56 protein-coding genes and 4 pseudogenes (1 of these 60 cut by a window edge) are annotated in these 56881 nt (G+C 55.1%); 37 read left to right on the forward strand and 23 right to left on the reverse strand.

What is annotated here, in order from left to right; genetic code table 11:
- Positions 1–195: hypothetical protein (locus AC2FJ5_RS06960; protein ID WP_496792880.1), on the forward strand; the 195-nt coding region annotated here is incomplete at its 5' end.
- 281 nt (positions 196–476) lie between these two features.
- Here the strand turns inward: AC2FJ5_RS06960 and AC2FJ5_RS06965 are convergent.
- The gene (locus AC2FJ5_RS06965) at positions 477–1058 is read right to left on the reverse strand and encodes a TetR-like C-terminal domain-containing protein (RefSeq protein WP_496792881.1); all 582 of its coding nucleotides are present in this window, start codon (positions 1056–1058) and stop codon (positions 477–479) included.
- 123 nt (positions 1059–1181) lie between these two features.
- On the opposite strand from AC2FJ5_RS06965, the gene AC2FJ5_RS06970 reads away from it, so the two are divergent.
- Positions 1182–1772 (forward strand): YceI family protein, encoded by a 591-nt coding sequence (locus tag AC2FJ5_RS06970; protein ID WP_496792883.1) that lies wholly within the window; start codon positions 1182–1184, stop codon positions 1770–1772.
- A 66-nt stretch (positions 1773–1838) separates the two neighbouring features.
- Positions 1839–2375, forward strand: coding sequence for a luciferase domain-containing protein (locus tag AC2FJ5_RS06975; RefSeq protein ID WP_496792884.1), 537 nt, complete (start codon positions 1839–1841; stop codon positions 2373–2375).
- Positions 2376–2681: 306 nt separating this feature from the next.
- Here the strand turns inward: AC2FJ5_RS06975 and AC2FJ5_RS06980 are convergent, their stop codons facing one another.
- From AC2FJ5_RS06980 to AC2FJ5_RS06995, 4 genes are all read right to left on the reverse strand, one after another.
- Positions 2682–3629 carry an ornithine cyclodeaminase family protein gene (locus tag AC2FJ5_RS06980; protein WP_496792886.1) on the reverse strand — a complete coding sequence of 316 codons (948 nt, stop codon included), beginning with the start codon at positions 3627–3629 and terminating at the stop codon, positions 2682–2684.
- A gap of 315 nt (positions 3630–3944) precedes the next feature.
- Positions 3945–5216 (reverse strand): sensor histidine kinase, encoded by a 1272-nt coding sequence (locus AC2FJ5_RS06985; protein ID WP_496792887.1) that lies wholly within the window; start codon positions 5214–5216, stop codon positions 3945–3947.
- A 56-nt stretch (positions 5217–5272) separates the two neighbouring features.
- On the reverse strand, positions 5273–5932 hold the full coding sequence (locus AC2FJ5_RS06990; protein WP_142636050.1) for a response regulator transcription factor: 660 nt from the start codon (positions 5930–5932) through the stop codon (positions 5273–5275).
- 38 nt (positions 5933–5970) lie between these two features.
- Entirely contained in the window at positions 5971–6510 is a 540-nt protein-coding gene (locus tag AC2FJ5_RS06995; RefSeq protein ID WP_496693701.1) for a PepSY domain-containing protein, read from the reverse strand.
- Between the two features lie 205 nt (positions 6511–6715).
- Here AC2FJ5_RS06995 and AC2FJ5_RS07000 point away from each other — a divergent pair, with 205 nt between their 5' ends.
- The 10 genes and pseudogenes from AC2FJ5_RS07000 to AC2FJ5_RS07045 all read left to right on the forward strand — a co-directional run bounded on the left by AC2FJ5_RS07000 (position 6716) and on the right by AC2FJ5_RS07045 (position 19417).
- Entirely contained in the window at positions 6716–7720 is a 1005-nt protein-coding gene (locus tag AC2FJ5_RS07000; protein ID WP_496743107.1) for a hypothetical protein, read from the forward strand.
- A gap of 981 nt (positions 7721–8701) precedes the next feature.
- Positions 8702–8949: pseudogene (locus tag AC2FJ5_RS07005) on the forward strand (transposase); the annotation flags it as partial.
- A 988-nt stretch (positions 8950–9937) separates the two neighbouring features.
- Entirely contained in the window at positions 9938–10384 is a 447-nt protein-coding gene (locus tag AC2FJ5_RS07010) for a universal stress protein (protein WP_496792888.1), read from the forward strand.
- 255 nt (positions 10385–10639) lie between these two features.
- On the forward strand, positions 10640–11425 hold the full coding sequence (locus AC2FJ5_RS07015; RefSeq protein ID WP_496702432.1) for a formate/nitrite transporter family protein: 786 nt from the start codon (positions 10640–10642) through the stop codon (positions 11423–11425).
- 244 nt (positions 11426–11669) lie between these two features.
- Positions 11670–12047 (forward strand): SnoaL-like domain-containing protein, encoded by a 378-nt coding sequence (locus tag AC2FJ5_RS07020; protein ID WP_496701419.1) that lies wholly within the window; start codon positions 11670–11672, stop codon positions 12045–12047.
- A 346-nt stretch (positions 12048–12393) separates the two neighbouring features.
- Positions 12394–13389, forward strand: a complete 996-nt coding sequence (locus AC2FJ5_RS07025; protein WP_496702430.1) for an HlyD family secretion protein — start codon at positions 12394–12396, stop codon at positions 13387–13389.
- Positions 13386–16082 (forward strand): ribosome-associated ATPase/putative transporter RbbA, encoded by a 2697-nt coding sequence (rbbA, locus tag AC2FJ5_RS07030; RefSeq protein WP_496792889.1) that lies wholly within the window; start codon positions 13386–13388, stop codon positions 16080–16082. The genes AC2FJ5_RS07025 and rbbA overlap by 4 nt, the downstream gene beginning before the upstream one ends.
- Positions 16083–17207 carry an ABC transporter permease gene (locus tag AC2FJ5_RS07035; RefSeq protein ID WP_496792891.1) on the forward strand — a complete coding sequence of 375 codons (1125 nt, stop codon included), beginning with the start codon at positions 16083–16085 and terminating at the stop codon, positions 17205–17207.
- A gap of 126 nt (positions 17208–17333) precedes the next feature.
- Positions 17334–17603 (forward strand): Hsp20/alpha crystallin family protein, encoded by a 270-nt coding sequence (locus AC2FJ5_RS07040; protein WP_496690564.1) that lies wholly within the window; start codon positions 17334–17336, stop codon positions 17601–17603.
- A gap of 239 nt (positions 17604–17842) precedes the next feature.
- Positions 17843–19417 (forward strand): trypsin-like peptidase domain-containing protein, encoded by a 1575-nt coding sequence (locus AC2FJ5_RS07045; protein WP_496792892.1) that lies wholly within the window; start codon positions 17843–17845, stop codon positions 19415–19417.
- Between the two features lie 9 nt (positions 19418–19426).
- Here AC2FJ5_RS07045 and AC2FJ5_RS07050 read toward each other — a convergent pair whose 3' ends face one another.
- Both AC2FJ5_RS07050 and AC2FJ5_RS07055 read right to left on the reverse strand, forming a co-directional pair.
- The gene (locus AC2FJ5_RS07050; RefSeq protein ID WP_496792893.1) at positions 19427–21043 is read right to left on the reverse strand and encodes an MFS transporter; all 1617 of its coding nucleotides are present in this window, start codon (positions 21041–21043) and stop codon (positions 19427–19429) included.
- Positions 21044–21091: 48 nt separating this feature from the next.
- Entirely contained in the window at positions 21092–22312 is a 1221-nt protein-coding gene (locus tag AC2FJ5_RS07055; RefSeq protein WP_496792895.1) for an APC family permease, read from the reverse strand.
- Positions 22313–22469: 157 nt separating this feature from the next.
- On the opposite strand from AC2FJ5_RS07055, the gene AC2FJ5_RS07060 reads away from it, so the two are divergent.
- From AC2FJ5_RS07060 to AC2FJ5_RS07075, 4 genes are all read left to right on the forward strand, one after another.
- Positions 22470–22685: a hypothetical protein gene (locus AC2FJ5_RS07060; protein WP_496792896.1), complete on the forward strand. Its 216-nt coding sequence runs from the start codon at positions 22470–22472 to the stop codon at positions 22683–22685.
- Between the two features lie 31 nt (positions 22686–22716).
- Complete coding sequence (locus tag AC2FJ5_RS07065; RefSeq protein ID WP_496792897.1) at positions 22717–23124, forward strand: c-type cytochrome; 408 nt, start codon at positions 22717–22719, stop codon at positions 23122–23124.
- Positions 23125–23257: 133 nt separating this feature from the next.
- Complete coding sequence (locus tag AC2FJ5_RS07070; protein ID WP_496792898.1) at positions 23258–23707, forward strand: phasin family protein; 450 nt, start codon at positions 23258–23260, stop codon at positions 23705–23707.
- Positions 23708–23767: 60 nt separating this feature from the next.
- Positions 23768–24175 (forward strand): universal stress protein, encoded by a 408-nt coding sequence (locus AC2FJ5_RS07075; protein WP_496702420.1) that lies wholly within the window; start codon positions 23768–23770, stop codon positions 24173–24175.
- Between the two features lie 398 nt (positions 24176–24573).
- On the opposite strand, the gene AC2FJ5_RS07080 is transcribed toward AC2FJ5_RS07075, so the two are convergent.
- The 7 genes from AC2FJ5_RS07080 to AC2FJ5_RS07110 form a co-directional block, all read right to left on the reverse strand.
- Positions 24574–25962, reverse strand: coding sequence for a peptidase M16 family protein (locus AC2FJ5_RS07080; protein ID WP_496792899.1), 1389 nt, complete (start codon positions 25960–25962; stop codon positions 24574–24576).
- Between the two features lies 1 nt (position 25963).
- Positions 25964–26464, reverse strand: coding sequence for a peptidase M16 family protein (locus tag AC2FJ5_RS07085; RefSeq protein WP_496792901.1), 501 nt, complete (start codon positions 26462–26464; stop codon positions 25964–25966).
- 90 nt (positions 26465–26554) lie between these two features.
- A complete protein-coding gene (locus AC2FJ5_RS07090; RefSeq protein ID WP_496792902.1) occupies positions 26555–27253 on the reverse strand; it encodes a M16 family metallopeptidase in 699 nt (232 codons plus the stop codon).
- 106 nt (positions 27254–27359) lie between these two features.
- Positions 27360–27530 carry a hypothetical protein gene (locus AC2FJ5_RS07095; protein ID WP_496691997.1) on the reverse strand — a complete coding sequence of 57 codons (171 nt, stop codon included), beginning with the start codon at positions 27528–27530 and terminating at the stop codon, positions 27360–27362.
- Between the two features lie 294 nt (positions 27531–27824).
- Positions 27825–28736, reverse strand: coding sequence for an NAD(P)-dependent oxidoreductase (locus AC2FJ5_RS07100; RefSeq protein ID WP_496691998.1), 912 nt, complete (start codon positions 28734–28736; stop codon positions 27825–27827).
- 17 nt (positions 28737–28753) lie between these two features.
- Entirely contained in the window at positions 28754–29302 is a 549-nt protein-coding gene (locus AC2FJ5_RS07105) for an isochorismatase family protein (protein ID WP_496691999.1), read from the reverse strand.
- Positions 29299–30180 (reverse strand): HalD/BesD family halogenase, encoded by an 882-nt coding sequence (locus AC2FJ5_RS07110; RefSeq protein ID WP_496692000.1) that lies wholly within the window; start codon positions 30178–30180, stop codon positions 29299–29301. The genes AC2FJ5_RS07105 and AC2FJ5_RS07110 overlap by 4 nt, the downstream gene beginning before the upstream one ends.
- 119 nt (positions 30181–30299) lie before the next feature.
- Here AC2FJ5_RS07110 and AC2FJ5_RS07115 point away from each other — a divergent pair, with 119 nt between their 5' ends.
- Positions 30300–31169, forward strand: a complete 870-nt coding sequence (locus AC2FJ5_RS07115; protein WP_496792903.1) for a LysR family transcriptional regulator — start codon at positions 30300–30302, stop codon at positions 31167–31169.
- 707 nt (positions 31170–31876) lie between these two features.
- Complete coding sequence (locus tag AC2FJ5_RS07120) at positions 31877–32509, forward strand: tyrosine-type recombinase/integrase (protein ID WP_496702408.1); 633 nt, start codon at positions 31877–31879, stop codon at positions 32507–32509.
- A 116-nt stretch (positions 32510–32625) separates the two neighbouring features.
- On the opposite strand, the gene urtE is transcribed toward AC2FJ5_RS07120, so the two are convergent.
- The 6 genes from urtE to AC2FJ5_RS07150 form a co-directional block, all read right to left on the reverse strand.
- Positions 32626–33333, reverse strand: a complete 708-nt coding sequence (gene urtE / locus AC2FJ5_RS07125; RefSeq protein WP_142639074.1) for an urea ABC transporter ATP-binding subunit UrtE — start codon at positions 33331–33333, stop codon at positions 32626–32628.
- Positions 33323–34063: an urea ABC transporter ATP-binding protein UrtD gene (gene urtD / locus AC2FJ5_RS07130; RefSeq protein WP_142639072.1), complete on the reverse strand. Its 741-nt coding sequence runs from the start codon at positions 34061–34063 to the stop codon at positions 33323–33325. Before urtD ends, urtE begins: the two co-directional genes overlap by 11 nt.
- A complete protein-coding gene (urtC, locus tag AC2FJ5_RS07135) occupies positions 34060–35319 on the reverse strand; it encodes an urea ABC transporter permease subunit UrtC (RefSeq protein WP_496792905.1) in 1260 nt (419 codons plus the stop codon). Before urtC ends, urtD begins: the two co-directional genes overlap by 4 nt.
- 2 nt (positions 35320–35321) lie before the next feature.
- Entirely contained in the window at positions 35322–37286 is a 1965-nt protein-coding gene (urtB, locus tag AC2FJ5_RS07140) for an urea ABC transporter permease subunit UrtB (RefSeq protein ID WP_496792906.1), read from the reverse strand.
- Between the two features lie 76 nt (positions 37287–37362).
- Positions 37363–38637 carry an urea ABC transporter substrate-binding protein gene (gene urtA, locus AC2FJ5_RS07145; protein ID WP_496792907.1) on the reverse strand — a complete coding sequence of 425 codons (1275 nt, stop codon included), beginning with the start codon at positions 38635–38637 and terminating at the stop codon, positions 37363–37365.
- A gap of 301 nt (positions 38638–38938) precedes the next feature.
- A complete protein-coding gene (locus AC2FJ5_RS07150) occupies positions 38939–39316 on the reverse strand; it encodes a hypothetical protein (RefSeq protein ID WP_496792908.1) in 378 nt (125 codons plus the stop codon).
- Positions 39317–39597: 281 nt separating this feature from the next.
- On the opposite strand from AC2FJ5_RS07150, the gene AC2FJ5_RS07155 reads away from it, so the two are divergent.
- Genes AC2FJ5_RS07155 through ureG form a run of 8 tightly spaced genes read left to right on the forward strand, consistent with a single transcriptional unit; the run spans position 39598 to position 44647 of the window.
- Positions 39598–40425 carry an urease accessory protein UreD gene (locus AC2FJ5_RS07155; protein ID WP_496702402.1) on the forward strand — a complete coding sequence of 276 codons (828 nt, stop codon included), beginning with the start codon at positions 39598–39600 and terminating at the stop codon, positions 40423–40425.
- 3 nt (positions 40426–40428) lie between these two features.
- The gene (locus AC2FJ5_RS07160; protein ID WP_496702400.1) at positions 40429–40731 is read left to right on the forward strand and encodes an urease subunit gamma; all 303 of its coding nucleotides are present in this window, start codon (positions 40429–40431) and stop codon (positions 40729–40731) included.
- 9 nt (positions 40732–40740) lie between these two features.
- Positions 40741–40911, forward strand: coding sequence for a hypothetical protein (locus AC2FJ5_RS07165; RefSeq protein WP_282022498.1), 171 nt, complete (start codon positions 40741–40743; stop codon positions 40909–40911).
- Positions 40908–41213 (forward strand): urease subunit beta, encoded by a 306-nt coding sequence (locus AC2FJ5_RS07170; RefSeq protein ID WP_496708941.1) that lies wholly within the window; start codon positions 40908–40910, stop codon positions 41211–41213. Before AC2FJ5_RS07165 ends, AC2FJ5_RS07170 begins: the two co-directional genes overlap by 4 nt.
- Positions 41213–42925, forward strand: coding sequence for an urease subunit alpha (gene ureC, locus AC2FJ5_RS07175; RefSeq protein WP_142639059.1), 1713 nt, complete (start codon positions 41213–41215; stop codon positions 42923–42925). Before AC2FJ5_RS07170 ends, ureC begins: the two co-directional genes overlap by 1 nt.
- Positions 42926–42931: 6 nt before the next feature.
- Complete coding sequence (locus AC2FJ5_RS07180) at positions 42932–43411, forward strand: urease accessory protein UreE (RefSeq protein ID WP_496792910.1); 480 nt, start codon at positions 42932–42934, stop codon at positions 43409–43411.
- Complete coding sequence (locus AC2FJ5_RS07185) at positions 43395–44039, forward strand: urease accessory protein UreF (protein ID WP_496792911.1); 645 nt, start codon at positions 43395–43397, stop codon at positions 44037–44039. The genes AC2FJ5_RS07180 and AC2FJ5_RS07185 overlap by 17 nt, the downstream gene beginning before the upstream one ends.
- Complete coding sequence (gene ureG / locus AC2FJ5_RS07190; RefSeq protein WP_142639053.1) at positions 44036–44647, forward strand: urease accessory protein UreG; 612 nt, start codon at positions 44036–44038, stop codon at positions 44645–44647. Before AC2FJ5_RS07185 ends, ureG begins: the two co-directional genes overlap by 4 nt.
- Positions 44648–44753: 106 nt before the next feature.
- On the opposite strand, the gene AC2FJ5_RS07195 is transcribed toward ureG, so the two are convergent.
- The 3 genes and pseudogenes from AC2FJ5_RS07195 to AC2FJ5_RS07205 form a co-directional block, all read right to left on the reverse strand.
- On the reverse strand, positions 44754–45299 hold the full coding sequence (locus AC2FJ5_RS07195; protein WP_496792912.1) for a GNAT family N-acetyltransferase: 546 nt from the start codon (positions 45297–45299) through the stop codon (positions 44754–44756).
- A 325-nt stretch (positions 45300–45624) separates the two neighbouring features.
- A pseudogene (locus AC2FJ5_RS07200) lies at positions 45625–46514 on the reverse strand (IS3 family transposase); the annotation flags it as partial.
- Positions 46515–46981: 467 nt separating this feature from the next.
- Positions 46982–47662 (reverse strand): GntR family transcriptional regulator, encoded by a 681-nt coding sequence (locus tag AC2FJ5_RS07205; protein WP_271952726.1) that lies wholly within the window; start codon positions 47660–47662, stop codon positions 46982–46984.
- Between the two features lie 341 nt (positions 47663–48003).
- On the opposite strand from AC2FJ5_RS07205, the gene AC2FJ5_RS07210 reads away from it, so the two are divergent.
- The 10 genes and pseudogenes from AC2FJ5_RS07210 to AC2FJ5_RS07255 all read left to right on the forward strand — a co-directional run.
- The gene (locus AC2FJ5_RS07210; protein ID WP_496792914.1) at positions 48004–48987 is read left to right on the forward strand and encodes a TRAP transporter substrate-binding protein; all 984 of its coding nucleotides are present in this window, start codon (positions 48004–48006) and stop codon (positions 48985–48987) included.
- 93 nt (positions 48988–49080) lie between these two features.
- Entirely contained in the window at positions 49081–49575 is a 495-nt protein-coding gene (locus AC2FJ5_RS07215) for a TRAP transporter small permease (RefSeq protein WP_496792915.1), read from the forward strand.
- Positions 49572–50882 (forward strand): TRAP transporter large permease, encoded by a 1311-nt coding sequence (locus AC2FJ5_RS07220; RefSeq protein ID WP_496792916.1) that lies wholly within the window; start codon positions 49572–49574, stop codon positions 50880–50882. Before AC2FJ5_RS07215 ends, AC2FJ5_RS07220 begins: the two co-directional genes overlap by 4 nt.
- A gap of 96 nt (positions 50883–50978) precedes the next feature.
- Complete coding sequence (locus AC2FJ5_RS07225) at positions 50979–51722, forward strand: SDR family NAD(P)-dependent oxidoreductase (RefSeq protein ID WP_271952733.1); 744 nt, start codon at positions 50979–50981, stop codon at positions 51720–51722.
- A gap of 18 nt (positions 51723–51740) precedes the next feature.
- Positions 51741–52052, forward strand: a complete 312-nt coding sequence (locus tag AC2FJ5_RS07230) for a cupin domain-containing protein (protein ID WP_142640366.1) — start codon at positions 51741–51743, stop codon at positions 52050–52052.
- A 5-nt stretch (positions 52053–52057) separates the two neighbouring features.
- Complete coding sequence (locus tag AC2FJ5_RS07235; RefSeq protein ID WP_271952738.1) at positions 52058–52978, forward strand: sugar kinase; 921 nt, start codon at positions 52058–52060, stop codon at positions 52976–52978.
- Between the two features lie 31 nt (positions 52979–53009).
- Positions 53010–54245 (forward strand): mannonate dehydratase, encoded by a 1236-nt coding sequence (gene uxuA, locus AC2FJ5_RS07240; protein WP_496792917.1) that lies wholly within the window; start codon positions 53010–53012, stop codon positions 54243–54245.
- Between the two features lie 286 nt (positions 54246–54531).
- Positions 54532–54663, forward strand: a pseudogene (locus AC2FJ5_RS07245) (TRAP transporter large permease subunit); the annotation flags it as partial.
- Positions 54664–54703: 40 nt separating this feature from the next.
- Positions 54704–55617, forward strand: a pseudogene (locus AC2FJ5_RS07250) (TRAP transporter large permease).
- A 389-nt stretch (positions 55618–56006) separates the two neighbouring features.
- A protein-coding gene (locus AC2FJ5_RS07255; protein WP_496792919.1) for an oxidoreductase crosses the window boundary here: on the forward strand, positions 56007–56881 show its start. It continues 1153 nt past the right edge of the window; the window shows 875 of its 2028 coding nt (coding positions 1–875); it begins with the start codon at positions 56007–56009; its stop codon lies off the right edge, out of view.

Genomic DNA, 56881 nt, shown 5'->3' on the forward strand with positions numbered 1-56881 from the left:
TGTCACAATCGCAAACGCAATGTGCAAAGCTCGCCAGAAATGGGCCATTCAACCTGCCTGAGAAATACAGTTGCTAACATAGATCCAAGCGAAAGCTTCCTTCGCACCAAAAGTCAATTCATGGCAAGCGTTGTTGAATGGCCGCTAACCGAGACTGTGAATGCTTTTTATGCGAGAGTAGCGAACGGCGGGTAGGCTCGCATCAACGAAACTGCAAATTCCTGTCTTGAAGGTCCGCTTTGGGCTGCTAGCGGCCTATCATGCTTGCTGCGGAGAATGGCAACACTGAGCCCAAGGTGTTCATGTTGCAATAGGAATGAGCGGCAGCGACAAATCAGGGTACAGACATCAACGTTGTGAGTAGCGGTTCGTTTTGACCATGCGACGTGCTGATGTCACGCAGCGAACGTAGCCCCACCGCGATCTTGGAGATCGTTAGGCTTCTTGGTCGCTTTGTCTGCAAATTCAGGCGATGTTCAATGTCCCGAATTGGTTTTCGCTATATTGCAAAGCAGATCAACATGTTGATCCAACCAATCTTCGTCCAGTGCCTCGTGACGTATGAGTTTGCGGAAATAAGGTGCTGCGACTGCTAGTTCTATGAGTTGGTCAACCGGGACGTCAGCGGTGATCTCACCGCGGCCTATTGCGGCTGCAAATACTGCTTCAACACTTGCGAACCTGTCTTTCATAAATTCAGTGATCACTAACCTCGCTTCTGCATCGTTGGACGCAGCAGCGACCACCTGAGGCGCAATTTGGCCCCATGGTGTGTCATTCAAGGCTCCAATCAGTACACCGAGTAGCCAGCGCAGGTCAGATCGTAGCGGGCCATCGGTTTTGGGCGGTATGTTCGGCGGTGTTGCGATGCGCCTGAACGCTGCATCACGCAGACTGCGCGCATCTGGCCAGTGTCTGTAAAGTGTGCTGCGCGAAATGCCCGTTGCCTTCGATACTGAGCCATGAGTTACGTGCAGCACGCCCTCATCCATTAGTATCTTTTGCGCAGCATCAAGCGCGGCCTGTCGTGTGGCGATCAGCCTAGGATCTTCTTTCAATCACCCCTCCTATAGAACATTTTGTTGCATAGTAGAGCATTTTGTCCTAAAAGTATGGCAAGCTAAAACTAAATCCCAAAATTCAATTTCGCAAACACGTCTTGTCAAAATGGGAGCGTATCAATGTTCAAAGTGGCAGCAACCCCGCTGGCGGTACTCTTATCGATGGGCGCGACAACCGCATTGTCCGAGAGTGGCACCTACGAGCTGGATCCTGGACACAGCCAGGTATTGTTCAGCTACAACCACATCGGGTTCTCAGAAACATATGGAATGTTCTCAGGTTTTATCGGTGAGATTGAGTTCGACGAAGATGATCCGTCTGCCTCATCTGTCACAGTGTCTATGCCTGTAAAATCCATGATCACGGGCTGGGATGCCCGTCTGCAACACTTCATGTCCGATGACTTTTTTAGCGCGAGTGAAGGTGACCTAGTCACATTCGCCTCAACCAGCATTGAAGTGACCGGCAACAACACCGCGAATATTTCTGGCGACCTGACCATGAATGGCGTCAGCAAACCTGTTGTTCTGGAAACAACGCTTAACAAGTCAGCACCATACCCGTTTGGCCCAAAAGAGGGCACGCCAACCTTGGGGCTGGCAGCCACGGCGACTATCGTGCGGTCTGAATTCGGACTTGGGGCATTTGCGCCAGCGGTGAGCGACGAAATAGAGCTCTTGATCAATATCGAAGCGTTAAAGGCTGCGTGATGTGTGCAAGGGCTCTGATACTGCACGGAGTGCTCTTTCTTAACTTTTGACGGGGTCGCCAACAATATGGATATTTTCCCGAAAATATTTGCTGTTGTCGCAGTAGCGGCGGTCACGAGCCCTTTGGCATATGCGCAAGAGTACGCGTTCCCGGAGCGCACCTCGCCCCGTCCGGAAACAACAAGCGGCGTACCGCATACTCAGATTGGTGTCGAAATTGATGCCGATTTGTCCCAGCTATTGCTGGAGCGAGTTGCGCAATTCCCAGGGGTCACACTTGGCCCCACACGCATATCACTACCTGGCGCGATTGGCTTTCAGCTTGATCCCGGCATGTTGTTGTCTCGACCGAGCTCTATCGTCGGTGGGTTTGAGTTTGCGCATATGCATCCTGATGGCAGCTTGCACGCTTCGCTCGACCCAGCATTGGCGCGAAAAGCAATTGAGGCTGGCTGGGCCGTAGCTCACCCTTGGGCTGATCAACGCCCCGGATGGAGCGGCTTTGTCATGATCTATACTCCAACCACACCAGAAGAGTTGGAAGTCGTCATCGATCTGGTCGAAAGTTCGTACACCTTCATCACCGGCAACACCTTGGGTTAAACCTGTTTTGCCCGAAAGTGTGCGGTGGCGCCTGCTTCCTTAAAGAGTGCTGTTTCAGCCGCCTTGCTTTTCACGGTCAATTTCTTTCTTACATTCTTGCCGTGGCGAAGCGCTCGGAGCGTGCGCTCAAACCTTCAGCACCAATAGTAACTCCCGTCCCGCGCAGTTGAATTTGCAAAGCTCAGTGGCAAATGCCCGCTTTGGGCTGCGACCAACTAATTGAACTGATCGCAGAGAATGGCGTATCTGCGCCCAAAGCGACCATTCCGGTATCTAATTACAAAGTGGGTGTTCATGTCTTTGGGCTCACTTCACGGGTTTTTCGGTGAACCGGCGAACTGCGAGGACCGAAGCAGCATAATCCCCCAATGAAATCCCTCTGAAAGCAAAAGCCGCCGGTTTATTGCGTGCTCGGACATCGACTTTGCCAGCGACCAATTCCGTCAAGTCGGCAGCAATTTGCTCGTATGGCAACATCGGCTTGTCGCTTTCCAGCTCCTGCAAACGGTCGTCGACAATTACCGTTTTGAAACCAATCATGTGCGCCGGCACCCACGGGATGCACGCATCAGTTATGGTTGCGAAGGCAGTCGGCTTCAGCCATCGGGCATCCAAGAAGGGTTTAATGGAGTAGTCCAACGTTATCGATGTCACTATCAGATCGGCATCACTCAAAGCGTCCTTGGCATTGGCGCATGTTTCAGCTTCGAGACCCATGCCCCTAGCATAACGACAAAGCTTGTCGGCATTCTCTTTACCACGCCCGAACACGCGGATTCGTTTCAAGGGAAACAGTTCTGAAAACGCAGCTAGATGGGAGTGAGCTTGCACACCCGCGCCCACAAAAGCCACCGTCTCGGCATGAGGATCAGCAAGCCGACGCGCTGCCACCACTGACAGAGCCGCAGTTCTGATTGCTGTAATCCAATTCGCTCCCAAGACCGCGCGAAGTAGTCCGGTTTGCGCATCCATAACCATGATGGCACCGTTTATCGCGGGAAGACCCCTCGCCGGGTTTTCCGGACACACTGTAACCTGCTTGGTCACGATGAATCCATCATCTCCCATTGCCAATGTAGACATTGCGTAGCGCCCATCGCCGGGCAAGATGACTGTCTTGGGAGAAGTGTGAAGCTTTCCGTCTGCCTTGGCTATTAAAGCAGCCTCGATGGCATCGGCAACTTCCGAAGGTTGGATGCCTAAGCCCCCGAGGTCGTCGTCAGACAGGTAAATTACGGTGTTCTCAGAAGTCACAGAGTCCCTCACTTAAGCAATTTGGCTTTTTGACTGAATACATTGTCTTCGGCAGTTCTTCCTATCGGTTTACCTTCACAGAAGTATTTTGGCTGTAACTTTTGATCGCCCGATCCAATGCGCAAAAAAATGCGCCTTCATTTTTCTGAAAATGTGAACCTAGCCGAACGCCTGATTTGTCCATTAGGCCGACTTTGTGCGGTCTGAACCAACCCGATCACCTACTGAGATCGTCAGACGACAGGTTCGGGCCCATCGGTAGTTAAAGTTGCGAATTGTTCAAACGACACTTTGCAGATCAGATTCCGGGCGACTTCAGGTCGGGATCACAATCCGACACACCAACCCACCCAGCGATTCAGAGCGGTCCAGATCTAATCTGGCATCGTAGGCTTTCAGTAAGTCGACCGCGATCGCCAGCCCAAGCCCGCTACCAACGACCGAGGTGTCCAATCGTCCGCCAGATCGCAAGGCTTCGCGGTGGGCGTCTTCTGGAATTCCCGGACCGTCATCCTCGATACTGATTTCGATACATTTCTGCTTACGTTTCGCGGTCAGCCGTACCGTGCTTCGACACCATTTGACAGCATTGTCCAGAAGGTTGCCCAAAATCTCTTCTATGTCCTGCGTATCCATGCGCACCCAAAGACCCGGATCGCCATCGATCTGCAGCGATTTGCCTTCGCGGTCCGCCATGGCCGAGAACAGCCGCGCCAGGCGCTCGATGGAGTTAGACAGATCGGTCCGCGAATGGGTCAGGTCAGCAGCGTTCAAAGCCCGCAGCCTGGCCAGAGATCGACCAAGTTGAGCATCGATCCTGTCCAGCGCCTCTTGTGCGGTATCTGTCACCGCTCCGGCGTTGGACAATGTCACAAGTTCATTGCGCAATATGGCTGTAGGAGTTTTCAATGCGTGTGCCAGATCTGCGGCCTGGCGGCGCGAACCCGAGACAATCTCGCGGTTCCGACGCAACAGCTGGTTCAGGTCCTCGACCAATGGCGAGACCTCTTCGGGGTAATCTGTTGGCCTAAGGTCTTCGTCTTGATCCCAGCGATGGGCCACATCCGTACGCAGCTTTCGCAATGGTCCCAGAACAACTGAAATCAGAAACAACGAGCCGGCTAAACCGATCAGGCCAACTAGGCCAAACACCGGCAGCAGGCTTTTCTGCGCCGCGCGCCGCTCGGCCACGAGTTGAGCCTGACTTTCGGCGACGCTGACGCCCCATACCGTGCCATCTTCATAAGTGATCTTCTGAAAAGCGCTGCGCAGCACTTCATTCTCCGGGCCGCTTGTGTCCCAGAGTGTGGGGATATCGGGAATGCCGGGGGGTTCCGCGATGACCTCATCAAACAGCGAGCGAGAGGTGAAGACCACACCGTCGGCGCTGCTGACCTGCCAGTACCGTCCGGAATAGGGGGTGCCATAAGCCGGGTCAAATATCAGATCCCGTAGGGCGTCCGGGTTTTCGGTTGTGACATTCAGCCCGACAACCAGCTGTGTGTGACGATCCAGCAGCGCAGAGTCGAACCGGTTGGACACCCGTGCATCAATGTATGAGAAAACCGCCAGTGTGCCTACGCCCACAGACACTGCCCCAGATGCAATTCCCCCCAGCAATGCCCGTTGTCGCAGCGATAACATCAGGCCGAATCGATCATATATCCACGACCCCGAACCGTTGTGATCAGGTCAGTGCCAAGCTTCTTGCGCAGACGGGTAACAAATACGGCGATAGTGTTCGAATCCCGGTCTCCATCGTATTCATAGATATGCTCTGAAAGTTCTGATCGTGAAATCATCCGACCAGAATTATGCGCCAGATAAGTCAGCACCGCGATTTCTTGAGCAGTCAGGTCAACCGGCACGCCATCGGCTGTCACCCGGCCGTTACGGGTATCCAGAATGACGTTTCCCATTTCAATCACGGGATTTAGCTGTCCACTTTGCCGTCGCAGGATGGCGCGAACACGCGCGGCCAGTTCGGGCATGTGGAACGGTTTGGTCATATAGTCATCTGCGCCCGCATCCAGGCCGTCGACCCTTTCGCTCCAGCCATCGCGGGCAGTCAGAATCAGCACCGGTGTTTTGACACCCTCGTTGCGCCATTCGCGCAGAATCGAAATGCCGTCGCGCTCTGGAAGGCCGAGGTCAAGGATGATCATGTCATATGGTTCGGTCGCACCCAGATGCAGGGCGTCGAGCCCACTATTGGCGACATCCACAACGCGGCCTTCTGCGTTCAGGAGTTTTTTGATCTGTTCGCAGAGGTGCGGTTCGTCTTCTGCCAGCAATACTCTCATACTTAAGGACTATAGGCGAGCAAATGGAAGTATAACCATTACTTTTTGCCCCCGCCGTTACCTCCGCCATTACCACCGGAGTTACCGCCGCCGTTGCCACCGGAATTACCGCCACCGTTACCACCGGAATTACCGCCACCGTTACCACCGGAATTACCACCACCATTGCCACCGGAGTTACCGCCGCTGTTGCCTTTGTTTGCAGATTTCCCCTGCGAAGCGCCCTTGCCGGATTTACCCGGCGCAGCGCGGGCAGCTTCAGAAATCTGGCGGCCAACAACGGATCGGTTGGACACAACAACACCCGTCTGAGCGTTGACGATGACACTGACGATTTTACCATCCGGTTTCTTGACGAGAATACGGTAATATAGCCTGTCAGCCTGAAAGGCTCGCGCGTCAACTGGCGTTCCACCAAAAGCCTTTTCAACGCCTTTGATTACTTTTTTCAAACGAATGGCACTGCCTGAGGTTGTCGCCTTGCGCAACTCGGATTGCGTCAACTCACGTGCAGCAGCCTGTCCCTCTCCGGGGTGGAGAAAGGCAAGTAGACAGGCAATGGCAATAAGCTTTTTCATCCTTGTCACTCATTACTGCGAAAACGCCGGCTCAATCTACCGATTTCTATGTGAACCTACGGTGAACAGCCAGTTACGCGTGGGTTCAACGATGATGGGTTTAGATCAGGGGTGTCGGATTCTGTTTTCGACACCCAGTTTTTGCGTCTGCTCGCCGCTGATTACCGTGACAGACGAGAATCGCACCTGATGAACGAGGACCATTATGAACACCAAACCGATCAACCTGCTAAAAGCCTCTGCTATTGCCATCGCCCTGCTGGGCTCGACCGCGATTGTCGGAGCTGTCGCGTTTCCTGATGCTGCTTATGCCAAAGGAGGCAACGGCGGGGGTAACGGAAACGGCGGCGGCAATGGCAATGGCAATGGCGGTGGAAACGGCAATGGTGGTGGAAACGGTAATGGCGGATCTGGTGCGTCCATTAGCGATAGTGATAAAGCGGCCGGAAAATCTAACCGGAAATCTTCCAACGCTGGTAAGTCAAAGTCATCGGGAAAAAACAAGTTTTCCTTGAAAGACCTGTTTGGGGGCAAAAAGACCAAAGCCAAAACCGCAGCCGTAAAGACCGTACGCAAAAGTCAACCAGTGGATCAGGTGACCAAAGCAATTCGCCCCGCCCCGAAACCGAAAGGGTACAAGATGGCGGATCTGCTGGGCGTGCACCCATCTGAACTAGGCGCTCTGAACGCCGCCAACGCTAATGAGAATGCTCTCAAGAACGCCTCTCCTAATTCCCGTGTGGGCCGCATCGCCGCATTTCGTGACGCAGTTCTGGCCGGAGATGAATTGCGCGAGGAGCTTGCGGAAACACAGGCACAGCTGGATGGCATGACCCCGCCGGACCGCCCGGTCTCTGAGATCGAAGAGGACCTTGATGCGGCTCTGACAGATGTTCAGGAGAAGCAGGATCGCGTGAACGAGCTTGAGGACGCTCTTGCCGATGCCGGGGGCACAGATCCGGATATAGAAGCAGAGCTTAAGGACGCCAATGACGAACTTCAGGGAGCCCTCGATACGGCCGAAGACCTAGGCGCTGAACGGCAGGCTGCGGTCGACTACAACGATACTGTGGCAGAAGTCGATGCGCTGACTGAGGCTGTAGAAAATCAACCGCAGACCGAGCGTGAAGCGTTGGAGGCTGCCGCCAACAAGCCTGTGACGGATGAGGTCGAAGCTGCCGTAAAAACTCTGCTTGGTCTTGATAGCTGATTGCTGATTGTCCAATCAATCACCAGGTCAAATAGACCCGAGCCAGCAGGCATAACAACATCACAAATAAAAAAACCCGCTCCGATCCGGAGCGGGTTTCACTACATCCCAGACAACACCACGTGACTTGGGATATACGCAGACGTTCTGTTGAGAGATCAGACGCCTCGTTTCGCCTCTTTTAGCCGCTCATTGTTGAATAGTTCAGACAGTGCATTTTCGATAGGAGGGAAGCGACCGTTGCTCGAATTCGTGATGCTTGACAATTCACCGCCTGAGACGGTGCGCGAGGATTGCATTGCTGTAGGAATGCTAGGCGCACCCTCATTGGCAGTATTGATCATGCTATTCCCCTTCAGTGCATCCGGGCACGCATTGATCGGCCCTGAGTAAGGAAGTATGAACGATAACGGTTGAACACTCTGAGAATACATTGTTCACGTTCGGTTAATGTTGTTGCGTATGAGTGGACAAACTGGGGGGCATTGACCGCCATATAAGAAAATGCTGCCATTTTGATTTTATTTCCCGATGGCAGCTTTGTCCGTATGGCCACTGTCCAAAGCTCCACAACACTGCATATTGGATTAAGGGTCTGCTTCAAGTGCATTGCCGCCGTTTGTAGGTCTTGTTGATGCATGCGCGGCGAAGGTCTGCCGTTTGGCCTTCCTGCCAAGTAGCCTGTGGCACGGCGATTAGAGGCCATCGGTCTGGATGCACGTTGTCAACAAAATTGGGCGGCAGCTTTATTGGGATTCACGCGGCAATTCACGGGGAATACGCAGAGCAGGCAGAAAAAGCCCTGAAAAGGGCGTTGGATCGTGAAAAACACCACAAACGGAAGCAAAATCGCGAGTATCAATCTCATCTTAAATTACCTTCTGATAGTTAGACCGCTATGTTCTCACGAACATGGGCGTTGTTGCATATCTCTCGCAGCGAGGGATTCACAACGCGAATCCATAAGGTTAAACGGTGTGGATGAGTAAGCCATCTTCCGCCCGTTAACGCGTCACGAATTGGTCCGACTACAATGCTGCGCCTAAGGAGCGCGGCTCACTTCTTGTCTGGCAGGACAAGGACATGACCTGGCTCGCGGCGCACGAAGGTCGGCCTTGTCACAGCCGGTCTTTTCGAATGCGACGATTCAATTCTGCCTGTCGACCAAAGTGCTATTCAAGCTGCCGCTGAGACAGACAGCGGGGGTGACCGCCGGCGTTGATCAGCTTCGTTTCGTAGCCGGCTTCTCTGACTACATCGTTGATAAAATACGCAATCTTAGCCGTTTGGCCTTCTAGGGTACCGTAGGCAATCAGCACAGTCATTCCGATCCTTCTGCAAATCGGTTCGAAAAACGCACCAACTATGTCGAAACTGCTCGTTTCGGCCCTTGATCCCAATCAAAAGTGCCTGTCTTGCCAAGTTATTTGGGCGCGGGTGAGGCACCCGTTGGCTGGCTTATGCGGTTTTGGAAAGCGCGAAAGCTACAGTTAACCAGAATGCACTGCGTATGGTCATTGCGCCGACCGTTCGCCATTCAAACGGCGTTCCACTAAGTGCCACTAGTATCAGAACAACGAACACCAATAGCGTAGATAAGCCAAGCAACCAGGCAATTCGTTGTGCCCAGATTGTGGATTTATAGAGCGCGAAAGCGCCTAACAAATAGATAAATCCAGCCAGAAAATTGAACCAAAGCACGAATGGAACTACATCTCCGACTGCAGCACTGGCAGCAGCGCCCCCAAACAGGGCTGTTCCTCCTGAGAAAATTGTAAGGAGACCAAAGAGTGCTGCGGCTATCGTAACTGGGCGAACCCAAGGCGGAGAGGATGGCATCGTTGTTTTCCTAAGGGATAAGATTGAATCTCGTGTCGTGGGCAATCTGCCAACCTTGCCAAACGAACTGAAACGCACGCCCCTAATAGCAATTCTTCTCGCCATTTCCCTTGATCTTTATCATTGGGCTTAACTTGATACCCTTTGAAAAAATGCAGCGTTTGCGCAAGGTTTTTCGCAACAATTATGCGCTGTTGCCCCTCTGGGATGACCCGTTTGCAACTCCTAACATTTTTCAAAATTGGTTCAGTTACCGTATTTCTTCTGGAAATAGACGGACGACTACGCTCGAACCTGCAGTGAAAAGTGTTGATTTGAGTCAAGGTTAACTACTTCAAGCTCGCCCATACTAACCCCTCACTAAGGTGGGAGTGCAACATGTTCAAAAAGATCGTAGTTGGCTTGGATGGATCTGAGGCGTCAGAAGCAGCTCTGCGCGTTGCCTGTGATATTTCAAGCAAATATGGCTCCCAAATTCACCTTGTTCATACACCTCAGCCCCAAACCGTGGCGTTCGCAATGGGCGCATTGGCTGGCTATCACGCCGTCACGACAATGCCTTCAGACGAAGAGGTGCAGCAGGCAGCAAACAAGATCATTTCCGCTGGTAGAGAGATTGCCAAAGAGTACAATCAGACGGTTTCGCAAACGTATACCCAACGCGGTGATCCCGTAGACCAGATCATCGCATGTGCCGAGCAATGCAAAGCTGACCTGATTGTGACGGGCCGCCGTGGATTGGGAAGCATTAGTAGCCTCATTCAAGGGAGCACCTCTCTAGGCATCAGTCGGAATGCCACTTGTGCTGTTTTAACCGTTGCCTGAATTTCAAACTTGGCCCCAATCGGCGCTAAACGATGAGGATCGAAAAGTTCTGCGTTGAGATCTCGCGAAAGCGGAAGCCGAAGTAGACCTCATGGGTACCTATGGCCATGACCGCGCGCCAAACTGTGTTAGGTGGAACTATCCGAACTCAGAGGGAACAGATAGGCTTCCGGTTTTATTTGCGCGTTAGTTCAAGGTCAGAAGACAGGCTTAAACTACCTGCTACGTAAACTCGTGCCAACTCTGGAGCGCCACATGAACCCCCCGGCCCTGTTCGATGCTCATAAACCCGCTGAAATTGCAACGTTAGTTGAGACTGCCGGGGTCGCAAAGGCAAAGCTGCCACTAGCACCCATGTTCGTTCTTGCGATGCTGGCTGGAGCATTCATAGGGTTTGGCGCAGCGGCCTATACGATGGCGGTCACGGGGGCAGACAGCGCTTCAGGGCCGATCCGCGTTCTGGGAGGAGCAGTGTTTTCCCTGGGCCTTATCCTGGTGATCACAGGTGGTGCGGAACTGTTCACCGGCAATGTCCTGATGGTGATAGCAGCGGTCGATCGCAAGATACCGCTGCGGCTGCTTTTCCGAAGCTGGGGCATCGTCTACGTTGGTAACTTCGTGGGTGCCGTTGGGCTTGCATTAGCTTTCGCCCTGACCGGCTTGCTTGATGGGCCGATGGGTAGCACTGCCATAAGGGTAGCCGATGCCAAAGCGGGGTTGGAACCGATGGAGGCTTTCGCCCGCGGCGCATTGTGCAACGGGCTGGTTTGCCTTGCCGTATGGCTGTCCTTCGCCGCCCGCAGCGTCGCTGGAAAAATTCTAGCGGTCTTGTGGCCCGTCTCTGCATTTGTGCTGCTGGGGCTCGAGCATTCGATTGCGAACATGTATTTCTTCCCGCAGGGCTGGGCTGCGGGAGCAACTGTGCCGGTTTTCGCAGCGGCGGCCAATCTGCTATGGGTCACTCTGGGTAACATTGTCGGCGGGGCGGGAGGAGTTGCCTTGGCCTATTGGTTTGCTTATCTTGGCGGATCCAAACGGTAAGATCCGCTTCTTCGATTTCAGCACCCGCCCGAGAGAAATGATCGGAAACAGTTGGTTCTGAAAGCGTTGTCTAATAGCGCACTGGCTGAAGACGGCGCCGGGAATTGGGCCGCTCATTTCCACTGTGCAAGTCGTCCTCTCGATCCCGATCTGAATCCTTCGCGAACCTCTAACTTTATTGATCCCTGTCAAGATTGGCAAAGGTATGATGTGATAAAGTTGAGGCTGAAATTGGGGGGCTATCATGGAAAAATTAGTCGAGATTGGACGAACATTCGTTCAGGCAATGCGTGATCGCAGAGGTCTTGCAAACGTTGGTGAAATGTATGCCGAAAACGCTCAATCTATTGAGGCGGTTGTGCCTCCGGTTCGACAGTTTCGCATCACCAAGGGCCGGGATGCTATCAAGGGAAAAAGAGAGGACTGGCTGGCAGCTCATGAAATCGTCGAATTCGACGTGGATGGCCCCTATGTTCATCCCCCAAACCGCTTCGGTGTACGATATAAGGTTAACGTAACGCAGAAGGCTACAGGGCAACACATGACCTTGAGCGAGATCGCAGTCTATTCGGTAGCAGATGGAAAAATTGTACTTGAAGAGTTCTTCATGTTGCCGAAGTAGGAAAGACAGCCAGCAACGCTGACGCAGTGTTGGTTTTATCTGCACGTTGGAAGCGTGACTCGTAAGAGCTTTGACACGACAGATGGACAACTGGGCATTTATTTCGACTACGGGATGCTTGCCCTTGCGCATCATTGCGACCAATTCGGCGCAGCCGTCATAGAGAGTCACACCCCGAAAGCCTCATTGGGCCATGGATGTGGGTCAACAACCAGACCTGTGCCTCAATTTCGTACCCGATAAGCACTTGGACAATCATCAGATAGAACCTGTTTGATCCAACTCAAGGCATCACTTCGAGAGCGAGCTAAATTAGAATAGAAAATTAACTAATGTGCGCGGGGCCATGAGAAAGAACGTACGCGCAATTCTGATCGCCATAGCGCTCCTACTTGCAGGTGCAGCTGTTTATTTTTTCGTCGCAGAAGACAGTGATGAATTGCCGGCTGGGTTTGTACAGGGCAATGGGCGGATCGAGGCTGAACAAGTAGAAATCGCTCCAACCTTTGCCGGGCGCGTTGCTCGGGTCATAGCAGCAGAGGGCAGCCTGGTTGCTTCGGGTGAACTGCTGGTTGAAATGGATACAGATGAATTATCTGCAGCCCTTGACCGTGCCAGTGCCCAGGTTGCGCTGGCGCGCCAAACCAAGGCCGAAGCCGAAGCCGTGGTCATCCAGCGAGAAAGCCAGCAGCGTCGCGCTTCGCAGGAGCTTGACCGGGCAAAGGCGTTGCTGGCCGGTCAGAATATCTCGATGACTGTCTTTGAGGATCGTGAAACCGCGTTTCAGGTTGCGGATGCCGTGCTGGGCGCGGCCAAGGCCCGGGTTGCAACGGCGGATAGCCAGATTGCCGCCGCAGAAGCCGAGGTGCGCCGGATTGCGGCACAAATAGAGGATGGTTCCCTCATCGCTCCCATGCCGGGGCGTATTCTGTATCGACTGGCCGAGCCCGGTGAGGTCGTTGGAGCGGGCGAACCGATCTTGACGTTACTCAGTTTGGAAAACGTCTATATGGAGGTCTTCCTGCCTGCACGCGAAGCGGGGCTATTGCCCATCGGTGCCGAGGCGCGCATCGTGCTTGATGCGTTGCCGGAATTTGCCATCCCAGCAACCGTAACCTTCGTCTCTCCCGAAGCTCAATTCACTCCCAAGCAGGTAGAAACTTTGAGCGAACGGGAGCAGCTGGTGTTTCGCGTTCGGGTTCGCATTCCCAGGGATTTGGTTACGGCGCGGATTGAGCATGTGAAGACCGGCCTTCGCGGCATTGCAGTGATCCGACTTACTTCCGATGGCGCGTGGCCAGACGATCTGGATAGACGAATTCCACCCGAGCTGTTCGAATGAGCGCCGAGGGGGGCTCATCTGGTTTCTGCATCAACGGTGTCACACACACGTACCGACAGCATGTTGCGTTGGATAACCTTTCGCTGGTTCTGCCAACTGGCCAGCTTATCGGATTGATCGGGCCGGACGGGGTTGGCAAGTCGACGCTGCTGGGATTGATTACCGGCGCAAAGCAACTTCAGTCCGGGGAAATTGATGTTCTCGGGGGATCGATAGGTGACCGCGCGCACCGTCACCGCGTGTGCCCGGCGATCGCATTTATGCCGCAGGGGTTGGGCCGCAACTTATACGCGGAACTGTCTGTGCGTGAGAATCTCGAGTTCTTTTCACGTCTTTTCGGACAGGGGCAACAGGAACGTGAAATCAGGATCGCGGCCTTGCTGTCAGCGACCGGACTTGCGCCCTTTTCGGACCGGCTTATGGGCAAACTTTCGGGCGGAATGAAGCAGAAACTTGGACTGTGTTGTGCGCTGATCCACGACCCTAAGTTTCTGGTACTGGACGAACCGACGACCGGAATTGATCCCCTGTCGCGGCGCCAATTCTGGGCGCTGATAGACGCGGTCCGAGAAGAAACGCCCGGTCTCTCCATACTGGTTTCAACGGCCTATATGGAGGAAGCCGAACAATTCGATTTTATCGTAGCGATGGATGCCGGTCGGGTGATATTTCACGGCCCCCCTGCCAAGCTGAAGGGTAAAGCCCGGGATCTTGAAACATCTTACAGGCAGCTACAGGCGCGAGGAGAACCCCGGTTTGTGTCGAACAAGGTACCCATGCATCATCAAGGTGCAGACCCGGTGATCACGGCGCGTGGGTTGACCCGGCGCTTTGGCGATTTTACTGCCGTCGACAACGTCGAATTCTCGATCCACCGAGGCGAAATCTTTGGCTTCCTCGGATCAAACGGCTGCGGCAAGTCAACCACCATGAAAATGCTGACAGGTCTTCTGCCAGCAAGTGAGGGAGAGGCGCTGCTGTTCGGCAGACCGGTGGATGCGCGCGATCTAAGGATGCGCCGCGAGATCGGGTATATGAGCCAGGCATTCTCGCTTTATGGTGAGCTGACCGTTCAACAAAACCTCCAGTTGCACGCTCGTATCTTTGCGATCAAGGATCGTGTGGAACGCATTGATGAATTGGCCGAACGTTTCGGCCTGAAGGCACATAGGGGCACGCTGGCGTCGGCGCTTCCGCTGGGTATCAAGCAGCGTCTTTCCCTTGCCGTCGCCGTGATCCACAGGCCTCGGGTGTTGATCCTGGATGAGCCAACCTCGGGCGTGGACCCCGAGGCGCGCGACTCGTTTTGGGCGCTGTTAATCGAGCTGTCGCGAGACGATGATGTAACGATTTTCGTCTCGACACATTTCATGACCGAAGCAGAGCGCTGTGATCGCGTTTCTTTCATGCATGCAGGCCGGGTATTAGCTGAAGGTACACCAGATGAGTTGATCGCAACGGCGCAGTCGGACAGTCTGGAAGGTGCGTTCATCTCTGTCCTGGAGGCCGTCGAGCCGCCTGAGCCGGTAGCAGCACCCAAAATTTCGGTTGATGCTGTCAACCCGGGCGCTGCCGGAAGTATCGGGCGCATACTGGCCTATGCACGGCGCGAAACAACCGAGGTTCTGCGCGATCGCGTCCGTTTGGCTTTTGCTTTCCTTGGCTCGGTGATCCTGATGTTGGTCTTTTGCTATGGGATCACTTTGGACATAGAAGACCTGGATTTCGCGGTGCTCGACCTGTCTCAATCGCCTGAGAGTCGTACCTATATCGCCGAGATTTCTGGTTCCCGCTATTTCAACCCCACGGTGCCTCTGGCCAGTTTTGAAGACGGCCGCGAGCGGTTGGCCAAAGGAGACATCTCGCTGGTTGTCGAACTCCCACCCGATTTTGGTCGCAAGTTGCGCGCCGGCGAGCCATCTGAAGTCTTGGCAATTGTGGACGGTGCGATACCGTTCAAGGGTGAGACAATAGAGGGCTATGTGGCCGGGCTTCACAGTACGTTTCTGGAAGTAATGGCCCGCCAAAGTGGCGAGCAGTCGGTCGAAATCGCCCGCATCGAACCGCGCTTCCGATACAATCAAAGCTTTGAAAGTATCGCTGCAATGGCCCCTGCCATGCCTGCGATCCTGTTGATAATGCTGCCGGCCGTTTTGATGGCTGTTAGTGTCGCGCGGGAGAAAGAGTTGGGCACGATCACCAATTTCTACGCAACGCCAACGACGCGGCTCGAATTTCTGGTTGGCAAACAGATCCCCTACATTGTGATAGCGTTCGTCAATTTCCTACTTTTGGCAGCGATGACGATCTTCATTTTTGGCGTGCCCCTAAAAGGAAATCCGGTGCCGCTTGCAATTGGTGCTTTCCTATATGTTTGGGCAACCACATCTTATGGACTGCTTATTGCGACTATAACGTCGAGCCAGGTGGCCGCAACTTTTGCCACCGCTATCGCGTCGGTGGTGCCGACCATTCAATTCTCCGGGCTGCTACAACCGATCTCGACGTTGGAAGGCGGCGCTCAGACGATTGGATCGCTTTGGCCTTCATCATATTTCCTGCATCTAAACGTCGGCGCGTTCACCAAAGGTCTTAGCTGGGATGCACTTGCCCCCGACCTTCTGGCCCTAGCCTGTTTCGGGCCCGCGCTAACCTTGATCGCTGCACTGTTACTCCGAGCGCAGGAGAAGTGAATGCAACGATTGTCCCGCATATTCTGGCTTGGTTTGAAAGAAATGATGAGCCTTCGGCGCGACTGGGTGATGATGGCGCTGCTTGTCTGGTCATTCACGCTGGCGCCCGTAATGGAGGCTACGGGCGTTTCAAACTCGGTCAACAATGCATCCATTGCATTTGCCGACGAGGATGGCTCGCCTCTTTCACGCTCGCTTGCCTCAGCGTTTTTTCCGCCTGAATTCCAACCCGTTGTCCAGATCGCACCGGGTACCGGGGCCGAAAAGATGGATGCAGGGCATTTCCTGTTTGTAGTCGCAGTACCCCCAGGGTTCGAGAAAGATGTTCGAGCCGGGCGCGCGCCTGAAATTCAGGTTTTGATCGATGCGACAGCGATGGAGCAGGCCGGAATTGGAGCGAACTACATCATCAATATCTTGAGCGCCGAGATCCGGCGCTTTGCCATCGGTGCAGAATTGTTAGACCCGCCGCCCATCGATATCATTGTGCGCAGCGCATTTAATCCAAACCGCGACACTGTTCGTTTCGCCGGTATCGTCGCGCTGATCGGCCAGATCATGTGGCTGACCACAATCCTTACCGGTGCTGCCATGATCCGTGAGCGCGAGCATGGAACAATCGAACACCTGCTGGCGATGCCGCTTACTCCATTTGACATTGCGGTCGCCAAGATCTGGGCAAACGCGGCGGTGGTTCTGGTAGCGACCGCCCTATCGCTGACCTTTGTTATGCAAGACTTCCTGGGGATCAGCATTGCGGGATCGAAGGTGTTGTTTTTAATTGGCACAGCTCTCTTTCTCTTCACGGCGACGGCGCTTGGGGTGTTTCTTGCGACGATTGCGCGCTCAATGGCTCAATTCGCACTTTTGGTTATGCTGACGGTGCTTCCAATGTTGATGCTGTCAGGAGGAGAGACGCCAATCGAAGGGCAGCCTGGCTGGCTTCAGATCGGAACATCTATCCTCCCATCCCGCCACTACATGTCAGCCAGTCAGTCCATCATTTTCAAAGGTGCCGGGATCGAGACAGTCTGGGCAGAGTTCGTATGGATGGCGTGCTTGGGCGCGATCCTTCTGGCAACAAGTCTGCTGCTTTTTAGACGCTCGGTTGCGCAAGAGACCTAATTAAGTTTTTGCACCTGAGCCAAACTAGGCGGCTGACAGAGCACCCGCTTGCGTAAGATCAATGGCCGCGCCCGTAATTTGGCATAATACTGCCTCGCCGTTATAGCATTAAAGGAGGAGGTTCAGATGCTTGAAGGCAAACAGTCCCCGCAAAACATCCAAATCAAGGACCATCGATTGACACTACGTGGCCAGAAGAAGATCTCGCATTATGACACAGGTGATCTGCGTGTTAGTGAATGGTGCTGTGGCAGCTTCGCCCGAGCGATGACGCTGCCGAATGCAGATGACGTCGAGAAGATTTCCGCCGCGTTCGAGAAGGGTGTCTTGCACATCAACATGCCAAAAACCGAGCCTCAGGATCCCAGCCGAAAGATCAAGGTCTCATCCAAGTAAGCAAATTTGAAGCGCACGCACGTTCACCAAGATCGGGTCAACATGTACAGAAGGCTGGTCGGTCGGTGATTGGACCTCTCCTGATAGCATCACCTATTTGCAATTAACTCGACGGTAACAATTAACCGCCGGAGAACCGCTCCCGGGCATACTCTGAATGTGTGCTTTATTGCCAAACGTGGAAGTTTCGAGGTTGCCCATGATAGAGTGGGTATAGCGCTATTAAACAGAGATGGGCCATGCGGACACCGGACCAAGGCGACACAGGAGTTGATACAGGTAATGTCCGTGCATTCCTGGAGAGCTTGACCGGCCCGTCCCGCGGGACCGTAGTCTGGCTTGCCGACAACGCTGTGTCGGCCTCGGTCAGTCCGGACCGTACCTTGAGGCTGAGACCGAAAGAAGATGTGCCAGCTTATGACGAAGACATTGCGACTCTTCAGTGGTCAGATGACGGTTACACGTTAAACGCGTTGTCTGATCGGAATATCTGGGTCAACGGTCACAAGGTCGCTTCGGCTTACCTCAGGCACGGCGACATGATCGAATTCGGCGAAAAAGGCCCGATGTCCCGCTACAGGGTGTGCGACCACTCATTCCCTGCACATCGCACGGTCGAGGATATCCTAAGCGACGCGTACGCATATGCGAGAACAAGCCGTCGACCCTTTCCAAGAAAAATTTCCGGTGCACTACGCGACAGTGGGCGTCGGCTAGCATCACAAACCACAATTCTCTTCAGGATCACCGTTATTGGCGCAATCCTTCTGATCGCCGTATTTGGGTATTTACTGTTTCAGAACGACAGGAAGCTGGCGGACAGCCTGGAACGAGAATCCCATAAGATCGAAGCGGTTGCCGTTATGCTGGCACAGACCCGGGAAGACTCGTTGACGCCAGAGGATTTGGGTGCACTCAAAGATGCTTTCGAAAGTCAGGTGCTGTCCACTGAGCAGCGTCTTGGCTCGCTGGAGGAACGCGCAGGCGCATCAACGCGGATTATCACAGCCTCTACACGTTCCGTCGCGTTCGTCCAGGGCGCCTATGGATTGCGGCAGATCAAAAGCGGGAAATTGCTGCGGCATGTGGTTGGCCCCGATGGAAAGAATCTGCAAACGCCATTTGGACAACCGTGGCTCGAACCAGATGCGATGGGCGAACCTGCTGAGTTTCAGTTTACCGGAACCGGGTTTCTTCTACAGGACCCGCCTCTGTTGGTGACCAACCGTCATGTCGCCTTGCCCTGGACCACTGGCGACCGTGCACAAGCCCTTCAGGCCGCAGCGCTGGAGGCCGAGATGCTGAGTTTGCTGGTCTATTTGCCTGATCAAACTGTACCAATTAAGGCTGTCTTGCATAAAGCAAGCGAAACCGCAGATCTGGCGCTTCTCTCTATCGACTCCACACGCGTTCGGGGACTTGGGCTGTTACTTGCAGATGAGCCGCCGCGAGCGGGAGAGGAAGTTTTCCTGCTTGGATATCCAACCGGCCTGAAGGCTCTTATCGCACAGGCCGGTCCGGGCTTTCTGAAAACGCTAGAAAATAAAGGCGCCGTGGATTTCTGGACAATTGCGACCCATCTTTCGGAACAAAATAAAATCCGGCCCCTGGCCAGCCGGGGAATCGTAGCCCAGACCAGTCCCGGCGCCATTGTTTATGATGCAGAGACCACAAATGGAGGAAGCGGGGGACCTGCGTTGAACCGAAACGGTAAGGTGGTTGCGATCAACGCCGCGATCTTACCCGAGTTTGGTGGTTCGAATATTGGCGTTCCGGTGTCGCACCTCAAGACACTTCTCAATGAAAGCGATTGATCCGCGTATTCATTCGCCTGTCCGATATGGTGAATTTTGCACAAGAAAAACCATAATCAGTGGGACTATGACAGAGATCAGGCCCACGGTAATCAGCAAATTCCCCAAGTGGCTATAGTCAGCGATGGATGCAACTGAACCCGTTCTGGGTTCGGTCACGACACGTGTCACGACAAATACCTGATTTAGGTATTTTGTGCCCAAGCTGCTTGCCGACAATGCCATGTTGGTGAAAGACGCCATGACAGCAAAAAAGGTCGCCTTGAGATGTGTCGGGGCGTTGCGTGCGATCCAGGCCAGCATCGGGACCATCGCGATCTGACCCAGCGGTGACTCGACGGCTGTGTCGAGTATGGCGATGAACCTTGCATCCACAACCCCGCCTGTGTGCGCGGCCGTCCATTCATGCACTCCGTAGTACAAAGCAAGGTTAGGCAGGGCCAGCACTCCGGCGGCAATGGTGAGCAGTACCACCACCTGCGCGATGGAACGACTGGCCATAAACGGCCTGAGGATGATCAGGCCAAGCAGTGCTAGTAGTGAGGTCAGGAGCGCCAGAATTGCCAGAAACTGTTCGTCGAACCCAAGCTCGTCGATTTCGAACCAGGTCAATCCCGGACCAGGCAACGGGACCGCGCGAAAAACGAAAATGATTGTCGCCGTCCCGATCAGAACCTTGGCCTGTTTCGACTCCAGTTCCCTTAGCAGCCGTGACATGAGATAGAGAATGACGGTGAGCGAAACCGCAAAAACAGTTTCTTGCGCAAAGGCGAAATTTGCGGTTCCCAACACAACGCTGAGTACAACAAACGCGAGACCTCCCAGCAGTATTGGCCACCTTACTTCGGTGGCTTGATCCGGTTTGTGTGGAAGGTGCCCAAGACTAACGAGGCGACGCTGTATCAGAGCATGAAGAACCACTCCGCTGATCGACAGTAAGGGGACAACCAGAGCGACGAGATAGACCTGACCGTAGAGAACCAAACGATCGCTTTTATCCAGATCCTCCGCGCCCGAAAAAATCCAGATGTTAACCGCTGCGACTCCCGCAAACCCGGATATGATCGCAATCCTGCCCAGGGTCTGCATGGTAGTGTGGCGGGCACGAACTTCTTCATGCGTAAACGCGTACCCGTCTTGGTTGGTTTGTGGTACCGCTTCGACCGTCATGGCATCTGCCACGACGTCCTGAATGGCATAACCAGAAGGTGCCAGGATCAAGGCAACGACATACCAATGCTCAGGCAGCATGGCCCCGGCCATCTGGGCAGGCGCGGTCACAAGTCCATACATGATAAGCAACGAGGCCGTGATAAGAGACGCGCCAACCAATATCAGCAGCGATTTCCAACGCCAGAACAGATCCACCAGATGCCCAAGCGGCATTTTCAAAATCCAGGGCAGACCGGCCCAAAATGCCAAGCCCGCCACGAAAGCAGCAGATAGATTCAGATAGTCCTTGAGGAAAAACGCGCCAACGACGGATGTCAGTCCCGAAACTCCGGCCGCGAAGTACACCATTAACGGTGGCATGTAGGACCACTGTAGTTGCGCGACCAGATCAACGAATGTCCGGTGCCACCATTCAGATAGCCGCCTTCCAAGTGTAGGTCGATCAGTGTTCATAAGTCATTCGGATCCCGTTCTGGCGACCTAACGCCGTCGGATTTTCTCTCAAAGAAACCCGGCGCCAAAAAGCAGGGTGCTGGTCAGCACACCAAGGATTGGCACGACAAGAGGTACGTGGAAATGTTGTCGGGTTGAATCCGGTTTCAACTTCAAAAAGATCAGCGAGAAATTGACTAGAACAAACACCCCCAAGACGATCTGAGATGTGCGTTCTGCTAGGGTGCCGATCGGCAGTGTTTGGGTCAGTAGAAGGATTAGCGCCACAACCAGCAGGGTTGCGACGACTGGTGTCTGGGTTACCTGCGGGACACTCGCCAGTATTTTCGGCAGATGATCCCGGTCGGCAAGGCCGTAGATTACCCGCGACGCCATTATCATCTGGATCAGGACGCCATTGACTGTTGCAACGACTGCGACTGCGGCAAACCCCTGTTTGATTACTTCGGGTGCATTTGAAAAAACCAAAGCAAGCGGGGCAGTCGACGTCGACAAGGTATCGATAGGAACAACAAGCAGGACCGTAATTGAGGTCGCCAGATACAGACCCGTCGCCAGAACGAGCGTCAGCAGAATTGCCTTGGGAATTGTGCGAACTGGGTCTTTTACTTCTTCGGCGACGTTTGCCATATCCTCGAATCCAACAAAGGCAAAGAAAGCCAGAAGCGACGCCGCGAAAATGCCCCGCCAAGCGTTGATCTCAAAACCTGGAATCGTCTCGCTGAACGCATAGCCTTGCGGATCCTGCACGGACATGCCCCAGCCAATCACAAACAGAAGCCCCGAAATCTCGATGATTGTGATCACTGCAGCCACAAATACTGATTGCGCAATGCCCCAGAGTGCAATCAGTCCCATAACCGACACGATGCCGATCGTAAGCAACGTGGTGCCAAGGTTGGTCAGGGTGTGAAGATAAGAGGCCGCTCCAATCGCAACGGCCGAAGCCGATATCACTCCCGAAGCAGCGACGGCGAGACCCACCAACACGGCAATCCAGTTTCTTTGAAACCCCGCTTCGACGTATGCCGCTTCTCCCGCGCTTACGGGATAACGTGTCGCGAGTTCGGCGTACGACAAAGCCGTCAGCGAAACGACGAGCGCTGCAATGAGAAACGAAACAGTGGCGTAAGGACCAGCGACCTCGGCGGTAGCACCGACAAGCACATAGACTCCCGCACCGACGGTGACACCTAGCCCGTAAAGCGTAAGCAACGGGGCAGTAAGCGCGCGTCGGAGTTTAGGTGTCGGTGGATCGGCCGTATGCATTGGCTTCACTCCTCAATGAACAAACGCCTGTGTACCGAAGCTACAGCGCGGTTAAGTACACCAGTCACTAACGAGGGGCTCGCCACCATTCATTCCGAGCCCTTGCGGTGGAATTTCCACGCTTTTGCAATTCCGCTTATCACCATGTTTGATTTGGATGCAGGTGATGAACGGCAATCCCGCTGAAACATTCATGCTTTACTATGTAATGTACCTTTTTGAATTGATCTATGTCATTGGTCGCCAAGAACCGACCAGCCAAGCGGAACCGACTGTAGTGTACTTACTTTCGTCGCAGTTTTTCCCAGCTGGTACTCAAAGGCTGAATATGAGCGAGATCAATGAAGCGTTCGCTCAATACCGCGTAGTCTAAACGCGAAATGCTGACGTTCGAGGAGGAACAGATGCCAGTTTATCGCGGACTTCTTTTGTCAATATTTGCTGCAAGTGCTGCACTGGCGCAGGATATTGACCTTCAAAACGGAAACAATCTCTACAGAACCTATTGCTGGCAGTGCCATGGATTTGAGGCCACTGGGGATGGTCCAATGGCGGAGATGCTGGCAATAAGGACACCTGATCTGACCAGGCTTGCGGCCCAAAACGACGGCGTTTTTCCGATTGAGGCGGTGGCGCGTCAAATTGATGGTCGCGCACCATTGCTCGCGCATGGCGGAGAAATGCCCATTTTTGGACCAGCTTTGGATTCGGACCAAAAAGTTGCGCTGACCATGCCTGACGGCCAGCCGATGTTCGCAGGTGTGCCGTTGGCAAATGTGATCTATTATCTGGAGTCTCTTCAAATCGAGTAGGTTGGTACAAATGCTGCCATTAGATTGTAGAGGACCACTGCCCACGTTTCTTGACGCCGGTTGATCTACATTAAGGTTATTTTCTACGGGATTTGGTAACATTCAGCATTGGGAAGATGAGGAGGAATCTCCGATGCCTGAAGAGAAGCCAAAATCAAGTTACTCCAACCCACTTGTTGATGTTTTCAAGCAGATGCAGCCGACTACTACGGCCAATCCGGTTTTAGGCGCTCAGCTTGAGCAATTCTGGGACACGCAGGAGAAATCACTGAAAGAGGCAGAGGCCTTTGCTCAACATTGGTTTGAGAGGCGTCACGAGGCTGTTCGAACCGCGCTAGAAGCTGCGCGCTCGGCGTCTGCTGCAGACCCGACTGATCCGGCGAAAGCACTGCAATTCATAGCAGAGTGGCAGAAGCATTCAGCCGAACGGCTCGTGGCTGACGCTCAGGAATGGTTCGAAACAGTTGCCCGATGTGCAGCATTTGCAGCGGAAACCGAAGCCGAAGCTGTGGAAAAAACAATAGATGATGTTGCAAGCACAGCAAAGAAAGCGGGTAGGTCTTCGAAATCCGAACCGGTTTAGAGTGCCGTATCACCGCGGAGGCCGGAATGATCGTAGCTGGAGCAATCGAAGGTGACTAACATGTATAAGAACATTCTGATTCCAGTCGCGCTGGACAACGATCACGATACACAGGCCTCATTTGAAGCTGCTCGTTTGCTGGCGAGTGCCGATGCGGAATTCACAGTGCTCCATGTGCAGGAGCCGATCCCTGCATATGTGGCATCCCAGATACCCGAGGAAGTTCTGGCCAACACGCGAAAAGAGCTTCAGGAAGGCTTACATCGGAACGCTGCAGAGCTACCGGGGGCGAAACCGCGGCTTATCTCGGGGAGCGCTGGCCGAGCGATCGTTGATTTCGCAAATGAAAATGGCATCGATTGCATAGTGCTGGCCTCACACAAGCCGGGGATCGAGAACATGTTTATTGGGTCGACTGCGAACCGGGTCGTTCACCACGCCAATTGTTCTGTCCACGTGATCCGCTGAGTCGTTTTGTGGCAGGTGCTCCAAGTCGAATGCTGGATGCCCAGCATGGGACACAAAGACGACGGAGTGAAATTGGCGTTGCGAGCACGCGCAGCGTGAAAATCGTATTCACGCTATGGGCTCGCTGCGGCCGATTGCCAATGCAGTAGGCAACTTGGCGCAGATGGAACGGAACCAGCCATCGGCAGAATAGGTCAAGCCTCTTATCTTCCACTGTCACGGTCGATGTACTGTCGTTCGCATGGCAGGAGCGAACTTTGGCGCCGCAAGCGGCGAAACCTGGCTCTGCGCCCAATTTGCACAATACAGCACTAAACACTTATGACTGCTTTGCGCGGCAATTGAGCTTTGCAGGGGCTAGTGCTTCCTTTTAAAGGCCAACTACAATTGCATTTGACCTATAGGTTTTCAGCATTCGAAAGCACATCAAGGCAAAACCTCAATGGGGTGCTTTTCGGCATCGAGCAGAAACCTTTTGATTGCAAGGGGTCCAGAGGAGAGTTTCCTCCTCCGATCAGAATAAGAAGGAAATCCTCCAAAGGCGGCAAAAGCTCATGTGAGATTGCTGCCGTCTCCTCCAATGACAGTGTTTGGAACACGCCAAAAAGTGGAATTTCGATAGTCCCGTCAGCGCCCTCGGGGTACTCGTGCAGGTATTGCCGCGTTCCCCAGACAGGCTCAGTGAAAAAATCGCGATAGTAAGCCCGGTCCAACTGACCGAACTGAATCTCTAAACCTTCTTGTTCAATCTTCCCGCTGCGGACACTCTGATAGATTTCCTTTATTTTCTCATAGATCTCTGGCCATCTTACCGCCTCAACTGTTGCGCTCAGTGAGATAATCGCCTTTCTCTTCCCCATGACAACGAAATCTGAACGTGGATCGTAAGCCGCACGCATTTCCTGGCGGATTATCCGAAACATCTCAGACCCTTGGTTTGCGCCAATGTAATCCACCAAGACATTTGTTCCAACTTGGTCAGCCTCGTCCGCAAACTCCTCTGCTTTGACAAAAAGGATCAGCATCTCGGAAGAGTCGGGATCGGCAAAGTGAATGACACCCGCTGGAAGGGTGAAGTCATCCACATCCGTGCCAATCAACGCTTCAGCCCATTTTGCAAAAGGCAGTTCCCACTTTCCCTTCGGGCGGGGAAGATTGTTAACCAGTCGAATGGTGCGGCGTTCTACTTCTTCATCTCCAGATCTTAGGATTGCCTGAATGGGTTGACCGAAACGAAATTGGCCATCCCAAACCTCGGTTTCTGCTTCGTCAGGTTCGTACTCTAGGAAATCCGCCACTTCATCCAGAACATGTTCTGGCATTCTGGTCCTGGTAGACTTGATTGGGCTGGAATACCGCAGCTCTCTTGCATACCAGCCGTCGGAGTATTCCGGCTCAAGCAATAGATTTTCGAGGTGGACGATGGTCTCTGGAAAGACTTCATTTGGCGCCGAAACAGTGAGCATCAGACTATGGCGACTTGTTTCGACGTAATACCTGATCCCCTTCAACTGCTTGTATTTAGCAATTTTGTGGGAGGAACGGCTTGATGTTCCTCCTGACACGATACTTGCGAGACCAGCGCGCAACGCGGCCACCCGTTCTGTTGTTGGCCGATCAATTGGCCAAACCAAGGTGAGTTCTGAGGTGCCGTTTTCTAGTGGCATCAGATAAACAATATTCGCATCGCCAGTCGTTGCGATCTGCTCTGCTCGGACCTGCTGCGCTGACAGCAGGCTGAGAACCATTAAGAGAGAGGAAGTGAACCGGCTTTTGAATGCTTGCATGTTACTCTGCTTTTTCGGCCAACACGACTGATGTGGCTGATGGCTTGATGACCTTTTCGGCAAAATCAATAACGTCCTGATCTGTCGTATCGTTCAAGATCTCGACAAATACTGACGGTGTGACAGGTGGGAAGCCATCAGAAGCCACATTCTTCAGAAATGATAGAAACTCTACGGGTCGGCGCGCGGCATTCCGGGCTCCAACGACCTGCGTCTGGCGTGCTTGATTGATTTCGTCCCTGGTGATTGGTTCGTTCAACAAATTCGCCAGAGTTTCTGTCAGATGGCTGTGCGCCGGGTCCAAGCTGAAGCCGGGCATCAGGTGCAAATCTATGGTAAGTTCCAGATCAGCATTCTTGGCAAAATACCAGTCTGCATCGACGCTGAAAACGCGCTCGTCTTGATAGTACAGGGCCTTGTATAGCCTTTCGTTCAAAATATCGCTGGCGATGAAAAATGCCCCCTGCATCTCGATGCTGGTTGACCGATCTTCGAAGTCCACGAATTTCGCAAACTGGACTGTGTCATGCGCCAGCTTGTCCGACCTAATGCGCTCAATAAACTTGAGCTCGGGATCCGGTTTGTGGTCTAATCAGGGCTTCTGAGGAACCTCAGAAGGTTCTGTGTCCCCAAATATACGTGCAACGAGTTCTTCGGCTTTATCAGGGTCAATTTTCCCCGACTCGATTAACGTCACATTGGATGGCACATAGTGTGTTTCGTGAAACTGATAGGCCTTCTCAAGGTTCAATTTGGGAAGATCTTCAATGGTGTTATTTGCCCGACCACGCAGAGTGCCATAGAGGTTTTGAAGCGCAATTCTTCGGAGCCAGCGAAGCGGAGACTGTCTTTCGCGTAGCAGTGTTTCACGCTGAACGATATCAATTTCGCTTTCCGCAAATCCTTTCGGCAGTGTTGGGGTGTCAAGAACCGCCCGAGACAGCCGCAACAGCATTTCTATGTCGGAAGGAACGCCAGAATTAGTGTAGACAGTAGATACGTTGTGCGTTGTCGCATGGATATCACGCTCTCGGGGCTTTCTCAGAATGGTAGCATCCGCTGAAAACGCGGCCAGATGTTCAGTCAGATGCGCCGTACCGGATGGTTCCGGATCGTCATACGCCCCCGAGAGAACAATTAGCTGCACGTCCACACGGTCGAGGTCGTCTACCGGAACTACGTAAGCTGCGTGTAATCCGCCTTTCTCAGAAAGAGTGATAACGCTCTGAGCTTGAGCAGCTCCAGCAAACACCAAGAGGACAAGCGAAAAAAACAAAACGACAGCGTGCATTATTATCCTTTAAACTATTTCACTTAAGCCAAATAACGTCCGTCGTTAGGCGTTCAACGAAAGCGAAAATGATTTGCTGAATGCTTGTGGGATACGAGTTGCTATTTCAAGTCGCCAATTGAAAACTTGTCGAAATGTTTTCGGTTTGCTGCAAATCTACGACCGCGAACGACTGGTTCGGCGACATGCGCTGCATCGTATCAATGGTGGTGCCGCACGTGCGAGAGAATGCTGCATCAGCAAAGCAGGAAAATCCAATGTCGGCATTGTCCTGCATAGCAGGCCTTCATACTGTCTGAACCGAACCGATGACCTACTGAAACCGTCAGATGACTGGTTTGAGCCCCCACCAGTCGTTGCTATTTTTTTCTGCGTGCGCTCGCAGCTAGGATTTTTCGGCACCCGCGCAACTTCTCATGTTGCGGTGCGGCGGCCATTCTGGCCGTTCGCGCACCGCGCAGCATTCTTTAAGGTGGGAATTTACAGGTCGCGGACAATGCCGACTTTTGCTGAAACGGTGCCAAAGTCAGCAACTGACTTCGGTTGGGGCATACCAAAGTGGCCTGGATCGCTATTTCTCCCAATGGGGCACCCAGTCACCATCCGTACGCAGTGACACACCGGCGGCATCTTCTTCCAGCTTGATTACGTGCAGTTCGCCCTTGTCGCCGCCGTAGGTTTTTCGCGCTTTTTCAAATTGCGCGCAGACCAGACGTGTCGCGGGGGCCGGTGTTCCTGCGTCATCGCAGGCCTCGACAATGAGCCCCAAGTCTTTTTGGCACAGGTCTAGCGTGAAAGATGGATCGTAGTGCCCTGCAAAGACCGACGGCGCATCATGGTGCATACACCAGCTATCGCTGGCCCCAATTTTCAGAGCTTCCCATGCTCGGGGCAATTCAACGCCGGATTTTACGGCCATGACCAATGCCTCTCCCATCGCGGTGGCGTGGATCGCCCAAAGTTGGTTGCTGGCAAGTTTGGTGATTGACCCGTTGCCGCTTTGGCCCATGTAGTGCATCGGCCCCATCAGCTCCATCACGGGGCGGATACGCTCGATCGTGTCCTCGTCGCCGCCAGCAAATTGCGGCATATTGCCTGCACGTGCGCCATCAACCGCGCCTGATACCGGGGCGTCGACCGGCTGGACGCCCTTGGCTGCCAATGCGCTTCCAAGTGCTCGTGCCAGGGTCGGTTGGTTGGTTGTCATATCAACCCAAACCTGCCCCGCCCCCATCGCCGACAGTAGACCGTTTTGACCCCGAACCACCTGTTCGATCTGCTTGGGACCAAACACCATAGTAAAGACGATATCGGCATCTTTGGCGGCCATGGCGGGCGTATCAGCCCACGTCGCCCCAAGCGCCAGATGCCGTTCGGCGCGCTTAGCGTCCAGATCACAAACGGCCAGCTGATGCCCGCCCTTGATCAGGTTCAGGGCCGCCGCCCCACCCATCGTGCCAAGCCCGATAAAACCAATGCGCATGTGTGCGTCTCCTGAAATCAAGCGGCGAGGATTTCGTCGGTCGATTGGACCGCACCAAATTCGCCGTGAAGGTTTGCAAGGGTCACCGAGTGGATTTGCGCGGCGGTATGGGCAACCCCGTCTGGACCGGTTGCGTCATAGGCCCAGACCGCATCAGAGGCATAGATCATATCAAACCCAAGGCTGCTGGCCGAGCGTGCGGCGGATTCAGCACAATGATTGGCGGTCGCACCGCAGATGACGACCCGTTCAATGCCCGCGCCCTGCAAATCAGCTAAAAGCGTGGTGCCACCAAATGCACTAGAGGCGTGTTTGACGATCACTTGTTCGCCGTTCTGAGGTGCGGCAAACGGTTGAACGGCAGAACCCGGTGCATCTGGGTGAAACGGATCATCCGCATCTGTGCCGTGGTGGTGGATGTGGATGATCTTGTCACCAGATGCGCGGAATTGCGACAGCAAACGTCCAATATTGTCAGACGCTTCAGGGCAAGACCGCGCGGCCCCAGCAGCATCGTCATGGGCGAGCGCCATTTGCACATCAATAACGAGGAGAGCGGTTTTCATTGTGATATTCCTTTAGCCTGCGCCAGTGCGGCCCTACGATCCTCAAGGATTTTTTCAACGCGTGTGCCATAGATGCGTACGTTGATGTCGTCGCTGATGACACGACCTTTTTGTTCATCATAGGTCATAATTGCCGTCATTCTGGGATGCGCGCCGAACACTTCGGTCACACCGTGCAAGGAATATCCGCCACGGAACAGTGTAAACGTCCCGGCCCCACGATCGAATTTATGCGCATGGGACATATCCCCCGCCAATAACCGGTCCACGGCGTCACGGTCTTCGGCCTCATCTGTGCGCGAATTTGGCAAGAATGCAAAATCGCCACCGCTTTCAGCTGCTTTCAAAAGCAACGTCACGGTACATTCGGTTGTATCATAATGCCATGCATGCCAACTGCCGGGGTAAAGTGCGACAACATTCAGTGCCTGAAACTCATCTGCACAACGATGCAACACGGTCTTTTTCTGCACACGGCGAACGAAGTCCGTCAGGACATCCGACTTATATAACTGCTGGATCAACGTATCTGCCGGTATCTGGTCATCGGCAAGCTGAGTAGCCACATGGGTGTATTCGCGACGTCGCGGATCATCTTCTGGCAAGGACGGATCAATCGCACCTTGATAGATGTTGCGTTTGATTGTCAGCACCTCGGCACCGGGCAAAAGGCTGCTGGATTCGTCCTCAAGGGCGGCCAATGCGTCCGCGCGAATGAAGCCATCCAGATTGCACCAGCCGTACGCCTCCATGTGGTCCTGACAGTCCTTCAGGAACGCCGCACCCGCGCCCTTATCCAGATCAGCAATTGGATAACGCGCAAGATCGACGAGGTTCAGGGCCATGTCAGCATGGGTTCCAAAATCGGTCTTTGACATCGCACTCTCCTTTGGAAATCGGGCAGACGCGGGCCCGTTACCCATTGATAGACGAGCAGTTGGCAGAAGATAAACGAAACGAATTGCCCTCAAGCACATAAATATCTTATGCCACACGGGTGAAACAGAATCTCAATCTGAATTGGCTGCGCACGTTTGAGGCCGCGGCCCGCCACCAGAGCTTTACCGCCGCAAGCCATGAATTGGGCCTGACGCAAACCGCCGTCAGCCAACATATCAAGGCGCTGGAGACCAAGCTGGGGCAAAACCTGTTCATCCGCCGCGCCAAAAGCCTGCAGCTTACGGATATCGGGCAAGCCTATCTGATTTCGGTGCGTGAGGCGCTTGAACACATCGCGTTTTCGACCAGCGGGCTTTTTGGGCCGGAGCTAGAAACGACCATCGTTGTGCGCGCCTCTGCGGCGATGATCATCTGGCTGACGCCGAAGCTGTCCACCTTTCAAGATGAACACCCGCAAATCGTGATCAAGCTTGAAACGTCGCTGTGGCAAAATGTGCTGGAAAAACACCCCGTCGATGTCGAGATTTTGCTCGCCGCGCAGACCCACGCAAACCCATGCATGGTCAAGCTGTCGGACGAGAGAATCCTGCCCGTCTGCGGGGTGCAGACATCAACGAAAGTCCAAAGGCCCGCGGATCTGATGCAACTTGATGCCATTCACGTTCTGGGCTTTGACGACCATTGGGCGCGTTATTTATCCGCCAACGGCCTGCCAATTGACAGGATTTCTCCCCGCATCATTGTTGACACTTCGGTCGCGGCCTGTGAATTGGCCGCCGCGGAGAACGGCTGCGCGATTATGTTCGAACGGTTCGCACAACAGGCCATCGCCGCAGGGCGCGCCATCAATATTGTCGGTGACCCCATCGCGAATGGTCAGTCACATTATGTCATCCAACGAAATACGGGCCTCCGCGAAAAACAGGCGTCAGCGGCATTTTGTGAATGGTTGGCCGCATGCTTTTGACGTTCGCCTCGGAGCCAAAGGGGCTTTTCTGCGAACGGTTGGAAACATCTCTTTAAACCCCATGAGCAGCCGTTCTTCGACTTTGCAGCCTTGGCCGAACTGGGCTCTTCACGGCCATGCGGTGCCGCAGAAACCCGTGGTCCCTTCGCGGTCTGATAGCGTCCCTTCGTCTGGACAACGCATTTCCGTCCGAACCACCTGTATAAATTCGTGTTTCTCAGGCCGCAAAAGTGAGCATGCGTCGTTCGCTGTCTGGCAGCGGGAATTCCGGCAACGGGTAGCGACCATCGCTCAGAGCCCAACCTGTACCTTGGATTTTTTCGCTGCGTGCGCTCGCAACACGGAAAATTTTGGGCACGCACAAATTCTTGTGTCACGGCGCAGCGCTGAATTCGGCCATTCAAATATTGCATAGCAAGAATGTGCGCCCGGATTCACGGGATGTAGACTGAAGCAGTGATCCGTGAAAATCTGTGCAAGCGTCGGCCCACCGGACCGGTGCTTCCACGGTGGGGCTGACGCGCCTTGATTCCGTTCTGGGGTGCATCACAACCTATGTCCGCCAACGAACTCAAAGCGGTTCAATGCCTGCACCGAGAACTCAAGTAGAGTGGGCTTCGGACAGCAGGCATCCGATTCGATTGTACAAGTGCCTCGTTGGCGCGGTGCCGATGATTGGGTGCGGAGGGCGGATTGGAGGGCACATTATGCCTAGAGCTCAACTTCCCGCAGTCACCCCAAAGCGCAGAGCATGGAACAAGGGGCGGATCATCGGCCAGAAACGCCCCTTGTTTCCCAAGCAGGTCTGGGCGATCCGTGCTCGGCTCGAACTCGCCGGAAATCTGCGCGATCTTGCGCTGTTCAACGTCGCCATTGATAGCAAGCTGCGTGGATGCGATTTGGTTAGGCTTGCCGTGACCGATCTGGTCAAAGATGATCGTGCTCGAGAACGGGTTTCAGTGGTCCAGAGCAAAACCAAGAAACCAGTACAATTCGAACTGACGGAAAACACACGGGATACGGTTCATGCTTGGGTCAAGTCGCCAAAGATGATGGGCTGTAGCTTCATGTTTCCGAGCCGTTTCCTCGAGCGACCCCATATCTCAACGCGTCAGTTTGGTCGGCTTGTCCGGGATTGGGTGACAGCGATTGGATTGGAACCGAGCGGTTACGGAACCCATTCACTCCGCCGAACCAAAGCAGCGGAGATTTACCGTAAGACAGGGAATCTCCGTGCAGTGCAGCTTTTGCTGGGTCACACTAAGATTGACAGTACAGTGCGTTACCTTGGCGTTGAGTTGGAAGATGCTCTCACTATTGCGGAGCAGATTGAAATCTGACCCGCGTCGGTGAATGGCACTTGCCGTTCGCCGGTTTGGAACAGACTTACGGCCTTGAAGCGGCGAAACCGGTTATGAAGGGAAGAATAGTATACAGATCACCCTGCCATTGCGTACTACAAAGACGTGCTTGCGGTCAGCTTTTCGAGTGATAGTTCCGGCTTTCGCGCGCTCAGTTTGACGGCACCGCGCTCCATCACGACGAAGGCATCCCCAAGATCATAGGCGAAGGACAGATACTGTTCGACTAGGACGATAGCGATGTTCCCGCGTTCCTTCAAAATGCGGATGGTGCCGCCGATCTGCTGGATGACGTTCGGCTGGATACCTTCGGTCGGTTCATCCAGAAGAAGCACTTTCGGGTTCGACACCAGCGCGCGCGCGATCGCCAGTTGCTGTTGCTGGCCGCCTGAAAGGTCACCGCCCCGCCGTTGCAGGAACTTCTTCAGAATGGGGAACAGATCAAAAATCTCGTCCTTCACCTTGCGTTCGCCACTTGGCAGGCAGGCAAATCCCGTCTCAAGGTTTTCCTGCACCGTCAAAAACGGAAAGATCTCGCGCCCCTGGGGCACATAGGCAACGCCCTTCCGCGCAAGGTCAAAGGCCTTCAGCTTTCCGATGCTTTGGCCGTCCAGATCATAGTCGCCCCCCGACCGGGGATGGGTGCCCGCCAGCGCCTTTAACAGCGACGTCTTGCCTACGCCATTGGTGCCCATCAAGCAGGTGACCTCGCCCTGGGCCGCGTCGAAATCCACGCCGTTCAGAATTTGGCTGCCGCCATAGTGCAGCGTCAGATCGCGGATGCTGAGGAAACTATCGGCCAAGGTACACCTCGATGACTTGCTGGTTCTTGGTGACGTGATCGATCGAGCCTTCGGCCAGAACCGAGCCTTCGTGCAGCACGGTCACTTTGCAATCCAAACGCCGCACGAAATCCATGTCGTGTTCCACTACGACGACAGCGCGGGTCTTCGCCGCGTCCCGCAGAATTTGCGTGGTCTTCTGACGTTCTGCGGTCGTCATGCCTGCCGCAGGTTCGTCCACCAGCAACAGCTTCGGTTCCTGTGCCAAGAGCATCCCGATTTCCAACCATTGCTTTTGCCCGTGGGACAACTCGCCAGATTTCCGTGACAGAACCGCGTCCAGCCCAATGACATCCGCCAGTTCTTCGACCCGGGCAAAGTCCGGTGTTTCGGGTTTGAACAGCAGCACGGCCAGCGGCGACCGCGACTTTTTCAGCGCCATCATCAGGTTGTCTTGAACCGTCTGATCCTCAAACACCGTGGGTCGCTGGAACTTGCGCCCGACCCCTTCCATGGCGATCTTGCTTTCCGATTTGCCCAGCAAGGACACGGGCGGTTCGCCCCAAAGCACATGGCCCTCGTCAGGCCGGGTTTTACCGGTCACCACATCCATGAAGGTGGTCTTGCCCGCGCCGTTCGGGCCGATGACCGCCCGCAATTCGGCCCTGTCAATGCTGAACGACAGGTTGTTCAGCGCCTTGAACCCGTCAAAGCTGACCGACACGCCCGAGACTTCAAGAAGCGCGCTCATGCATCTGCCTCCTTTTCTCTCAAAGAACCGTGGCCCGGCCCCAGGTCGCGCCCATGCCGATTGGGGTTGCGACGCGCTGCCAAGGCGTCGACCAGCCCTCCAATGCCTTTCGGTGCGAAAAGCGTAACCGCCACGAAGGACAGCCCCAACAGGACGGTCCACCAATCGACCCATTGAATGCGATACCCGGCGATGTTCAGGTCAGGGGCTTGCCCGCCGGTAAACCAGGTCGACAAGAGCGAGACGAAAGCTGCGCCGATCACGGCTCCGTACAATCGCCCACGCCCGCCGATGGCCACCCAGACCGCCAGATAGATCGAGGCAATCGGCGCCAGTTCCGCCGGGTTGATGATGCCCGCCTGTGGGTAGTAGATTGCGCCTGCAATGCCAGCGAGCACGGCCGATACGGTGAAGACAAACAGCTTGAACGCCTCGACTGGATAGCCAAGGAAGCGCACCCGCGCTTCGTCGTCCCGAATGCCCCTGAGGACCGAGCCGAACTTGCCCGACACCATCCATGTCGCCAGCAGGTATCCAAGCCCCAAGGCCAGGGCCGAGGCCCAAAGGAACCAGACCGAAACGATGGCCTGACTAGTGCTCTCCAACCCCGGCAGATTCTGCAGGCCTGACAGACCGTTGTTGCCGCGCAATCCGCTGTCGTTTTGGAACAGGTACAGTGACAGCGCCAGCGTCATCGCCTGCGTCAGGATCGAAAGGTACACACCTGTCACCCGGCTGCGGAAGGCCAGCCAGCCAAAGACCAGCGCCAGAAGCCCCGGCGCCAGTACGACGGCGGCCAGTTGCAGCGGCAGAGAATGGGCAAAGGCCCAGATCGGCGGAAATTCCGAGGCTCCGACGACACCGAAGATCTGGCCAGCGATCCCGCTGGAGACCTCTTCGGGCGTTGGCGGCAGCCCTCCGGCGGCGAGGCTTTCGACGACGATCAGACGCGTCCGCTCGTACATCAGCCACATGCCTATCGCGTAACCGCCCATTCCGAAGAAGGCCATGTGCCCAAGGGACAGGATACCGCAATAGCCCCAGACCAGATCCATCGCCAGCGCGACGAGGCAGAGGCACAGGGTCTTGCCCAGGGTCTTGATGAAACTGGTCGAGATGACGCCGATACCGAACCCTTCGGACAGGATCGTCACGCCCAGGGTGAACAGCCCCAGACAGGCCAGAAAGATAAGCACCGACGGATAACGCACCACGAAAGGTGTGCGACGCACAGGGCCTGCTGTCAGTTCCGCCATGCTCATGCCTCCGCCGCCCGGCCTTTAAGCGCGATGATCCCGCGCGGCCGGAATTGGATGAAGAGGATGATGAAGAGGATCATATAGGTCTGTGCGGCCAGTGTGTTCGAGGGGTTCATCCATTCGATCCCTTTTTGCAGCGAGCCAACCATGGTCGCGCCCAGAAGCGTGCCCCAGATGTTGCCAACGCCGCCCACGACCACGGTCATGAAGCTTTGCACGATATAGTCCGCGCCCATCTCGCTGGTCACTTTGGCGTAAAGCCCAATCGCCACACCCGCAATCCCGGCAATACCCGAGCCGAAGCCGAAGGTCAGCATGTTGATCCTGTCGGGGTTGATCCCCATCGAGGCCGCCATGCGGGGGTTCTGCGTCACCGCCCGCACTTCCAGCCCCAATCGAGTGCGGTTCATGACGAAAAGGAATAGCGCCATGAACAAAAGTGCCAAAACGAAAATTGCGATCCGGATATAGCTGATCGACACGATGTCATTGAACACCAGCGATCCGTCCAGCCAGCCGGGCGAGGTGAGGGGCCGCGCTTGCGTGCCGAAGATGTTCTTGGCGATCTGTTGCAGGGCAATGGAAATCCCGAAAGTCGCCAGAAGCGTCTCCAGCGGGCGATGGTAGAGGTGGCGGATCACTAGCCGTTCCATCGTGACCCCTGCGCCGAAGGTGACGGCAAAGGCCAGCGGCAAGGCGACGATAATGGAAATCGTGTAATCCGGGATGATCTGCTGGACGACGTAGCCGGTGTAGGCGCCCATCATGATGAACTCGCCATGGGCCATGTTGATCACGCGCATCACGCCAAAGGTGATAGCAAGACCGATGGCGGCAAGAAAGTAGATCGAAGCGAGCGACAGGGCGTCAAGGCCAAGGTCAAATGCCTGGTTGAATGCCACCTTGTTTTCGATGCCCGTCAGCACCGCCGCCGCGGCAACGGCCACTGAAGGCGAGCCGCTGTAGCGTTCGTAGAACGTGAAGCCTGCCAGCGTTTCATCCACCTCGGCTTCGGTGGCCACAGGGTCTACCACGCCCTGTTCGGCCAAAGCTTCATAAGCAAGGTCGCGTGCGTCTTCGCTGTTCAGGGTCGCCACCTGAACCCCCGCGACCGATCCCTCCGAGATGTTGGCCAAAAGCGCGTTCCGCTTGTCGTACCGGCTGATCCGGGGTTTCGCCAGATCGGCGGCAACCAGAAGGTCATAGGCGGACTCGCGCGGCAGGTCGTCGCTGCCGACGGTCAGGATGCGGGCGATGTCATCGCCCTCGGGTGCTTGTGCCGAAGCCTCGACCTCCACGGCCAAAAGCGGGTTCAATGCGGCCCGGACATCGACACCAAGATCGCCGTCAAACCGCTGGATGGCAGCAATCCTCTCCTCGTCGGTCGCACCGAAGCGGATTGTCAAAAGTCCCTGAAGGCGTTCCATGCGACTTTGCACAGACTGGTCCGTTTCGTCGGGCAGAACTTTGGTCAGGGCCGCGAGATGGGACACCTCCGAGTCACGCTCGATCGCATTCAGGGCCTGCATCTTTTCGGCAAAGGACCCTGATAGTTGGAATTGCACCAGGGCCGCGCCGATCATGCCGCGAATGCCGCTGTTGGGTTTCAACTGTTTGAAGTCACGGGCAACGAAAGTGCCAAGTTCCGCGCCATCGGCAAAGTCAAACGCCGTCAATTCCTTGCCCGAGGCTTCGCCATAGACGAAAAGCCCGGTGTCCTTGTCGCGCCACATCTCTTTGTTTTGCCAGCGTTCCAGCACGACCTGGGCCTCGGCCAGACCACTGGCGGCAAGCGCGTCGATGGCAGGACCGATGGTCTTGCGCGAGGATTTGGCGATGATTTCGCCATGTTCTTGCAAGAGTTGCTGGATCGGCGCCTCGGCGTTCTGCGCCGAAAGTGGCAAGGCAAGAGCGCATAGAAGCACCGACATGAAACCGATGTTGAACCGACGTATAAGCGACATGGATAGTTCAGCCCCCGTAAGGCGTTCTGGGGGCGACATGCGCCGCACCCGTAGGGTGGGTTTTAACCCACCATGCTTAGTAGTTCGACTTGATCTGAACGCAGGACGACGTTTCGGTGTTGTACATCCCGCAATCGAGTTCCGCCCAATCGGATTTCAGCACCGCCGATTCCGGCAGGAAATCCGTCCAGGCATCGCCCGGCACTTCCTCCGTCTGGCTGATGATGTCGAACTGACCATCCTCGGTGATCTCACCGATCAGAACCGGCTTGGCCAAGTGGTGGTTCGGCAGCATGACCGCGGTGCCACCAGTCAGGTTCGGGAATTCCTGCCCGTACAAGGCGGTGCGCACGGCATCGACATCGGTGGAGCCTGCTTCGGTCGCCGCATTCACCCACATGTTGAAGCCGATGTAATGCGCCTCCATCGGGTCATTCGTCACACGCTCGTCGCCCATGCGGGCTTTCCAGGCCTCGACCCATTCGGCGTTGGCATCGGTGTCTGCTGACTGGAAGTAATTCCAGGCTGCGAGGTGACCAACAAGGTTGGTGGTGTCGAGACCCGACAATTCTTCCTCGCCGACCGAGAAGGCGACAACGGGAATGTCGTCGGCGCTGATGCCAGCAGCCGCGAGTTCCTTGTAGAAGCCCACGTTTGCGTCGCCGTTGATCGTTGAAATCACGCCGACTTTCTTGCCGTCCGCACCAAGAGCCACAACATCCGAGACGATCTTGGACCAGTCAGAATGACCAAAGGGCGTGTAGTTGACGAAGATGTCGTCCTCGGCGATGCCCTTCTGCTGAAGATAGCTTCCCAGAATGTTGTTCGTCGTCCGGGGGTAAACATAGTCGGTGCCCAGAAGCGCGAATTTCTCAACGCCAAGTTCTTCCAGAAAGTAATCCGTCGCCGGGATTGCCTGCTGGTTGGGGGCGGCGCCGGTGTAGAAGACGTTTTTTGAGGATTCCTCGCCTTCATATTGAACCGGATAGAACAGAAGTCCGTTCAACTCTTCGATCACAGGTAGAACCGATTTCCGCGACACGGATGTCCAGTTGCCGAAAATCACGTCAACCTCGTGTACCGAAATCAGCTCGCGCGCTTTTTCGGCAAAGAGCGGCCAGTCCGACGCCGGGTCGACCACGACGGCCTCCAGCTCGCAGCCCAGAACGCCGCCTTTGGCGTTTTGCTGTTCGATCAGCATTTCCATCGTGTCTTTTAGCGTTGTTTCTGAAATCGCCATGGTTCCGGACAGGGAGTGCAGCACTCCCACCTTGATCGGGCAGTCTTGCGCCATGGCCGGCAGCATCGAAGCGGCCAGGACGGCAGCAGAACTAAGAAGTGTCTTTTTCATCGCAGTTTTCCTTCAGGCACTGCGCGGGGAAGCGTTGCTTTCAAGGGTGTGATCCCCCATATGCCCCCCACGCAATCTAATTGCGGAGTGCGGTGGTGTTTTGGAATTGCAAGGCCAGCACCATCGCACGTTCAACGGGATTTGTGTGATCCCGGAAGAAGTCGTTCCATGGAAATTGCTGCGACTGCGAGATCGGCGGGGGTTGAAAAACGGCCCCTGGCGTCAATCCGTCAAAAATTGCGCAGACTTTCGCGGGTTCGCCATTTTATTGTGCGAAAGAAACGCCAAATCTTTGGGCGTTTCAGCTTTCAAGCAAGAATCCTGTGCAATAGTCGATCTCGGCCCGGGCACGCCGCACCGCCCATTTGGAGCGATCCGCATCGCGTGAGAAGCTGGCGGCGGTCAGCAATTGCGCATGCGCCATCTTGGCGTCGATACGCAGGTGAAGCGCATGACGTCGTTGATCGTCGGGCACCGTCGCGTTCAGAAGGTCGATGAACTGCGCCCGGCGATGCGCGATCTGATCCGTGCGGTCATCATTCATAAGCCAGGCATGTTCCAACTCGGCCGAGAACCGTCCTGCACATGCCGCGAATGAAGACATCAGGGCATCATCTGCCGCCGGACTTTGCTTCGGCAGGATAAGAAGCAGGACCAGAAAGGTTTTCAAACTGCTCATGATCCGATCATGAACGACCTAAAAGTCAGCAATCAAGCTTTCTGCCACCTTATGGCTAACGCACACTTAACAGACGAAGTCCCTGTCACCCGTTCGACACGTCATTCAGGCATTTCCGTGTCGGCATCTCATCATTGCTGAACTTCTGGGCGAGTGGGGTCACTTTCGCACAGCAAATAGGCAGAACTCCGGGATTGGTCTTTTTCCCGGCGCGCAGCGGTGGATCACACCCCAATGTGCATGGTGAACCATGCGGGTCGAGTACCGGGGGCGACAGACGCATGGGTCAACCACATCTGGCATCACGAGAGGCGAACACCGCCCCGAGATCCATCGGTGCCATGACCTTGTCGACCAAATGCCGTGACGGGCGCACAGGCATTGACCGCTTCAGAACCTCGGGCGCGAGTAAGGTGGCCTTTCCGCGTCGCAAGGATGCCGTCGAAGCCATTGTGCTGAACACCTCGGGCGGTTTGACAGGCGGCGACCGGTTTGAGGCTTCGGCCAGCGCCGGGCCGGACAGCCGCCTGATCCTGACAACCCAAGCTGCAGAACGTGCCTATCGCAGCACTTCTGGCGCTGCGTGTGTCAGCACGCGCCTGTCTGTCGCCAAGGGCGCGGTACTGCATTGGTTGCCGCAAGAGTTGATCATGTTTGACGGCGGTTGTCTCAACCGTCGCCTTGACGTGGACGTCACCGACGGAACCGAGGCCGTGCTGGTCGAACCCGTTGTCTTCGGTCGCCGCGCCATGGGCGAAACCCGTATCTCGGGCAGTTTTCGCGACCGGATCACCCTGCGCCACGATGGTCGCCCGATCTATTGGGATCGCATCAACCTGACCGGATCAATCAGCGCCAGTCTTGACCGTCCGGCCATCGCAGGCGGCATGACCGCCCTTGCCAGCGCCCTTTACTTCGGCCCGCGTGCCGAGGCGCATTTGCCTATTGTCCGACAACTTTTGCCAAAGACCGGCGGCGCAAGCCTTGTCGCGCCCGATCTTTTGACCATCCGACTTCTTGCCGCCGATTCCTATCTGTTGCGCCAATGGCTGGTGCCGGTGCTGGAGCGCCTGACCGAAACCACCCTGCCGAAATCCTGGAGCCTCTGACCCATGCAACTCAGCCCCCGCGAAAAAGACAAACTGCTGATCGCCATGGCTGCCGAAGTGGCCCGCAAGCGCCTTGCCCGTGGCGTCAAGCTGAACCACCCCGAGGCCATCGCGCTGATCACCGACATGGTCGTCGAAGGCGCTCGCGATGGCCGCTCGGTCGCCGACATGATGGAGGTGGGCGCCGTGGTCATCACCCGCGATGACTGCATGGAAGGCATCCCCGAGATGATCCACGAAGTGCAGGTCGAAGCCACCTTTCCGGACGGCACCAAGCTGGTCACCGTCCACAATCCCATCCGATAGGAGTCTCTCATGCGTTATGCTATTCCCGCCTTGTTTCTGGCCTCGCCCGCCTTGGCCCACCCCGCAAGCCTCCCACATGGGCATTCGGGGGATTGGGCTGTGCCCGTCGCCTTGATGTTGATCGGCGCTGCGGTTGTTTTGGCCAAGCGCAAGGCGGTCCGTGTCCGCAGACGCCAATGATCCCCGGCGAACTCTTTCCGGCGGAGGGTGAGGTCACTCTGAACGCAGGGGCGGAGCCGATCACACTAATGATCGCCAATACGGGCGACCGACCGGTGCAGGTCGGCTCACACTACCATTTCGGCGAGGCCAACGCGGCGCTCGATTTCGACCGCGACGCCGCACGCGGCATGCGTCTGGATATCGCAGCCGGGACAGCCGTGCGGTTTGAACCCGGTCAACGGCGCGAGGTGCAACTGATCCAGATTGGCGGCGCACGGCGTGTCTTCGGGTTCAACCAGCTTGTGATGGGAGATCTCTGATGCCCACCCAAATCCCCCGCTCTGACTACGCCGCCATGTTCGGCCCCACCACCGGCGACAAGTTGCGACTGGCCGATACTGACCTGATCATTGAAGTGGAAAAGGACCTGACAGGTCCCTACGGCGAAGAAGTCAAATTCGGTGGCGGCAAGGTGATCCGTGACGGCATGGGTCAGGCTCAGACCACGCGCGCCGAGGGTGCGGTGGATACCGTTATCACCAACGCGCTGATCGTGGACGCAACCGGCATCTACAAAGCGGACGTCGGTTTGAAAGACGGCAAGATCCACAAGATCGGCAAGGCGGGCAACCCAGACACACAACCCGGCGTCGACATCATCGTCGGCCCTGGCACTGAAGCCATCGCTGGCGAAGGCAAGATCCTGACGGCCGGTGGGTTCGACAGCCACATTCATTTCATCTGCCCGCAACAGATCGAGGATGCTCTGTATTCTGGTCTAACCACAATGCTGGGCGGCGGCACTGGCCCGGCCCATGGCACGCTGGCCACGACCTGCACACCGGGACCGTGGCACATTGGGCGGATGCTGCAGGCGGCGGATGCGTTTCCGATGAACCTCGCCTTTGCGGGAAAGGGGAATGCGTCGCTCCCCGCCGCTTTAGAGGAACAGGTCAAGGGCGGTGCCTGCGCGTTGAAGCTGCATGAGGATTGGGGCACGACGCCCGGCGCAATCGACTGTTGCCTATCTGTGGCGGACGACATGGACGTTCAGGTGATGATCCACACCGACACGCTGAACGAATCCGGCTTTGTCGAAAACACCATCGCCGCCATAAGGGGCCGCACCATCCACGCCTTCCACACCGAAGGCGCAGGGGGCGGCCATGCCCCTGACATCATCAAGATCTGTGGCGAGGCCCATGTTCTGCCGTCGTCGACCAACCCGACCCGACCTTTTACGGTCAATACAGTGGACGAACATCTGGACATGCTGATGGTCTGCCATCACCTGGACAAATCCATCCCAGAGGATGTGGCTTTCGCCGAAAGCCGCATCCGGCGCGAGACCATCGCCGCCGAAGACATCCTGCACGACATGGGGGCGTTCTCGATCATCGCTTCAGACAGCCAGGCCATGGGGCGTGTGGGCGAAGTGATCATTCGCACCTGGCAAACCGCTGACAAGATGAAGAAACAGCGGGGCGCCTTGGCCGAGGAGGTCGGCGACAACGACAATTTCCGCGTCCGTCGCTATATCGCGAAATACACGATCAACCCGGCCATTGCGCACGGGCTGTCAAAGCACATCGGTTCGATCGAAGAAGGCAAACGTGCCGATCTGGTCCTATGGAACCCGGCGTTTTTCGGTGTGAAGCCTGAGATGATCCTTATGGGCGGCAGCATTGTGTGTGCGCAGATGGGCGATCCAAACGCTTCGATCCCGACACCGCAGCCGGTCTATACCCGCCCGATGTTCGGGGCCTTTGGCCGGTCGCTGGAAGCCAATGCAGTGACCTTTGTTTCCGAGGCGGCACACTCCGAAGGACTGGGAGATGCGCTTGGATTGGCCAAGACAAGTTTGCCGGTGGAGAACACGCGCGGTATCGGCAAAGCGGATCTTGTCCTGAACGACGCCATGCCCGAGGTCGAGGTGCACCCCGAAACCTATGAGGTGCGGGCTGATGGCGAATTGCTGACCTGCCAACCTGCAACCGAGCTGCCCATGGCGCAGCGGTATTTTCTATATTGAGGCCCCATGACCGATCTTCCACTTGCACAAACGCTCCATCCCGTTGGCACATCAGACAATGCGGTGGCGGACTGCGCGTTGACCTACGACGCCCGATTTTTCCGGCGAAAGAAACTGACAACGACCGAAGGCTGGTCCTTTGTCGCGGACTTCGAACAGACCGTATCCCTGAACGATGGCGACGTGCTGGAACTGGGCGATGGACGTCTGGTCAAAGTGACGGCGGCACCCGAAAACCTCTTGGCCGTTTCCGGGCAAGACCTGCCCCGCCTCGCCTGGCACATCGGCAACCGCCACACACCTTGTCAGATCGAGGCGACCCGCCTTTTGATCCAGGATGATCCCGTCATCGCTCATATGCTGAGCCACCTCGGTGCCACAGTGACCCAAGTCACCGAACCCTTCACTCCGGAAGGCGGCGCCTATGGTCACGGGCGCACCCATGCGCACGATCACGGACACTCGGCCCATGCCCACGCCCATTGATGCGCACTTACTGACGCTGACCCAATGGCTGTCGCCCGCGTTTCCAGTGGGGGCCTTCGCCTATTCGCACGGACTTGAAACAGCGATCAACGAGGGTTGGATTGCCGACGCGACCAGTTTGGAAGACTGGCTGAGAGATTGCCTGAGTGATGGCTCAGGTCGCGCTGATGCGATCTGGATGCGGCTGGCTTATGCTGCCGACGACCCATTGGAGATGGACGCGAAAGCACGATCCTTTGCCACCGCTCAAGAGCGTCTGCGCGAAGCTGAAAGGCAGGGCGCTGCCTTTGTTGCGACGGTTAATGCTGTCTGGGATTTGGCGCTACCTGACATGCTGTTGCCCGTTGCCGTCGGTCGCGCCGCTAGATTGGCAGAGCTGGATATCGATACGACTGCCGTTCTCTATCTGCAGGCCTTTGTCGCAAACCTGACCTCTTCGGCCATCCGCCTGAGCCCCATCGGGCAGACGGCCGGTCAACGGGTGATCCTGAACTTGCAGCCCTTTTGCCTTCAGGTCGCCGAAGACACGAGAAATGCGGACACCACGGACGTTTTTGGCAACGCCTTTTTCTCAGACATCTCCGCGATGGCCCACGAAACTCTTGAACCGAGGCTCTTCCAATCATGACACAACTCAACGGCCCCTTGCGCATCGGTATCGGCGGCCCGGTCGGTGCAGGAAAGACGACCCTGACCGCGAGGCTTGCCGAACTTTTGAAAGACGATCACTCGATCGGCGTCATCACCAACGACATCTACACACAAGAAGACGCCGAAGCTCTGATGCGCATGCAAATCCTGCCTTCGGATCGCGTGATTGGAGTGGAAACCGGCGGCTGTCCTCATACGGCGATTCGCGAAGACGCGTCGATCAACCTGGCTGCCGTGGCCGAGATGCGGCTGCGTCACCCCGACGTAGAGGTCGTCCTGATCGAATCCGGTGGCGACAACCTATCGGCCACCTTCAGCCCGGAGTTGGCGGACCTGACAATCTATGTGATCGACGTGGCCGCAGGCGAGGAAATCCCACGCAAGGGTGGCCCAGCAATCACCAGGTCAGACATCTTAGTCATCAATAAAACCGACCTTGCCCCTCATGTGGGGGCATCTTTGGACGTCATGCGCCGAGACGCCGCGAGAATGCGGGGCGATCTGCCGGTGGTATTTGCCTGCCTGAAAGCCGGCCACGGTTCGGACGAGGTCGTGTCGCACCTTAGATCTCTTTCGGGCATTTGATGAGAGCCTAGCCGGCAAGAACGGTGCTTGGTCCACTTTGCGGGACTTTGAGAGTTTTCGAGTATGTGCTAACGCAACGTTTCGGGACGTTTGCTTCTCCCTCCACTCAAATGAACAAGCGAAATCCCCTGACTTCACCAACGATTTCTGCGGCTTGGGAGGAGGGCGATGACCAGTTTGGATGCAAAACGGCTTTAGCAACGCCCTGATCGATGCACAGCCGAGCATTGTTCTTTGCTGCAAGATGCCTCATGCGGCGGTTCTCTCGCAGGCACATCAATTCAATTGAACTGATGCCCCACTTCCGCGCGATTGCGATAATGCGCTCGAACAGCGCATCACCAATTCCGATGTTTTGCCAATCAGGTTCGACAGAAAAGGCGGCTTCCGTCTTTGTAGATCCGGTCTGGTCGTCACCGCGGAGTTCGGCGACGCCCCTCCGACGCCCTTTTGCAAACGCGCCACAGAGAATGCTGTCATAATGAGGAATGCTCTGAACGTAGGTCGTCAGACTCTCGTCGCTGACAGTCCACCAGAACCGCGCGCGCCGAGCTTCGGCGTCGAGCCGTCGAAAGTGCTCGCAGATCTCGTTTTGGTCGGCTGGATAGAGTCGGCGAATGGCAAAGTCTTGATGATGTCTGAGATGGACCATCGCCTTGTCGCTCCGATTGCAGACTTGGATTGGGCCAGCATCTTCGGGAGGAGGTGAAGATGCTGGCCCAAAAGCATTGGCGGTCCCTGTTGATGTTTTTCGGCGCCGCTGCTTTTGCTGCTTACTGTGGGAAGAGCGAGGTCCAGCAATTCCTTTTCAAATTTGCACGCAAACCCGGGATCAGGACCCGTCGCGTTGGTCCGGGTCTTTCCCGCCGGTTTCCTGTGCCATCAGCTTTTCCGCATATTGAGTGTCCGTCGTCAGAGTTTTTGGAACCAAGAGCGGCGTAAACTAAGTGAGTGTTCGGCTCATCTGATTTGTGTGATTAAGCTGCGCGCTGGCTGTGACGCAAACGCCGAGCTTCGAACGTCTTCCGTTTGATCCGTTCTCGTTATTCCAGAATGGCTTGGTCACGCCCGAAGTAGACATAGGCGGGTGTGACGTTGTTTAGGCTCTCGTGATATCGCTGATGGTTGTAGTGATCGACGAAGGCTTCGATCTGGGCCGCGAGATCACCTGGCAGGAAGTAGTTTTCCAATAAGATGCGGTTCTTCAAAGTTTGATGCCATCGTTCGATTTTACCTCGGGTCTGCGGATGACACGGCGCACCACGACTGTGTTTCATGCCTTTGTCCTTCAACCATTCAGCCAAATCGCCAGAGACATAACTTGAGCCGTTGTCACTGAGCAGTCTTGGTTTGTGGACGATATGGGCCTGATCACATCCGGAGGCCTGCAAGGCTAAATCGAGGGTTCTGTCACATCCTCAGCCCGCATGTTCGTGCAGAGCTTCCATGAGATGATGTAGCGGCTGTAATCGTCCAGAATTGTGCTGAGATAAAACCAGCCCCGACCCAGAACCTTGAGATAGGTAAAGTTGGTCTGCCAAAGCTGGTTGATGGCTGTTGTCTTATGCTCAAACGCATTCGCGGCTTTCAGCACGATGATGGCAGGGCTGGTGATCAGGTCATGCGCCTTGAGCGTGCGATACACTGTAGATTCCGACACAAAATAGCGCTCTTGACCGGTGAACGTGGCGGCCAGCTCGCGCGACGACAGTTCCGTCTCTTTCAGAGCGAGATCCACAACCTTGCGCTTCACTTCGGTGGGCACCCGGTTCCAGACATGATTTGGCTTTGGTGATTGATCATGCAAACCAGCCTCACCGCGCTGCAGATACCGATCATACCAGCGGTAGAATGTGGTGCGGGGGATAAGCCACCGCTATCTCCATTTGCAACACATAGCTTTCGGCACAAGGGGCGGAAATCGGACTTTCGCTGCGGTGGCGAACAAGGCCAACACTCTAGCGATAGCGGTCATTCATTGTAAGTATTAGGCTGATTGCGCTGGGTTAGCAGCCCGATAGAACTTGCGTCAGGCTCAACAGCACATTCCAAAGATGTTTGGTCGCACCAATACGGCAGTCGACGTTGCGATCCCCACAACAAGATCAAACATTTGAGAGCTCCTTGCTGCTTTCTTTTGCCAAGCGTTAAGCTGGCGTTGCAGATACCCTAGTCCGCAACATTTGCGTGGTTGACAGGATCAGTTTCTGTGAAAGGCGGGAAAAACCGCTGACCCGCAATTTGTTCATGCGGTTTTTTTTAAACTACTCGATATCAATATGTATGAATTTAGACTAGGGCAATGAGGCGAAAAGCCATCCGATATCTAGCCACCTATTCATCAAAGTATGCGTTATGCGTTGTGTAGATCGCCTGAATGGTTGGCGTCAAACGGTCAAGATGCGTACGAAGGACTTGATCCGCCGCCCACGCATCCCCGCTGAACAGGGCCTTTAAAAGAGATTGATGATCCAGATACAAATCATCCATTGCTTCTTTGCTGGTTAACGCCAGCATGCAAAGGCGGTCAACCTGTGCTTTGTTTTCGGCGATGATTTCAAACGCAAACGCCTGTTTGGCCGAGGCGCAAAGCAGTTTGTGAAACTGGTAGTCCAGATCATGGAACAAATTGACATCTTCTGCTGAGATTGCATCCGCCTGTTCACGAAGGTTAGCTTTTAATGCCGCGTCTACCGACTTGTCGCGATCTGACACGGCAGTGCGGATGACCTCCAATTCGACTGCGGCACGCACAAAGCGGGCATTCGCGATGAGCTGGCGTGAGAACGGTCGAACAACTGTCGCGCGTTGTGGCCGCACCAAAAGGAGATTGAGGTTGGAAAGTCGCGTGAAAGCCTCGCGCACAGGCTGGCGTGAAAACCCGAATGATTTCGCAACATCCGTTTCGGATATCTTTGTCCCTGGAAGCAGCTCCAGACGGGTGATTTGTCCAAACAGTTCGTCAAAGACGACATCGCTACTTGTCGTACGTTCAAGGGTTCCCAAAGCTGCCATTTTTTGTTTTCCAACCTCTGTTTGGCGACATTGTGGCAGATCAGAGAGAGAATTAATAGAGCAAATTAGGATACTAGGTTACATTATATTCATTGTTCTAAAAGGAAAATATCACATATCGAAAGAGCATCTAGAAAATTTATGTTGACTAGTATCCCAGTTATCGTGTTGGGTGTGCCCATCAACGAGGGCGGAGCAAGTGTGCTAGCTGGGAGGAAATCAGATCATCCAAATTGGGGTGAAGGCTGATCTGGCGTGACCACTTGTAAGGTTTCGAACACGATCGCCGGTCAAAGACGACTGGAAGAAAACAAGACCTGAACCTGATCTGGGAGGATAGAATGTTCAATTTTTCACTAAAGACGTTGGCTGTGACGGCTGTTTTGTTGGGCGGGGTTTCGACCGCGCAAGCTGATGTCACACTGCGCGGGGCAAGCATGTTTGATGAAGAACATGCATTCACTAAGACCTTGCGCGAGTTTGAACGACTGGTCGCAGAGAAATATGATGGCGAGGTCGAATTTGATCTGCGCCTGAACGGTGAGCTTGGGGTTGAATCCGATTACGTCACCTACCTCAACCAAGGTGTCGCCGTAGATTATACGATCCTTGCCCCGTCCAACATGGCGGTGTTTTCAGAGTCCATTCCTTTGATGGATATGCCTTTCCTGTTCCGTGATCTTGAACACTGGGATGCGGTGCTTTCATCGGATGCGCTGAAACCTCTTGAGGATGATCTGCGCGAAGCCGCTGGCATTGTGATTGTTGGGTATCATGGCGGCGGTGTGCGGAACCTGGCCTCAGCCGAGCCCATCACAAACATGGATGAACTTGCCGGACACCGCATGCGCGTCATGGGGGCCCCAATTCAGGCGCAGACTTTCTCAGCTGTTGGCGCGGCACCATCTGCCATTGCCTACAACGAAGTCTATAACGCAATCCAAACAGGCGTTATTGCCGGGTTCGAAAACGAAGCAGCCTCGATCCAGAACCTGAAGTTCTACGAAGTCGCGCCGCATGTCTCATTGACCCAGCACACGATCACTGTGCGTCCAATTGTGATGTCAGCAAAAATCTTCGATGAACTGCCTGCGGATCTGCAAGCCGCCATCATGGAAGCTGGCGCTGAGGCCGGTGCATTTGGTCGCGCGCTAGAGAGCGGACAGGACGGTGAAAAACTTCAGGCAATGATCGACGCAGGTCAGATCGAAGTGCATGAGTTCGAGGGCCGCGAGAAAATGCTGGAATTGGTTCAACCGGTCCAGGACGCCTATGCTGAAGAGCTGGGCGCGACAGAGCTGCTCAATAACGTTCGCGGAATGTAATCTCCCGACTGACGGGCGGGTGGTTCTTCAAGCTCGCCTGTCGGCACAATTTCCGATGCGCTTGGCGCGTCACATCGCGGAGTAGGGCGGAACATGCTTGGAAAATATCTGGATAAGTTCTGCGCTGGGCTTCGCATATTGCTTGGTGTGATGATGGGGGCATTGGCGATACCGGTCGCCATGCAAGTTGTTTCTCGCTACACCGGCTTGATCCCAACTTACCTTTGGACCGAAGAGCTGGCGACGTTCCTGTTCGTCTGGATTGTGATGATCGGGTCGATTGTTGCTGTCTGGGACGGCACGCATTTCGACGTTCGGATCACCCGGAATGCGATGAGACCGCTGCCACGTTTGCTTCAGGACGGCATTGTACACGTTGCCATCATGATTTTTGGGGCGTTCTTCCTGTTTTACGGCATCGAATACACCGAATTTGGGGGCAACCAGCGGTCCGTAATGATGCGCGCCAATCTTGCGATTACGCACGTATCGGTCCCGATTGCTGGAGGGTTTTGGTTTCTCCTGTCAGGCTACCGGTTGTCCGAAACCATCGCGAAATATCTAAACCGAGAGAGCAGCCAGACATGATCCTCGATACTGCAACTGCCGCCACGATGCTTATTGCTGGCTTTCTGGTGCTGATTTTCCTCCGCATCCCAGTGGCATTCGCATTGGGTTTGGCGACCCTCCCGGTTGTGTTGCTTGAGCTGCGGCTGACCCCGTTCATCGTGCTGGATCGGATGTTCCAATCCTATAACTCCTTCATCTTATTGGCCGTTCCATTCTTTCTACTGGCGGCCAACCTGATGAATTCCGGCAAAGTAACCGACCGGCTGATCGAACTGGCCCGTGTGCTAACCGGCTGGATGCCCGGCGGATTGGGTCATGTAAATGTCGCTGTGTCGATGCTGTTCGCTGGTATCTCCGGATCTTCCACAGCAGATGCGGCGGGTATCGGAAAAATCCTGATCCCAGCCATGCAGAAAGAGGGGTACGACACGCGGTTTGCCGTTGCTATCACGGCCTGCTCTTCGGTGATGGGGGTCATCATCCCGCCGTCGATTTTGATGATCGTTTGGGGCGGTGTCATGCAGGTCTCTGTCGGCGCATTGTTTTTGGGCGGCGCGATTCCGGGCCTGATGATTGGCCTCGCCTTGATGGCTACGGTCTATGGTTTCGCAAAAGCCCGCAATTACCCGGTGACGGCGACGCCGAACTGGGGTGAATTCTGGGCCGCTTGGAAAGGCGCCGCACTGGCCCTTTTGACACCGGTCTTTGTGATTGGCGGTATTGTAGGTGGTCTTGTCACGCCAACTGAAAGTGCAATCATTGCGGCGGGTTATGCGCTGATCTTGGGCATGTTTGTCTATCGGACGGTCACTGTCAGAGATTTGGGTACGATCCTCTATGACACCGCACGATTTGCAGCCATCTCTCTGTTTGCGATCGGCACCGCCTCGGCATTCGGATGGCTACTGTCGTTCTACGATGCGCCGCGCCTGATTGTCAGCGTTCTGACTGCTTGGGAGTTCGGGGCATTTGGAACGGCTATCTTGATTGCCCTTCTGTTTCTTCTCTTTGGCCTGTTCATCGATGCAATCCCGACAATCATCATTCTTGGCACGGTTCTGATGCCGGTGGCACAGGCGGGTGGCGTCGATCCAATCGCATTTGCCATCATCGGTATCGTTTCGCTTGCCTTCGGGCTGGTGACGCCGCCCTACGGCTTGTGCCTGCTGATCTCAGCGGCAATTGGCGGCCTGAATGTTGTGCAAGTCCTGCGTGAGGTCGTGCTTATCCTTGCCCCAATGCTGGTCATCCTCATTCTGTTGGCGGCATTCCCCGAAATCATTCTGTGGCTCCCAAAGGCAGTTATGCCGGGGGCGTTCCGATAATGGCGTCTCAACTTGCGCTGTGAGCGCTCTGAGAGGGCCGCCAACTGAAACCCGTGACACAAGCGAAGCTGGCGCTTTGTAATAGGAAGGACCGACATGAAACTTGCAGGTAAAACCGCCATTGTAACCGGAGGAGGCCGTGATATTGGCCGCGCGGTTGCGATCAAACTCGCCTCTGAAGGCGCAAATGTTGCGATCAACTATTTTTCCAGCTCAAACGGCGCGGATGAAGCTGTTGCCGCAATCGAAGCCAACGGTGGTAAGGCGATTGCCGTGCAGGGTGACCTGAACAAGAAGGCGGATGTTGACGCGCTTGTGTATCGGACGGTCGAAACCTTTGGCGGCGTCGATATTCTGGTCAATAATGCAGGCGGTCTGATCGCCCGCAAAACCATTGCGGAAATGTCTGTTGAACATTGGGACGCTGTGATGAGCCTGAATCTGACCAGCACATTCCTGATGACGCAGGCTTGCCTGTCCAGGATGACGTCTGGAACTATCGTCAATCTCGCCAGTCAGGCCGGGCGCGATGGTGGTGGACCGGGTGCCGTCGCCTATGCCACAGCCAAGGGCGCGGTCATGACCATGACACGCGGTTTGGCAAAAGAGGTCGGCCCAGACATTCGTGTGAATGCACTTTGTCCTGGCATGATCGATACCGATTTTCACAATGTTCATACACCTGATGCTGGTCGACGCGGCTTTGAAGCCAACGCACCGCTAAAGCGTCAGGGTCATGTCGATGACGCTGCAAATCTCGTTTTATTTCTGGCCTGCGAGGACAGTGCCTTCATCACGGGCGCAAACATTGATCTCAACGGTGGCATGCTGTTTTCCTAACAAGCAAGGAGAGAACCTGTGCCCAATTTCCCGATCGTCTCTACAGGTGAACATGTCACGCGGCAGGTGCTATCTGATCATCCTGACCTCATGGTTGTTGCCTTCCGGTTTCACGCGACCGGGGCGATTGGTGCCCTGCACAGCCATCCGCATGTGCAGGCGACCTATGTCGAAAGCGGTCGATTTCGGTTTACGTTGGGTGAGCATGAACAAGAGTTTGGCCCCGGTGAAAGTTTTGTCATCCCGCCCGGCCAAACCCATGGCTGCACATGCCTGGAACCTGGGACATTGGTCGACAGTTTCACGCCCCGCCGCGATGATTTTCTGTAACTGATATGCGTGTACTAGCAATCGGCGAATGCATGGCAGAACTTGCCCCATCTGAACGGTTTGGTGAATTCAAGCTTGGTTTTGCGGGCGATACCTTCAATACAGCATGGTATCTTGCACAAATCGCCGCAGATATCGACGTCAACTATCTGACGGCTGTCGGAGATGATGCGATTTCGCAGGATCTGCGGGCGTTCATGAAAGACAGCAGGATATCCGACACGCACGTCCAAGTCATTGCGGGCAAAACGATTGGGCTATATCTCATCCATCTCAGCAATGGTGAGCGCAGTTTTTCATACTGGCGCAGCGACTCTGCCGCCAGGCAACTTGCGGTCGACGAGATTGCACTCGGGCGGGCAGTTAAGGGCGCAGACTTAATCTACTTTTCTGGAATAACCCTCGCTATTCTCGATCCACAATCACGCGAAATGCTGTTCGATGCGTTGCGTCGTGCACGTGCATCCGGAACGACTGTTGCCTTTGATACAAATCTAAGACCACAGCTTTGGTCTACGCCGCAGGAAATGACAGACACAGTTATGAAAGCTGCTGCGCAATCCGATATCGTTCTGCCATCTTATGATGACGAAGCCGTATGGTTCGGGGACGGCGATTCAATTGCGACGCTGGATCGGTATGCAAAGGCTGGTGTCGATCAGATTGTCGTCAAGAACAGCGCGCAGCCTGTGGTTTTTCAAAAAGCAGGTCAACGTGGAGAGGTAGGCGTTGATCCAGCGAGGGGCATTGTCGATACCACTGCGGCAGGGGACAGTTTCAATGCAGGTGTCTTGGTAAGCGTTGTTAGGCAGGATGATTTGGCAACAGGCATACGCAAGGGGTGTCGTCTGGCAGGCCATGTCGTCCGTCACAAAGGCGCACTCGTCCCGGTTAACTTAGATCTTGGTAAGGATGAGACGGGTTAGTGATACGTCTTGATCAAGGAGTAGCAAGATCATGAAACAGACTTGGCGCTGGTTTGGTCCTTCTGATGCGATCTCCATTGGCGAAATCAGGCAAACCGGTGCAACCGGCATCGTCTCAGCCTTGCACCATGTTCCAACAGGAGAGGTTTGGTCAGTCGAGCACATCAAAGAGCGGCAGCAACAGATTGAGCAGCCCGGAGGCGTTCCATCTGGATTGACCTGGGACGTTGTTGAAAGCGTTCCGGTGTCCGAAGCGATCAAATCGCAAACCGGCCCGGTAAGGCAACACCTTGAAATGTACAAGGAAAGCCTACGTAATTTGGCCGAATGTGGCATTCACACAGTCTGCTACAACTTCATGCCAGTGCTGGATTGGACGCGCACAGACCTGAGCCATCCGCTGCCACATGGTGGGCACGCAATGCGGTTTGATCTCTTGGATTTTGTCATGTTCGATTGTTTCATCCTATGCAGGCAACGCGCGGAGCAAGATTATTCAGCGGTGATCATAGAAGCCGCACGGGCCCGGTTTACAGATCTGGGTGATGGAGATCGCCTGAAACTGTCGAACAATATCGTCGCTGGTTTGCCGGGGGCGAACGACAATTGGTCTCTTGAGGACGTGAAACGAAACCTCGACGCATATGTTGGCATGACGCCCGAAACCCTCCGCTCCAACCTGGTTGATTTCCTTTCCGAGGTTGTTCCAACGGCCGAAGGCCTCGGCGTCCGGCTCTGTTGCCATCCGGATGACCCACCTTTTCCACTGCTTGGGCTTCCACGGGTCATGTCGTCGCAAAGTGATTACGCGACCGTGTTGGATGCCGTTGACAGCCCGGCAAACGGAGCAACGCTATGCACCGGGTCATTGGGTGTTGCCGAAGACTTCGACCCAGTATCCTTCATTGCTCAGCACGGCCATCGGATCCACTTTGTACATCTTCGCAATACCGTGCGGGACGGTTCAAGCGACCGCAATCGCCATAGTTTTTCCGAGTCTGAACATTTGGCAGGAGACACAGATATGGTTGCAACAATTCGCGCCTTGATGGTCGAAGAAACGCGGCGCCGCAATCAGGGGCGATCAGATTATGAGATTCCCATGCGCCCGGACCATGGCCACGCTTTGCTGAACGATCTCACTCGTCCTTCCCAGCCCGGCTACCCGCTCATAGGCAGAATGCGCGGCCTCGCCGAACTGCGCGGTGTTATGCACGGTTGCACTTTGATTTCACCTGGGTCCGATGCCAATATTCGCGGCATTTAAGCGAGCGTCTGCTCCTCCGGACAGATCAGACCTTTTGCCGGGCTTGATGATACCGGTATGTGATCAGAAGACGATAGTAACCTATCGGCAGAAGTCCGCTTTGTCCGCAGTGCGTAAATTCAGTTCCTGATCCTTGCTGCACTCTGCATGAATGGCGGCTTTTCCCGCTGCCCGACAGCACCATACTTTACGCTACCGCAGCATTTCCCACGCCGCGAGCGCACGCAGCATGAAAACCGGACTCACAAAATGGGTTCATCGCTGACATTCTCTGCATACACGATCAATGGCTGCTATTGGGCAAATTAAGGACCTTTACGATGCAGCAAATGCAATGGTCGGCCATTTGCGTTGTGGACTTGGGGTCGCCACGATCCTCTCCTGCACCATATTCGCAGCCATTTCCGGTTCGTCTGTAGCCACAGCACTTAACTATTGGCTCGACCGCTATCCCGTAGATGAAGCGCTTCAACTACAGCCTCAGCTATTCCTACGGTGTGATTGCAGCGGGCGGTACGCTCGGGATTCTAATTCCTCCCTCTGGGCCTCTTATTCTCTATGCCATTGTAACCGAGGCCTCGATCGGAGCTCTTTTCCTAGCCGGGTTGGTGCCGGGTATCATGATGGCTGTCATATTCGCGGTTTGGGCGATGGTCAGCGCTGGGTTTGGGGGCACAGTTGTCTCTCAACCATTTGCAGGTATGGGCGTTATTTGGTCACGTATGAGACAGTCGATCTGGGCTTTGTTGATGCCACCGGTGGTTTTGGGCGGGATCTACCTCGGAGTATTTACTGCCACTGAAGCAGCTTCTATTGGCTGCCTTTACGCGCTGTTCATCAGCGTAGTTGTTTACCGCAATTTCGGTCTGAACGACCTTTGGGTGACTGCGTTTGAGACTGTACGCACAACGGCGATGCTGTTCATGATCCTGGCTGCTGCGGCGCTGTTTGGTCACGCCGTAACCATTATTCGTCTGCCCATAGAGATCGTCGAACAAGTGACGGCAATCGGCCTCAGCCCCGCCATGTTTGTCGTAGCTGTTATGCTGCTCATTCTGGTGCTGGGCAGTTTTTGGAGACCATCTCGATCATCCTGATCACGACGCCAATCGTTTTTCCTGTCATGCTGGCATTGGGGATAGATCCAATTTGGTACGGCATCCTTCTAATGATCAACCTCTAACTTGCGCTGATCACACCTCCCGTGGGGATGAATCTCTTCGTCATCAAGGGCATTGCCAAAGCCCCTTTGTACGAGGTCATTCGCGGCGCCTTGCCATATGCAGCGCTAATGCTGCTGGGCCTGATCCTCGTCTTTGCATTCCCATCTTTATCCACGTGGCTTCCCGAGGCGGCGGGGTTCGGCGGCTAAGCAACGCGTTCATGAAACTCCTTGAGTATTACCCTTTTCATCCTTAACGCCATGTCTCAATAGGATTGGACCCCATGGCTAGGGCTCATTTGAGACTCTAACCGTATACTTTCTGGGTCAGAAATGCCCAACGTTTAGGTTAGAATTGAATGACGTGATCCTCCGACTCATTGAGGTTTTGGCTGTCAATTGAGTCAAAGGTCAGTGGCGTTCCACATTTCTTGGTGTGGTCGTCATTTTGTGGATCAGTGTCGGAAAAAGTGAACTCTCTCCCCGTATTTCCCAAGTAGCATACCTTTGACAGCGAACGTTGTCAGTCACAGAAGCTGTCAAACGGGCCCGACCCGGAGCTGTTTTTAGACCGGTGTCGTTACCGAAGGGAGTTGATCATGGCGAAACTACTTGATCCGTTTCAGCTCAAGCACCTGACGCTGCGCAACCGTATCGTCAGCACCTCTCACGCGCCCAATTACGTCGAAGATGGTCATCCGCGAGACCGTTACAGGCTGTATCACGAAGAAAAGGCCAAGGGTGGCGTCGCCCTGACAATGATCGGAGGATCGACGAATATCGCTGCCGACAGCCCCTCGGTATTCGGCCAGCTTTATGCCGGCGACGACAGTATCGTTCCCTGGTTTCGGAAGCTCACGGATGGCGTGCACCTGCATGGGGCCGCTATCATGTGTCAAATCACTCATATGGGACGCCGCACTGCTTGGGATGATGGGCATTGGTTACCGGTTATTGCCCCGTCCGGCGTTCGCGAACGCGCACACCGCGCCTTTCCCAAAGCAATGGAACAAGAGGACATTGAACGAGTGATCGGCGATTATGCCGCTGCGGCGCGACGTTGTCAGCAGGGCGGGTTCGATGGGATCGAGCTTCTGTCCCACTCGCATTTGCTGGGCCAGTTTCTGTCTCCGCTCACCAACCAACGCGACGATGCCTTTGGTGGAACGTTGAAGAACCGCATGCGCCTGACCCTGCAGGTATTGGATGCGGTGCGCGCAGAGGTCGGTCCGAAGTTCATACTGTCCATGCGCATCACCGGCGATGAGTTGATTGAGGGCGGGCTGAGCGCCGAGGACTGCATTGCCGCCGCCCGGATGCTGGAAGAAAGTGGCCATGTCGACCTGCTCAACATCTTGGTCGGGGCGCCCTACGATGACCTTGGCCTTGCTGAATGGGTGCGCCCTATGGGTCTGCCAGCCGCTCCGCATATTACTGTGGCCGGACGCATTCGCGAAGCCGTCAACCTGCCGAT

It is taken from the genome of Ruegeria sp. CDSA221 (assembly GCF_059611825.1).

Bases quoted from the DNA above. Each gene is read 5' to 3' on its own strand.
- AC2FJ5_RS06970 (WP_496792883.1), top strand. From the start codon at position 1,182: ATGTTCAAAGTGGCAGCAACCCCGCTGGCGGTACTCTTATCGATGGGC.
- AC2FJ5_RS06975 (WP_496792884.1), top strand. From the start codon at position 1,839: ATGGATATTTTCCCGAAAATATTTGCTGTTGTCGCAGTAGCGGCGGTC.
- AC2FJ5_RS06990 (WP_142636050.1), bottom strand. From the start codon at position 5,932: ATGAGAGTATTGCTGGCAGAAGACGAACCGCACCTCTGCGAACAGATC.
- AC2FJ5_RS06995 (WP_496693701.1), bottom strand. From the start codon at position 6,510: ATGAAAAAGCTTATTGCCATTGCCTGTCTACTTGCCTTTCTCCACCCC.
- AC2FJ5_RS07000 (WP_496743107.1), top strand. From the start codon at position 6,716: ATGAACACCAAACCGATCAACCTGCTAAAAGCCTCTGCTATTGCCATC.
- AC2FJ5_RS07010 (WP_496792888.1), top strand. From the start codon at position 9,938: ATGTTCAAAAAGATCGTAGTTGGCTTGGATGGATCTGAGGCGTCAGAA.
- AC2FJ5_RS07015 (WP_496702432.1), top strand. From the start codon at position 10,640: ATGAACCCCCCGGCCCTGTTCGATGCTCATAAACCCGCTGAAATTGCA.
- AC2FJ5_RS07020 (WP_496701419.1), top strand. From the start codon at position 11,670: ATGGAAAAATTAGTCGAGATTGGACGAACATTCGTTCAGGCAATGCGT.
- AC2FJ5_RS07025 (WP_496702430.1), top strand. From the start codon at position 12,394: ATGAGAAAGAACGTACGCGCAATTCTGATCGCCATAGCGCTCCTACTT.
- rbbA (WP_496792889.1), top strand. From the start codon at position 13,386: ATGAGCGCCGAGGGGGGCTCATCTGGTTTCTGCATCAACGGTGTCACA.
- AC2FJ5_RS07035 (WP_496792891.1), top strand. From the start codon at position 16,083: ATGCAACGATTGTCCCGCATATTCTGGCTTGGTTTGAAAGAAATGATG.
- AC2FJ5_RS07040 (WP_496690564.1), top strand. From the start codon at position 17,334: ATGCTTGAAGGCAAACAGTCCCCGCAAAACATCCAAATCAAGGACCAT.
- AC2FJ5_RS07045 (WP_496792892.1), top strand. From the start codon at position 17,843: ATGCGGACACCGGACCAAGGCGACACAGGAGTTGATACAGGTAATGTC.
- AC2FJ5_RS07050 (WP_496792893.1), bottom strand. From the start codon at position 21,043: ATGAACACTGATCGACCTACACTTGGAAGGCGGCTATCTGAATGGTGG.
- AC2FJ5_RS07055 (WP_496792895.1), bottom strand. From the start codon at position 22,312: ATGCATACGGCCGATCCACCGACACCTAAACTCCGACGCGCGCTTACT.
- AC2FJ5_RS07060 (WP_496792896.1), top strand. From the start codon at position 22,470: ATGCAGGTGATGAACGGCAATCCCGCTGAAACATTCATGCTTTACTAT.
- AC2FJ5_RS07065 (WP_496792897.1), top strand. From the start codon at position 22,717: ATGCCAGTTTATCGCGGACTTCTTTTGTCAATATTTGCTGCAAGTGCT.
- AC2FJ5_RS07070 (WP_496792898.1), top strand. From the start codon at position 23,258: ATGCCTGAAGAGAAGCCAAAATCAAGTTACTCCAACCCACTTGTTGAT.
- AC2FJ5_RS07075 (WP_496702420.1), top strand. From the start codon at position 23,768: ATGTATAAGAACATTCTGATTCCAGTCGCGCTGGACAACGATCACGAT.
- AC2FJ5_RS07080 (WP_496792899.1), bottom strand. From the start codon at position 25,962: ATGCAAGCATTCAAAAGCCGGTTCACTTCCTCTCTCTTAATGGTTCTC.
- AC2FJ5_RS07090 (WP_496792902.1), bottom strand. From the start codon at position 27,253: ATGCACGCTGTCGTTTTGTTTTTTTCGCTTGTCCTCTTGGTGTTTGCT.
- AC2FJ5_RS07095 (WP_496691997.1), bottom strand. From the start codon at position 27,530: ATGCAGGACAATGCCGACATTGGATTTTCCTGCTTTGCTGATGCAGCA.
- AC2FJ5_RS07100 (WP_496691998.1), bottom strand. From the start codon at position 28,736: ATGCGCATTGGTTTTATCGGGCTTGGCACGATGGGTGGGGCGGCGGCC.
- AC2FJ5_RS07105 (WP_496691999.1), bottom strand. From the start codon at position 29,302: ATGAAAACCGCTCTCCTCGTTATTGATGTGCAAATGGCGCTCGCCCAT.
- AC2FJ5_RS07110 (WP_496692000.1), bottom strand. From the start codon at position 30,180: ATGTCAAAGACCGATTTTGGAACCCATGCTGACATGGCCCTGAACCTC.
- AC2FJ5_RS07120 (WP_496702408.1), top strand. From the start codon at position 31,877: ATGCCTAGAGCTCAACTTCCCGCAGTCACCCCAAAGCGCAGAGCATGG.
- urtD (WP_142639072.1), bottom strand. From the start codon at position 34,063: ATGAGCGCGCTTCTTGAAGTCTCGGGCGTGTCGGTCAGCTTTGACGGG.
- urtC (WP_496792905.1), bottom strand. From the start codon at position 35,319: ATGGCGGAACTGACAGCAGGCCCTGTGCGTCGCACACCTTTCGTGGTG.
- urtB (WP_496792906.1), bottom strand. From the start codon at position 37,286: ATGTCGCTTATACGTCGGTTCAACATCGGTTTCATGTCGGTGCTTCTA.
- urtA (WP_496792907.1), bottom strand. From the start codon at position 38,637: ATGAAAAAGACACTTCTTAGTTCTGCTGCCGTCCTGGCCGCTTCGATG.
- AC2FJ5_RS07150 (WP_496792908.1), bottom strand. From the start codon at position 39,316: ATGAGCAGTTTGAAAACCTTTCTGGTCCTGCTTCTTATCCTGCCGAAG.
- AC2FJ5_RS07155 (WP_496702402.1), top strand. From the start codon at position 39,598: ATGGGTCAACCACATCTGGCATCACGAGAGGCGAACACCGCCCCGAGA.
- AC2FJ5_RS07160 (WP_496702400.1), top strand. From the start codon at position 40,429: ATGCAACTCAGCCCCCGCGAAAAAGACAAACTGCTGATCGCCATGGCT.
- AC2FJ5_RS07165 (WP_282022498.1), top strand. From the start codon at position 40,741: ATGCGTTATGCTATTCCCGCCTTGTTTCTGGCCTCGCCCGCCTTGGCC.
- AC2FJ5_RS07170 (WP_496708941.1), top strand. From the start codon at position 40,908: ATGATCCCCGGCGAACTCTTTCCGGCGGAGGGTGAGGTCACTCTGAAC.
- ureC (WP_142639059.1), top strand. From the start codon at position 41,213: ATGCCCACCCAAATCCCCCGCTCTGACTACGCCGCCATGTTCGGCCCC.
- AC2FJ5_RS07180 (WP_496792910.1), top strand. From the start codon at position 42,932: ATGACCGATCTTCCACTTGCACAAACGCTCCATCCCGTTGGCACATCA.
- AC2FJ5_RS07185 (WP_496792911.1), top strand. From the start codon at position 43,395: ATGCCCACGCCCATTGATGCGCACTTACTGACGCTGACCCAATGGCTG.
- ureG (WP_142639053.1), top strand. From the start codon at position 44,036: ATGACACAACTCAACGGCCCCTTGCGCATCGGTATCGGCGGCCCGGTC.
- AC2FJ5_RS07195 (WP_496792912.1), bottom strand. From the start codon at position 45,299: ATGGTCCATCTCAGACATCATCAAGACTTTGCCATTCGCCGACTCTAT.
- AC2FJ5_RS07205 (WP_271952726.1), bottom strand. From the start codon at position 47,662: ATGGCAGCTTTGGGAACCCTTGAACGTACGACAAGTAGCGATGTCGTC.
- AC2FJ5_RS07210 (WP_496792914.1), top strand. From the start codon at position 48,004: ATGTTCAATTTTTCACTAAAGACGTTGGCTGTGACGGCTGTTTTGTTG.
- AC2FJ5_RS07215 (WP_496792915.1), top strand. From the start codon at position 49,081: ATGCTTGGAAAATATCTGGATAAGTTCTGCGCTGGGCTTCGCATATTG.
- AC2FJ5_RS07220 (WP_496792916.1), top strand. From the start codon at position 49,572: ATGATCCTCGATACTGCAACTGCCGCCACGATGCTTATTGCTGGCTTT.
- AC2FJ5_RS07225 (WP_271952733.1), top strand. From the start codon at position 50,979: ATGAAACTTGCAGGTAAAACCGCCATTGTAACCGGAGGAGGCCGTGAT.
- AC2FJ5_RS07235 (WP_271952738.1), top strand. From the start codon at position 52,058: ATGCGTGTACTAGCAATCGGCGAATGCATGGCAGAACTTGCCCCATCT.
- uxuA (WP_496792917.1), top strand. From the start codon at position 53,010: ATGAAACAGACTTGGCGCTGGTTTGGTCCTTCTGATGCGATCTCCATT.